The sequence below is a fragment of the Butyrivibrio sp. genome, assembly GCF_017433805.1.
Taxonomy (GTDB): Bacteria; Bacillota; Clostridia; order Lachnospirales; family Lachnospiraceae; genus Butyrivibrio.
The window spans coordinates 1-57,671 of record NZ_JAFRGN010000013.1 but is presented as its reverse complement, the minus strand read 5'-3'; the positions used below and the strand labels follow the sequence as shown (position 1 = coordinate 57,671).

Genomic DNA, 57,671 nt, shown 5'->3' with positions numbered 1-57,671 from the left:
GAATTCTCATCCACATCTGACTCTATTTCAAATTCAAGTCTGCTTCCAAAACGCATCTTCTGAAGATACATATAATCTCTGGAAATCTTAAGCTCCTGGGACAAAAGTGTCTCTTTTGCCTGATTCTTGAGATTATACCGAAACAGAGAGCTAAGAGCCTCTATCATCTGCTCAGTTGTGTGCGCATCCTCAAGGTTTGCAGTACCTGCTATAACATTTAAGGTATTAAAAAGAAAATGCGGATTTATCTGGCTCTTTAAAAGCTCAAGATTCATGGTCTCAAGCTGCTTTTCTATTTCAAGGTTTTCAAGCTCCTGTGCATGGAGCTGATCCAGCGCTTCCCTCTTTTCCTCAAGGGCTCTGATGTACTCGCCTGTTGCAAACTTCATCTTATTAAAAGCTGTGATAAGATCGCCAATTTCATCACCGCTGTCCATAGCCACATCATCTATATAAAAATCATTGGCAGCTATCTTCCTGGAAGCGCTGGCAAGCTTTAAAACCGGCACAGTAATAGATCTGTCCATCATTCTGGAAATATAATATATCAAAATAAAAACTATGATTCCAACTGCTGCAACAAGAAACGGAACAGTGACAATAACAGGCATAAGCTCCTGGTATCTGAGGTTCCCTTCCTTGGTTGTGGTATCTATAAATTTCTCTGCATACTGTACCAGATAATTCTGCATGCTGTATACGTTGTATAGCTGATTGATATACATAGCATCAGACTGATAATCAGCAATCACCTGATCTCTTGACTTGCAATACTCTTCATAGGCTGTTTTAAGCGAAAAAAGCTGAGCATATCTCTCATCTCCAAGGCGGTCATAATCAAGTGAAACCTTGGATAGTACAGCCTTGGTATCCTTGGAGACTTCCTGCCAATCGGCGTCATCTAAAGGATCCATGCTATGAACATAAATATCAAACGCATCTATCTCTTTATTAATTGCGCTTATCATCTCTCCACTCTTGGAGTTATCTTCCATGATTATGTTAAAATCCACCATGAACAGCTTGATGATCCATACGTCAAACAAAAGAGCAGCCAAAATAGCAACAAATACGCTTCCCGTAAAGAACTTTATTTTGTTTTTTATTGTGAGGTTTTTCCAGAAGTTTTTTACTTTTTCCATACGTATAAATAAAAAGAGGCAACGTTATATTATTTATAAATTATAACGCGGCCTCTTTTAAATATCTATTTCCTACTAGCCTTTAATTTTGCTGCAAAGATATTCGTAGAAATCTTCCTTTTCGTCTCCAAGTGTCCTGTTTGTAAGCATATATCCGTGTCTGTCATCCGACATAACGATTATCATGTTCTTTCTCTTGATGGCATTGGCTATTTTCTTCCAGCCAAGAAGCTGTGTCTGTCCCTTAGCATCAATATGAACGCCCTTATCATTAAAGGTTAGAACCATATCCCTTGGCATGTCCTCCAGCTGCTTGATACACATCAGATAAGTGCAAAGCGGCTGAATAACTGGGAAAAGAACGCATCCAAATATTAAAAGCCCCTGAATGAGCGAATTAGATTCGTTCCAGAATCTGGCAAGCAAAAGAATCATCGCCACCGTAAATACAATATTGATAACCCCGACTACAGATCTGTAAGTGCGCTTCATTGCCATTATCCATAGGTCATACGCCTTAACATCACAGATATACTTGTATTCCATAAATACCCCTACAAACTTATTTCATTAAAAGATTTGGCAGGAACATACTGATCTCCGGAATAAATGTAAGGAGCATGAGTACTAAGATCATGCAGATATAGAATGGAAGTGTTGCCTTAACAACTCTCTCCATCTTAACCTTACCAACAGCAGAGCCTATGAAAAGAACTGCTCCAACAGGAGGTGTCAGAAGTCCAATACCACAGTTAAGCACTATCATTATACCAAACTGTACAGGATCAATTCCAATAGAAGTTGCTATTGGAAGAAGGATAGGTGTCGCGATCAGAATGATTGGAGCCATATCCATAATACATCCGAGTACCAGAAGTATAAGGTTAAGAAGAAGTGCTATAAGAACTGGATTTCTTGTAATTCCAATGATTGTTCTGGCTGCAAGATCAGGAACATGGAGTGTTGTGAGACAGTATCCAAAAATACTCGATGTTGCAATAAGGATAAGTACTATGGACAATGTGTCTACACACTGCTCAAGTGTCTTCCATACACCCTTCCAGTCAAGTCCCTTATAGATAAATACGCTGACAATAAGGCTGTAGATTACAGCAATAGCTGCTGACTCTGTAGCAGTGAAAACACCACCTACAACGCCAACTACAACGATAATTACCGCAGCAAGTGCCCAGAAAGATATTCCAAGCTGCTTGATAAAGGTCTTAAAGCTGAATGCATCTCCCTTAGGATAATGGCGCTTCTTGGAAATAATGTAAGAGCCAATCATCAGAGAAAGAGCAAGCAGGGCTCCTGGAATATATCCAGCCAGGAACAGACTTCCTACAGAAACTCCACCAGCACTCATAGCGTAGATTACCATGTTATGACTGGGAGGAACAAGGAGTCCTTCGCATGAGGAAGTGATTGTTACTGCAGTTGAGAAGTCATCATCATAGCCCTGCTCAACCATCATAGGAATCAGGATACTTCCAAGTGAAGCTGTGTCTGCTGCTGCAGATCCTGATATTCCACCAAAGAAGTAAGATGCTACAATGTTAACCATCGCCATGCCACCTGTCATCCAGCCAACACAGGCATCCGCCAGTGCTATAAGCTTTTCCGATATACCTCCTTTTCCCATGATACAGCCCATAGTGATAAAGAATGGAACTGCCATCAATGAAAAAGAACTGATTCCCTTAACCATCTGCTGGCAGACAGTTGTAAGTGGAAGTCCCTGATAAAGAAGGCAAAGGATTGATGAAAGTGCTACAGCATAAGCAATCTGAAATCTAAGAAAAATCATTACAAGGAAGCTAATAAGCAAAATAGCGATCGCAGTAGTATTTGTATCTATCACTTATTCTCCTCCTTTACAAAAAATCCCTTTATGTGGTTGTAGATAGCTTCAAGTTCGAAGATGATCATAGCAAAGCCTGCAACAGGAATTGGGAAATACATCCAGAATCTTGAAAGCTTAGGAAGTGAAACATAAACTCCCTTACTGCCAATAGTGCTTGCGTACTTCCATCCTACGATCAGCATAACGAAAGCAAGACACATAACGCAGGCATCTGATAGCAGATCCAGTATCTTAATTAGCTTTTTAGGCAGATAAATATCCAGAGCCGTCATACGGATATGCGCTCCGCGCCTGATAGCAAGTGCTGCAGACAGCACTGCCATATAGGACATGAGTGTTAATACAACCTCCTCGCTCCAGGATGGATCAGGAACAAAAGACACATATCTTCCAAGTACGCTCATGCTGGTGATCAGAATATCTGCCACCAGCAAGAGCTTACATATAAATAGTGTTATTTTATAGGCCACATCATATACAGGCTTGATTCTATCCACCGTATCAAAAAAATTATTCATACGGCTCCTCTACTCAATATTATTAATGATATACGGATTGCATCCATCTATCATTTCATGTCTACGATCTTCTGATAGTAGTCCTCAAGACCCTTGATGTTCTCTTCGATTACAGGCTTAACAGCTTCCTGCCAAGGTGTAATGTCCTCAACCTCGATGATTGTTACGCCATCAGCCTTGAGCTCTTCAAGAACCTGATTCTCTTTTTCCTCAGAGATTGAACGATTGTACTCAGAAGCAACCTTACCAGCTTCTACGAGGATGTTCTGCTGCTCTGCTGAAAGCTTGTTCCATGCCTCATCAGTAATGATAACCTGGATAGCACCAAGTGTATGTCCGTCAAGGATCATGTAAGGTGCAACCTCTGGGAATGCGTTTGACTTGTAGTTAGCGATAGGCTGCTCAGCACCATCAACAACACCAGTCTGAAGAGCTGAATAAAGCTCACCAAAGCTTACAACTGTAGGAGAAGCGCCAAGGCCCTCTACAAGACCATTCATGATAGGGTCATTAGAAACACGGATCTTCTTGCCCTTGAATGAGTTAATATCTGAAATTTCATATGATGTGAAGAAATGACGGAAACCTTCTTCTCCATAATAGAGACCTCTTACACCACTACCATTCTCTGATGGCTCCTGGAGGAATTCCTGAGCGAGATCAGATGTAGCAAAGTTCCAGAAGTGCTCACGGCTTGTGAAGATATATGGAAGTGAAAGAAGCATTGACTTCTGTCCGCCATAGCTTGTAAGAGCGAAAGCAGAAATACGAGACATATCGATTGTTCCGCCGCCACCAAGCATTGTATCAAGAACGTCATTCTCTGATCCGAGAACGCCACTAGCCTGAAGGTCGATAATGATAGATCCGTTAGATCTAGCCTCAACCTCTTCCTTAAACTTCTGGTCTGTCATACCAACAATAGTATCCAGTGGGTTAACCTCAGCCATAACCAGCTTGATAGCATCTGCTGCTGGAGCTGTTTCTGTAGCTGTTTCTGTCTTGGTCTCCTCAGTTTTTGTTTCCTGAGTAGCCTCTGTCTGCTGACTTCCAGTATCAACTGATTCTGGAGCAGTAACACCACAAGCTGCAAGAGATGCGATCATGGTTGCTGTCATCAGTACTGCAATAAGTTTTTTCTTCATTTTGTAACCTCCCTTTTTCGTAAAAAAATAATGACATTACCTCTCGATAATGTCATTATAGTTTCACTTTCAGTTCCAAATAAATCGGACATTCTTAGCATTTGATAGCATATTTTTAACACATAGTTAACATCTCGTTTACATGATGTTCATTTTTGTTATGAGATCTTAACTAAATTTTTTCTCGATATTCTGAATAAATTCTCTTGCAGCTACAGCGTTATCAGGCTTGGTATCCTCAAGTGTAGCATGTATAAATGGCTTCTTCTCAAGAGCAAACTTAACGATTGTATCGTAGTTGATCTCTCCAAGACCGCAAGCCATACTCTTAACACTATCGCCCTCTACCACAGCATCCTTTAAGTGGATCATGCAGATATCCTTGGCAAGAAGGTCTATAGCCTCTTCAAAAACCTCCTGTCTCTGATCAAAGTTATCAGTCCAAAGAAGGTTAACAGGATCAAAAATGATCTGAAGGTTAGGTGATTCTATTCTATCAAGAACCTCTCTTGCTCTCTTAGGATTCCATACAATATGTCTGTATACAGGCTCAATTGCGAGGATTACACCCATCTTCTCAGCATAGTCAACTACAGGGCGAAGATTTGTAATGAAGGTATCAAGAGCCTCCTGTGAATGGCATGCTTCCTTGTCATAGTGATAGTCAACATTAGGAGCGCCAGTCTCTGTTCCAACCATGCCAGCTCCCATAAGTGAAGCAAAACGAAGGTGTGCCATATATTTGTCCTGATTAGCCTTAAGGGCAGCAGCATCTGGAGTTGCCAAGTTAAGGTAACAGCCTAGAACAGCTACATCAAGATCTGCTCTTCTAAAGGCATCTCTCATATACATTGCATATCCAGGTGTAAGTGCATCAGTATTGGCTGTAAAGCCTGGCACCTTGGAAAGCGCAATGTGTGTGCAGCTAAAGCCCTGTCTCTTTATCTCCTGAAGTCTCTCCTCAAAAGGGAGCTCTACTGTATCGTGAAATCTGATTCCTATCTGCATAATATTTCCTTCCTTAAAAACCTTATTTATCTCATTGAATATTGTACTACAGTCATTACTTATCAATGTAAACAGAATCCATAAAGCTTACATACAAAGAATTGTTAACTCCACCAACTGCATACATTCCAACAAGCGCACCTGTAAATCTCTTACCTTTATCATACCCTTCATCACATAGATAATAAACATTTGATAATGTAGTAAATATAGTTAATTCTGAATCAGTAACTGTACTAGTTATATTTACTACATCTGTATTATCATCTGATATCAGTCTATATGAAAGCATACGCTCAAGATATTCTGTGTTCATGCACAAGTAGATTTTCTTTATGGAGCAAGAAATTTCTTCATTCCCATAAATATACCTGTCCTCTTCTCCAATATGTTCTCTGGAATATACTGTTAATCTGCCATTTCTTCTGCAGATACCAAATTCTAAAAATGTATTCTCGTCGTAATAACCTGTTATTCCAGCGCACTGTCCATCTGAAATTGCAGGTATATCCATAAAGACGCTATACTCAAAAGCAAAGCTATTCTGTCTTCTCAGAACAATATTCCTGCTACTAATATCGCTAAGAGGATATTCACTTGCATGAATTACAAATGTTCCATCACTACTTATTTTAACATCTCCATCCTTAAAGGCTCTTGGAGTCATATAATCTAATGTATTGTTGTAGCTACCAGTTATCTCAGGATAGGGCTTAACCTGCATACAGGATGGTCCCTTTAATCCATTAACTATTGGCCAGCCATCTGCTGTCCAGGTAACAGGGTCAAGTGCAGTCTCTCTTCCAAGAATGCTATAGCCATCACCTATTTTCCTGCCACACAGATACACCATGTACCATCTGCCATCAGGAGTTTCTACCATATCTCCATGTCCGCACCTTTGTATGGTAGCACCCTCGTCGTTCTGCCTCATAATAGGATTATATGGACATGGCTCATACACTCCCATTAGTTCCCTACTGCGAGATACAGTTACTCTGTGGCCTGGACCTGTCCCCCCCTCAGCCTGAAGCAAATAGTAATAGCCATCTTTCTTATAGATGTGAGGCCCTTCCGGCGCTCTTTTGTTACTGCCATAGTATAAAAGAGTTGGCTCAGAAATCTTCTTAGTTCCAGTTTTATCAAGCTCAAATATTCTGGCTCCTCTGTTTAGAAGCATGTATCTGCGACCATCGTCATCATTAAAAAGACCTGGATCTATACCATCTTCGTCAATAAACACCGGCTCAGAATATGGCCCCTCAGGCTTATCTGAACTAACCACCATCTGCCTTCTATACACTGTTCCTGTATCATTAAGTCTATATGTCGCAGCGATATAAAATCTTCCATCATAAAATGAAATATCCGGAGCCCAGTAGCCTCTTCCGCCCTCAAGTTCCTCGAGCCTTGCCCACTCCGGGTTAGTGATAGCATGGCCGATTATCTCCCAGTGTATCAGATCTCTTGAATGCGAAATCGGTATGCATGGGAAAAAGATAAATGAGGAGTTGACCATATAGTAGTCTTCCCCAACTCTGCATATGGAAGGATCTGGAAAAAAGCCTGTTCTTATCGGATTTCTATAGAAATCTTCATATCGATGTCCATATCTTTGAGTCAGATAATCATCAATTTCCTTATGTTCATTTTCTCTTACAATATCCCAAGGAGTTACAAGATCAATATCTCCCTGAAGAGGGTCAAGGCCACATCTTTCCACCAGATATTTGAACATATCCAGTTTCCCGGACATAGCAGCAAAATGAAGCGCAGTCCTGTGATTATCTGCAAATTCATTGAGACTAGACCTTGAATATTCAACTATCCATTTAACAAGCGCAAAATCTCCATTTTGCGCAGCTTCGTAGATACTAATCTTACCAACATCCATCTAAGCACCTCATATAACAGTTACAAGTCATTTATCCAATTGCCTTATATACTAATTATTTAATTATATTTCCTGAATATCAGCATACAGGAAATCTGCATAGCCTTCACATTCAGATTTTTTATCCATATCACAGGAAAGCGCAAATAGTCCTAGCTTGGCTCCAACCCAGGTATGGTCAGATGGTGTATATGCCACCTTTAGATCTAATGCCCTTCGTAAATCCTTATCATCATCAAGTGATAAATACATTTTTAGTATTGGAGTATTATCCTTGTCCTCTACATTTTTGAAGTAAAGCTCTTTGGATGTTACTCTCTTGTCATCGCATTCAAAAGAAAGAATAAATCTAATATTCTTAAGACCTTCCTCTATAGATAAACCATAGTCATAGCACAGCTTACCAAATTCGTATTCGCCTAAGACCTTTTCTTTCTTATCATTATCTCCGCCATAGGATTCAATAACTCTGACAGTGTATTTATTCTCAGCTTCTCGCTGCAAGTATGCCGCCATATACTGGCCACCTGTCATGCAAACACCTGCTCTATCCCCTGGCAAAAGACCTGTCGCATCAACTCCTATTTCACTTCTAAAAAGAGGATATATTATCTTCTGCGTAAGAATATTTGAGCATTTCCAGATAATAGGTTCACTTTCATTTGAAAGGTTAATGGCACGAAGCCTCAAGCAGTTCTGAGAAGTTTCTTTTGATACATCATTATCTCGAATTCCATAGAAGCGATTACTGTGATTACCCAGCCATTGCCACATAAGACCATATTGGCCATCTTCAAATGAATCCGATGCCTCAAGATATGAAGGTTCATCTGATATACCAGTATTTGGCTTCTCCATCTCTTCAACAGGCTCTCCAATATTGTTCTCATCAGGATTTACTCCAACAATTGGCCAGCCATCATGCCAGTTGACAGGCTGAAGGTGGCAGATTCTGCCGTAAAGGCCTCTGTCCTGAAAATGTATAAACCATTCATCACCATTTACGGTATCTATTAGTCCCCCTTGGTGAGGTCCGTTTATCTCGGTATTTCCCGTATGCATAACCTCTTTTATTTCATAAGGTCCATGAATATCTCTACTACGAAGTACTACCTGATAGCCAAATTTCACTCCGCCAGCAGGCGCCCATACATAGTAATAGCCATCCCTTTTATATACCTTGGGACCTTCAATAGTAACTGCAGGATTCTGAGGATCATTACCATCAAAGATAAAGTGATCCTCAGAAATTGCCTTGAGTCCATCACTACTCAACTCGAATATTCCAAGAATACTCTTAAAGCCGATTCTGCTCTTAGCATAGCCATGAATAACATAGGCCTTACCATCCTCATCCCAGAAAGGACATGGATCAATAAGCCCTTTTCCTTCCAGGATACATATTGGTTCCTCCCACTTTCCAAGAGGATCAGTAGTCCTTACAACATAGTACCCCTCATCTGGCATACCATAATAAATGTAGAACATTCCATCATGATAGCGAATAGCTGGAGCCCATACTCCCTCAGAATGTCTTGGTATCTTGTATCTGTCTTCCTGTATATTATTAAGAGCATAGTTAACAAGCTTCCAGTTCACAAGATCATGAGATATCAATATTGGAAGTCCTGGTGTATAGTTAAAGCTACTAGCCGTCATGTAATATGTATCGCCAACTCTGATAACATCAGGATCAGAATAATCCGCAAAGAGAATTGGATTTCTAAATCTGCCGTTTCCTAAATCTGATAAATTTTTCATAATATCCTCATTACCACCAGTCATAAATGACTTACTATTCATCAATATATATTTCTACCCGTTAATTTCAATATTATATGTATCTTTTAAATAATCCTTGTCTGCGATGAGTGTTGCGTAAGGCTCACCGATCATTTCAATGCTCTTTGCTATCATACCTGCGTATAACATTGCTCCCTCATATTTGAGGTGGGAATTATCTGTAAGTCCATCCGGAAGCCAGTCATAAATACCTGGCTCAACGTTCATGTAGTATTTCTTAGCTTCCTCCGGTCCTACTTTCTGAAGGAACTCTCTACTAGCTGTATACAGATCCACAACAGGGACATCAAACTTCTCTCCTGCTTCTTTCATACCCAGCACATACTCTTCGTGACCAGAGAATTTCAGGTTCCCATCTTCATCAAAGAGTTTTCTCTCTACAGGAGTAATAAAAAGTGGATATGCCCCCTTGTTCCTTGCTACATTTACAAACTTACCAAGATTAACAATGAACTCCCCATGAGGATCAGTGTACCTTTTAGGGTCATTTATCTTCTCATCGTTGTGTCCAAACTGGATAAATAAGTAGTCCCCTTTAGTAATGTCGTTATAGATAGGTGCAAGTCTGCTCTCATCTATAAAGCTCTTAGTGCTGCGTCCATTAAATGCATGGTTTACAACAACCACATCCGTTCTGGTATATCTGTCAAAAGCCTGTGCAATACCTGTCTGCGGATAGGTTACATATTTATTAGATGCTGCGGTAGAATCTCCCGCCCAGAATATATGTCTCATTAGTATTTCCTTTCCAATTGAATAAAAAAGAGAGAAATTCAAATTGAATTTCTCTCTCGTAAATTTTCAAAGTAATTACAAATTACTCCTTAACAGCTCCTACATTAACACCCTGTACGAAGTACTTCTGAAGGAATGGATAAGCTGCCATGAAAGGAAGGATAGCAACAACGATAGCTGCGTAATACAGAGTATTCTGTGATACCTTATAAGCTGTCGTAGGTGTATCACCATCCATGATCATAACTCTCAGCTTATACTGGAAGTTAACCTGATCTGGGTTTGTAATATAAATCTGAACTGTGCTGTAATCATTCCAAACAGTTACTGCATACATAAGACCGATTGATGCAAGAGCTGCCTTGGAAAGAGGAAGCACGATCTTGAAGAAGATTCCCATTGGTGAGCATCCGTCAATCTTAGCTGCCTCAAAAAGAGACTCAGGAATACCCTCGAAGAAATTCTTCATAAGTACCAGGTTGTATACGTTCATACCATGCTTGATAACAAGGATCCACATTGTATCTACAAGGTGAAGCTGTTTCATAACAAGGTATTCAGGAATCATACCACCAGAGAAGATCATTGTGAACAGGAGGAAAAATGAAAGTGCATTTCTTCCTGGCATATCCTTCTGAGTAAGTACATATCCACCAAGTGTTGAAAGAATAAGACCAAGCAATGTTCCTAAAACTGTTGTGATAACTGAGTTAAGGAAAGGTCTGTAAAGTCTTACAGTTGTAAAGATTGTGAGGTATCCGTTAAATGTGAAGTCCTCTGGCCATAACATGAATCTGTAAACGCCAACTGAGTTGAATGAATCAACTAAAACCTTCCAAATAGGAATAAGAACTATCAGAGCAATTATAACGAATACTATGTAGTTAACAATATCAAATACATGTACTTTATTCTTCTTAGCCTGCACACGCATTGAGCCTGCTTTAACCTGTGCCATAATGTTCCCTCCTTAAATAATTCCGCGTCCACGAATCTTCTTACTAGCCCAGTTACATACAAGAACAAGTACGCAACCAACAATAGACTTGAACAAACCAACGGCTGTTGTGTATCCATAGTCAGGGATTGCTGTAAGGAAGGTCTGACGGTATACATAAGTTGAAATAACATCAGAAACATCAAATACACGGTTGTTATATAAAACGAATACTGATTCAAAAAGGTTAAGAACCTTAGCAAGATTAAGGATCAGTACGATAATTACCGTATTCATAAGAGCTGGTACTGTAACATACCAAATTTTCTGAAGTCTTGAAGCGCCATCGATATCAGCTGCTTCATAGAGTTCCGGGTTGATTCCGGAAAGTGTTGCCAGGAAGATAACTGTTCCCCAACCTGTTTCCTTCCAAATATTGATAATATAGAAAATAGGTCTCCATAATTGCTTGGAGTGAAGGAAGTCAATACTCTTAGCGATAAGTCCCATTGACTTAAGTGTTTCATTGACGAAACCAGTTGAAGATGTAGAAAGGAACAACTGGAAAATAGCTGCTACTACTGCCCATGACATAAAGTGAGGCAGGTAAATAATTGTCTGCAGTGATTTCTTAGCAAACAAATTATGCATCTCGTTTAAGAAAACTGATACAAGAACTGATGTAAATGTTGTGATAAGCAATTTAGTAATAGATATTTGCAACGTATTGGTAAAGGCTGACCAGAACTCCTTTTTACCAAACATAGTCTCAAAGTTTTTAAGACCAACCCATGTGATGTTCTTCAGTTTATACTGATAGAAAGCATAGCGTACGCCGAGCATAGGCCAATAATAAATTATGATTACGAAAACCAGTACTGGAAGAAACATCAAATAGTATCCACGGTTGTTCCAGATACGTGTACCAAGAGGTTTCTGATTGATAGGAGCACCAGTGGATGTAGTAGTAACATTTTGTTTCTTACTCATTGCATCCTCATCCTTTCACAAAAAATCGTTAATTATTATCTAGTAAATTATAACAAAAACCGGAATTTTTTTCATAAAAATCCCACCCTCCGAAAGCGTTTTTCCCTCGGAGGATGGGAAAAAGTCAAATCATATAATAGCTAGTAGCTAATTACTGAGCGTTAAGCTCATCAAGAATCTGCTGAGCGATATCGCCAAAGTCAGCCTGATACTGAGCAATTGCTTCTTCAGGTGTGATCTCACCAGCAACAGCCTGCTTCATAAGAGTTGTCTTCTCTTCTACAAGTGCCTCGTTGTTCTCAGCAAGTGTATCGCAAGAAGCTGCAGCAGGAGCATCTACACAGTTCTCTGTGAAGAACTTGTTACCAGCCTGTACAAGCTCATCGTTATCAACGTATCCGTTTGTAAGAGGAGCAATTACAAGTACAGCGTCAAGGTGATTCTTCTTCCATACAGAGTTAGGGTCGTTAGGAGACTGCTTAAGGTGGAACTGACCCTCTTCATATGAATAATCCTTCTTCTTCTCTGGATCATCAGCGTTTGTTGAGAACTCTTCAGCGTGGATTGACCAGTGAACATCCTCTGCACCATATGTCCAAAGTGTCTGTACTCTGTCGCCATCAAGCATTGTCTCAAGAAGTGCATCGAAGATAGCCTGCTCACGAGCTGAGTTGCCATCCTGATCATCTGTGATTACCCATACTGGAGCTTCTCTGTTGAGGTATCCGCCCCATGTATCCTTGATCTCCTGGATAGGAGCAAGCTGAACAAGTCTGTTGTCGCCAAGGTCGTTGTCAACTTCCTGCTTTTCCATGTTTGTTGTAAGTGTTCTAAGCCATGTACCAGCCCAATATGTGAATACACCTTCAGATGTTGTCTGATCGTTTGAGAAGAACTTCTCACGAGCCTGCTTTGTTCCAGCATCCTCTGTATCAGGATCGATAACACCATCAGCTACACCCTGTGCAAGTCTTGCAAGAGCATCAACAGTAGCCTGCTCCTGGAAACCATCAACCCAAACGCCGTCCTTCTGATAGAATGAAGGATATGCGCCCTGCCAGAACTCTGGCATGTAGTTGATGTATGGAGCCTCGTCAAGCTTACCAAAACCAGCTGCGATAACACCATATGTGCCTGCGCTGCCGTTTCCATCAGGATCGTTCTCTGTGAATGCCTTAAGCATTGCATAGTAATCATCGAAAGTCTTGATATCGTCAGCCTTCATGCCAACTGCATCAAGCCAAGACTGCTTAACATAAGTAACACATCCGTTACCATATGTAGGAGCAAATCCATAAAGGTGACCTTCGCTGTCCTTCATGTTCTCGTTAACTGTAGGAAGTGTTACACGAGACTGGAACTCTGCGTTTGCATAAGCATCAGCCATATCCCAAAGGAGACCTGTTGTCTGATACTGTCTAAGCATTGTAGCGCTCATGATAAGAGCATCTGGATATGATCCGTCACCTGGCTCACCAGTTGTAAGAAGACGAGATACTGTTCCAGCGTAATCTGAATGGTCGAGCTGATTGATAACAAGATCAACTGGATGGCCGAGCTTCTCAGCTACAGCAGCTTCCCACTGCTCTTCGAATTCTTTCTGTCCGCTCTCAACTGTAGCTGTAACTGTACCATCAACTACGATGTTAAGAGTCTCAAGTGTGTAGTCTTCAGCAGCAGCTGTGTCTGCAGGAGCAGCCTCTGTAGCTGTGTCTGCAGGAGCTGTCTCTGTAGCTGTTGTGTCAGCAGGTGCTGTTTCAGAACCGCAAGCTGCAAGAGAAGCTACCATTGCTGTTGAAAGAAGTAATGATAAAACTTTCTTTTTCATTATTTTTGTTCCTCCCAAAATAATTTTTGAAAAATAAAATGTAAGCGTTTTCACTTGCTTATGAACGTACTTTATCACGTATCAAATAGCTTTGCAAGCATGAATTTTGTAGGATTTGTAACAAAGTTGTACACTTTTTTCGGAAAGCGGCGTTTTTACTGGGTTTCCGAAAGTGCTTACATGTAAATAATTACAAGAAATTTTTTAACAAATTTTGAACAGATTTTAATCGTCATGTAATTACGCACAATTTTGGTTGCCCTCGCAAAGCATCCTTTAGTGCACTTTGTATACTCATCTTTAAATAATTTACACTTCTTGCTAACCCAAAATCATTAATTGCTTTCATTTTTTACATTTTACTTATTCGCATCAGAAACGTATCTGCTATGAAACTCCTTACATTTAAGTATCAAAGAGTTACGCCTCTCTTCCAAATAGCCATATCATGGAAACCAGCTTCTTCGCTCTTGAGCTTCTCTCCAGACGCTGCTCTGAGAATCTTATCAAACAGCTCATCTGTAAGCTCGTCAAAAGTCTTACCTTCAAGAATCTGTCCAGCTCTGAAATCGATCCAATTGCTCTTCTTGTCAGCGATTGTATTATTGCTGGCAATCTTCATAGTAGGAACAGGACATGCAAATGGTGTTCCTCTTCCTGTTGTGAACAGTACAATCTGAGCACCTGCAGATGCAAGAGCTGTAGCTGCGCAAAGGTCGTTACCAGGTGCACACAGAAGGTTAAGTCCTGTAACATCTGTTCTCTCACCATATTCCATAACGTTCATTACTGGGTAATCACCTGACTTCTGAGTACATCCAAGTGACTTGTCCTCGAGAGTTGTGATTCCGCCAGCCTTATTTCCTGGTGAAGGATTCTCATAAATAGGTTCCCCCTGCTTGGTGAAGTAATCCTTAAAGCCATTTATCATATTTACAGTATCAGTAAATGTAGCTTCATCTTTACATCTATTCATAAGAATAGTCTCGGCTCCAAACATTTCTGGAACCTCTGTAAGAATTGATGTACCACCACACTCAATGATTCTGTCTGAAATTCTACCTACAAGTGGATTAGCTGTGATTCCTGAGAAGCCATCACTTCCACCACACTTAAGGCCAATTATAAGTTTGGAGCTGTCAACTTCTTCTCTCTCGTCATTGGAAGCTACCTCAATAATCTCTTTTAAAAGATTAAGACCATCTTCCATCTCATCATCTGACTTCTGACAAACAAGGAACTTAATTCTTGATTCGTCAACCTCACCAATATATGGCTTAAGAACATCGATATTACTGTTCTCACAGCCAAGGCCAAGAACAAGCACACCACCAGCGTTTGGATGATTGATAAGATCAGAAAGGATAACTCTTGTATGCTCCTGATCATCTCCTGTCTGAGAGCATCCATAGTTATGTGTAAATGCAACAACCTCATCTACGCTTCCCTTAACGAATGCGTTAGCCTGCTTGGCAAGTGCTGTTGCTATATTATTAACACATCCGACCGTTGGGATGATCCATACTTCATTTCTGATTCCAACCTTGCCATTTGCTCTTACAAAGCCTTTGAATGAAGCCTTCTTGGTGCCCATCTGAGAAATCTTCTTATCAATGTCTTCCTTATCAGGTTCATACTTATATTCAAGAATTCCCTCAAGATTAGTCTTGATGTCATGAGTATGTACCCATCTTCCAATTGTAATATCCTCTGTTGCATGACCAATAGCATAGCCATATTTGATTACATTATTATTAGTAGAAATATCTTTGATTGCAATTTTATGACCAGCAGGAATCTCTTCTTTTGCAACGATTTCTCTGCCGTCTGAAAGCTGTATTTTCTCGCCTTCTTTTAATGTCTCCAGACATACAACAACATTGTCTTCTGGATGGATCTGTAAAAATCTGCTCATATAACCTACCCCTTTTATCTCTTAATCACTAGATGTAAGCGTTTACATTTTTAACTATATTATTACGGACGGATTTCGTCAACAAAATTTTCAACCCCGCATAAAATCTAAAATGTTTATAAATTTAGCTTTAACGTTAAACTTTTTTCTATTGTATTTGATTTCTCGGTCTTGTATAATACTTTTGAAAAAATATATGAAATCGCTTACATATTTTTTACATTTCTATTTTTGTAGGGTCTAGTTTCACTTGCTAAGGACTACTAAAAAATCTTTCTGCGGAGGGAAAATGGATGAAAAAGTTCATGGACAAAGACTTCTTGCTTCAGAGCGAACCAGCAAAAAAGTTATATCATGATTATGCTGAGAACATGCCTATTTTGGACTATCACTGCCATATCAGCCCTAGAGAAATCGCTGAGGATCGTCATTTTGAGACAATCACTCAGGTATGGCTTGGCGGCGATCATTACAAATGGCGTCTCATGAGAGCTTTTGGTCTCGATGAAAAATATATGACAGGTGATGCGTCAGATAAGGAGAAATTCCTTATGTTTGCTAAGTGTCTTGGTAAGGCAGTTGGCAATCCTCTTTATCATTGGGCTCATCTCGAGTTAAAGAAGTATTTCGGTTACGATGGTGTTCTCAATGAGAAGACAGCTGAGGAAGTTTACGAGCTTTGCAATAAAGTTCTTCAGTCACCTGATATGAGTGTACGTAAGCTTATCAAGATGAGTAACGTAACTCTTATCTGCACTACTGACGATCCAGTAGATACACTTGAATGGCACGACAAGATCAAGGAAGATGCATCATTCGATGTTAAGGTTCTTCCAGCTTGGCGTCCTGATAAGGCCAAGAATATCAGAAAGCCTGAGTTTGTTTCTTACCTTGCTACTCTTTCAGAGGTAAGCGGAGTTAAGATTGACTCTTTTGCTTCTCTTAAAGAGGCTCTTAGAGTAAGACTTGATTACTTTGCTTCTAAGGGATGTAATGTAACAGACCACGCTCTTGAGTATGTAATGTACAGACCAGCTACAGAGGAAGAAATCGAGAAGATTTTTGCCAAGAGACTTGCTGGTGAGGAACTTACATACGAAGAAGACCTCAAGTATCAGACAGCCTTCATGCTCTTCGAGGGTGAAGAAATCGCTAAGAGAGATTGGGTAATGCAGCTCCACTTCGGATGCAAGCGTGACAACAATACTCCTATGTTCGAGAAGCTTGGTCCTGATACAGGATTTGATACAATCGATGCTTATTATCCAATGGGTGAGCTTGCAGATTTCCTTGATGCTCTTCATTCTAAGAAGATGCTTCCTAAGACAATTCTTTACAGCCTTAACCCTAACGATAACAAGATTATCAATACAACTCTCAACGCATTTAATGAAGGTCCTGTTGTTGCCAAGATTCAGCAGGGAAGCGCTTGGTGGTTCAATGATACTAAGCTTGGTATGGAACAGCAGCTTGCATCTGTAGCTGAGTCTGGAAACCTTTCTGGTTTCGTAGGAATGCTTACAGATTCCAGAAGTTTCACATCATACACAAGACATGATTATTTCCGTAGGATCCTTTGCAATTATCTTGGTTCTCTTGTTGAGAACGGTGAATATCCAGAGGAAGATCTTGATATTCTCGGAGAGATTGCTGCAGATATCTCCTACAACAATGCAGTAAGATATTTCAAATTTCCTTTAGAAACGAGATAATAGCTTATGAGTAACCAGATGACAATATATGATATATCCAAAAAGGCTGGCGTTTCCATTGCTACAGTTTCAAGAGTATTGAACGGCAGCACAAATGTTAAACCTCGTACCAGAAAAAAGGTAATGGATATTATCGAGCAGTATGGCTACAAACCTAATGCCTTTGCCAGAGGACTTGGTCTTAATTCTATGAAGACTATCGGCATTTTGTGTGCTGATGCTTCTGACCTTTATCTTGCGAAAGCCATCTATTATATCGAGCAGAATTTGAGAGAAAACGGTTATCATTCCGTATTATGTTGTACTGGTTACGAAATGGCCTCCAGGAAAGATTCACTTAATCTTCTCCTATCTCAGCATGTAGACAGCGTTGTAATGGTAGGTTCCAACTTTATTATGAACAATGCTGAGGATAACCAGTATGTTAAGGATGCTGCAGCTTCAGTGCCAATCATGCTACTAAATGCAGACTTTGATTGTTCTAATGTTTATTGCACTCTGTGTGATGACTACAAGGCAACTCAGGATGCTACAGAGAAGATGCTTGATGCAGGCATGCAGAATATTCTTTATCTGTACAACTCAAACTCATATTCAGGACTCAAGAAGCTCGCTGGATATCAGAATGCTCTTCTGACACACGATATTCCTCTTAAAAAGGAAATGCAGCAGTGTTTCAAGGGTAGTCACGAGGATATAGATGGTGTTAAGAATTTTGTAGAGTCAATCTACAAAAAGGGAATTAAGTTTGATGGCATTGTTACAAGTGATGATTTCCTTGCAGTTGGTGCTATGAACTTCGCAAGAGCCAATAATATCAGTGTACCTGGTGATCTTCAGATCATCGGCTATAACAACTCTATTTTGACTCTTTGTTCTGAGCCTGACATTTCTTCTGTTGATAACAGACTTGAAGACATGTGCATTCAGCTTGTTAAGACTCTTATTGGTACTCTCTCTCAGAACGAGATGCCACAGAAGACTATCTTCTCAGGCGAACTTGTTAAACGTGGTTCAACATCATTCTAAAATGTGATCTATATATTAAAAAGACCGACTCCTAAATACTAGGAATCGGTCTTTTTAGTTGTCATAATTATTCTTCTTATTCTTCCAAAAGTCCACTTAATGCGAATACAAGTGGTGAGTTCCAGTAAATTGTAATCTCATTAAGAGAATAACAATCTATATGGTCAAGGTAGCACTTCATTGGAGGAAGTCCCTGTCCACGAAGTGACTGTGCTCTCTCATCCTGAAGCCCTACGTTAGGTCCTCCTGATACAAGACCTGGCCAAGGCTGTTCGATATCATCTACAGCTGTAGGTCGAAGATGAGGATTCATGTAAGCCTTCTCTCCGTTTCCAGTTACATAGCTGACATCCATACTATTGCAGCCAAGTACATAATCAAGGCCTGCTTCCAGCGCCTTCTTATACTCATCCTTGGAATCAAGCTTGTAAGCTACGCTTAATACCATCATGTACTTGAGAAGTTCCATGTTACTGCCCCAAATGAAATCTTTGGCCAGCATACATAGACCGAAGCCGTTTTCACCAGATACCTTAACAAGTCTGTCTGCCTCTGAAAGGAAACTTGTTCTAGCCAAAGTGCAAAGAGCATTATCTTCTCTCTTAAGCAAAAGAGAAAGTGAGCCAAGTCCTGCTACTTCTGCCCAGCCAAGGCATGTAAATACATTGCCCTGATACCCCTTCTTCTGAGCATTCTTATCAAACTCTTCAACCTTTGCTTTGAGTTCTAAGGCATCGCTGTAATACTTGCCATCAGATGTAGCTTCATACAGTGCACATGCTGCCCAGAATCTGTTAGAAAGATCTTCTGCCTCATCATACTGGCCAGTATTAGAACCCTCTGGATTGAAGAATAAGAGCTCATCAGGATTTTCCTTAAGCCACTTATAAGCAAGAAGTGACTTCTCCATAAGCTTATCAGCATAGGCCTTGTCGTAATCCTTGTAAATTGTATAGGCAAGCGCAAATACAGCTGCTATATCTGCTGTTGCAAGAGCTGAAACAGCAAAGAGGAACAACTCTTCCTTATCATCCTCAGGCATTACAAATGGCGCGTGGTTAAAGGTAGTAACCTTATGCCATACGCTTCCATTTTCTCTCTGCATTTTCATAAGGAAATCAAGCTCAACCTTGACCTCAGCAAGAATCTCAGGAAGGTTACCATTATCTCCAGAAACCTTAGGAATGTCATAATGAACATCTAAAAGTCCCTTAAAGAAACGTACTCCATATAATAAATGAGCTACAGCAACTGCTCCTGCAGTTGAATATCTGCCGTAATCTCCAGCATCATGCCATCCGCCTGTAACATCAACAGGCTCTACATCCTCGCCATAAACTGTAGCCTTAGACATATGACATGGCTCATGATAATACTCTCCAGCAAACTCTTTGGTAAGTGCATCGCCACATCTAAGATAATAAAAGCATTTGCAGATATCCTTCATAAGCTTGTCATAAACATTATCTGACACCTCAAAAGATACGCTTTCATTTCCATCAGCTACAACCTTGTATTTTCCTTTTTCTGTAAGAGCACTAAAATCAGCAACGTAGGTATCCTCCCCAGATATCTCATCTGTGCCAAAATGCTCAACTTCTCCGCCAAAAACCTTTTTGCCGTTTTCATCAATTACTTCAAACTCAGAAGCAGCAAAATTCAGAACAGCTTTTTTAGGAGCACTGCTCAAAAATCCCACCTGATTAACAAATACTTTTTTCACGGTAAGCCCTCCAAAATACGATATTTATCATATTATAGCAATATTCTGACCGTATATATACTCATTTATTGCTTATAAGCCAACTTTTTTCGTGTAAATATGGGCCTTTTCGACTTTACAAGCTCTTTGGTTTGGAGTACTTTTATTAGAGAGTCTATTTATCTATTGTTTAGGGGGATTTCAAATTGATTTCACAGTTATTGGAAACTATTAATTCTAAATATCCGCTTCAGAGTCGTGGCTCAGCTGGTTTTGATGGAATAAAAGTAAAAGGAATGACCTTTAACATCAGTTCCTATGAAGCAGCAGGTCTTGGCCATGTATCAACCATGAGTGCAAAAGGTTTCTTTGGTCTGATGCAGATGGACACTCTGATCATCACACCTATAGATACTGATCTTCCGATCTATTCTTACGACCGCATCAAGGCTATGGGCAACGATAAGCTCTACGTCGAAATGTACGATACTATGATCAACACTCCATCTTTTGCTCCTATGGACAGGGTAAAAGAAAAATATAAGGACTTACCAACTATAACACCAGGGCCACAGTGGTACGATGACATCAAGCTTCCTCAGACTGTTACCTACGCAGGCAAGAAAACAGATTCAGAGAAATTTGATGAAATGGCTATAGAATACATGAAGGCATTCATCAGTATCAACGGTGCTACCATCGATGATCCAGAAGCCAAGAAAAAGAAAACTGACTACTATGTGGATGGTCTTCTTAATAATGGAGGCCCAGCAACAGATGTATTTCTTAAGTCTATAGGAAAAGACAGAACAACTCAGCTGTTCAAAGAAGTATTATTCTAAATCAGATAAACAGGTACATAAAAGAGCTTTATCCAGCCGGATAAAGCTCTTATTATTTATAATCTAATATTTAATTACTCTGCATCTATAGCAAGCTTGATTGCACCCATAATGCCCTGGTCATCATTAAGGCTAGCTGGAACAATGTATTCATCAAGATTATCAAGTGTCTTGGTATTGATATATCCAGCCATCTTCTCCTTAAACACTTTTCTAATAAGCGGGAATAACTGCATCTGATGCATTACTCCGCCGCCAAGGATAATCTTCTGTGGGCTGAGAGTCATACAGTAGTTAACCAGTGCAGTGCCGATATAGTCAGCTTCAAGCTCCCAAACAGCTTCATTGTCAACAAGCTCTTTAGCACTTCTACCCCATCTCTTCTCAATGGATGGACCAGCTGCAAGACCTTCAAGACAACTCTCATGATATGGACAAACACATTCACCTTTATCATCTGCTCTTTTATTGATGATCACATGTCCAAGCTCAGGATGCATCATTCCATGAAGAAGTTTACCATTAGTCATGACTCCGCCACCAATGCCAGTTCCTATTGTCAGGTAAATGGCATCTGTAAGGCCCTTGGCACAACCATAGGTAATCTCTCCAAGAAGAGATCCGTTAACATCAGTATCAAATCCAACAGGAATACCTAATGCCTTTTTCACGCAGCCTACAATGTCAAAATTCTTCCAGGCAGTCTTGGGGGTTGATGTGATATAGCCATAGGTCTCTGATTTCTTATCAAGATCAATAGGTCCAAAGCATGCAATTCCAATTGCTTTAATACCTTTGTCCTTGAAATAGTCTATGATCTGAGCCATAGTCTCATCTGGTGTTGTAGTAGGAATAGAAACCTGCTCATGAATCTTACCAGTCTCATCTCCAATCGCACACACCATCTTGGTTCCGCCAGCTTCCAAAGCACCGTAAAGCATATTGTATCCTCCAACTAATACATTATTCACTAAACATACATATATAAATGATTATTGCACAATACTCATTTAATCAAGCACACTGTCAATAATTCCGCCACCAAGAACAATGTCGCCATCGTACAAAACAGCTGACTGTCCTGCGGTAATGGCCCTCTGTGGTTCATCAAATACCACTTTGGCTCTTCCATCACCAAGAGGTGTTACTGTCGCAGGCTGCTCTTTGTGTTTGTACCTGATTTTGGCCTGACATCTGAACTCTGAAGTCGGCTCTTCTCCTGTGATCCAGTGGAAGCCCCTGATTATAAGTTCTCTTTTGAAAAGATCTATGTTGTCAGCAAGAATAACCTTATTGTTCTCTACATCAAGCTTGGTAACATACAATCTTCTGTCAGCTGGAATTCCAAGGCCGCGCCTCTGTCCTATAGTGTAATTTATTATGCCGTCGTGCGTTCCAAGTACATTTCCATCCTTGTCAACGAAATCACCCTTAGGATAATCCTTGCCTCTGTATCTGTGTATCATCCCAACGTAGTCACCATCTGGAACAAAACAGATATCCTGACTCTCACTCTTATGTGATGTTACAAACTGATATTCATCAGCAATCTCCCTGACCTCTGGCTTGGTAAACTCGCCAAGTGGGAAAAGAGTGTGCGCCAGCTGCTCCTCAGACAAATCATATAGAACATAGCTCTGATCCTTGTTAAGATCCTTAGCTTTCAGAAGATAGAAATGACCATCTCTCTCCTCTATTCTGGCATAATGACCTGTAACTATATAATCGCAGCCGAGCTCTCTTGCTCTCTTATAAAGGCTGTCAAATTTAAGGTACTTGTTACATCTGATGCAGGGATTAGGTGTCTCTCCCTTCTCATAGCTACATACAAATGGCTCTATTACCTTATCTTTAAACTCAGCCTCATAATGATATATGTTATATTCTATGCCAAGCCTATCACACACAGCTCTGGCATCCTTAGTATCTTCGATACTGCAGCAGGTTCCAAGAAGATCCAGGCCAACCATGTCGTTCTCATAAAGACGCATGGTGCATCCAATACAGTTATAGCCTTTTTTTAATGTAAGAGCCGCAGCAACACTACTATCTACGCCTCCACTCATTGCTATAAGAGCTGTATTAGCTTCCTTCTTATCATCTTGTACCGGCTTAAACTCAATTCCATCCATTCAAATAAACCTATTTTATCTAACAATAGCAAACACAATCTGTGCCACATAAATAAGGATCATGATAATACCTTCTGGCCTGTTGAGCTCTTTTTTGCTCACAAGGAAGAGGTATGTAATAATACTCATAAAAATGAGTACGATAAGATCAAAGAATGATGCAAAGTTAACTGCTACTGGATGAAGCACTGCTGATACGCCAAGTATGAGCATCAGATTAAAGATGTTTGATCCAATAACATTACCAACTGCAAGACCAGTCTCATTCTTACGAGCGGCAACAACTGATGTAACAAGCTCTGGAAGTGATGTTCCAAAAGCAACTACTGTAAGACCAATGAGTGTCTCCGTCATTCCAAAAAATCTTGCAATTTCCTTGGCGCTATATACAACTGCCTGTCCTCCGGCAACAATGGCGATAATACCGCCAACAATAAAAATAATGCATTTCCAAACAGGCATAAGCTCATCTTCTGATTCTTCAGTCTTGTTATTCTTGGCAGCTCTTATAAGCCAAAGAATATAGCCAACAAAAATAACAATAAGTGCTGCGCCCTCTACTCTTCCAATTACGCCTGCAGCATCTGCCATGTTATGTGAAAAGATTCCACCAGCGAATACGCTGCTTGAAAGTGTAAAAATGAAAGCAAGCACTGTAACAATAATTGAAAATGGGAAATCTCTTTTAAAAATTTCTTTGCTGCCTGGAACTGTGCAGAACAAAGCACATGCTCCAAGTACAACAAGAAGATTAAACATATTGGAGCCCACAACATTACTAAGGGCAATCTCGTTAGAGCCCTGAAGCGCAGCTGTTGAACTAACTGCAAGCTCAGGAGCACTTGTTCCCAGTGCAACGATTGTAAGACCAATAATAAGACTTGGTACTCTGAACACCTTGGCAAGTGTAGCAGAGCCATCAACAAAGTAGTCAGCTCCCTTAACAAGGGCAACAAAGCCAACGATTAACAGTAACAGATTTAGTAACATATTTTTCCTCCTTAAAAATATGCAGAAAAAAAGAGACCTTTTTTCCACAAAAAAATTGTGGTAAAAGTCTCGCTAATTATAACATATCCCGAGGATAAATCCTGTGCTGACGATATATGTTACATGCTAAAAAGCATGCCAGCTACTCCCTATTACCTAGAGAAATTATAGCACCATATAAATCAGAATGCCAACTATATTTTTACAGGTGTTATAAGCAGGATACGGGAATCTATGGTATAATTTCATGAGGAATTAAAACTCTGATTCCAGTAATCAACAGACTTTTTGGGGAACACAAACTTGATTTGTGTAGAAAGCAGGAGAAATGACAGAGAAAATGAAAAAAGCAGCAGGCAAGGGCAAGAGCCTTGCGGGGGAATTCCGTGAGTTTATCATGCGCGGCAACGTAATGGATATGGCAGTCGGTGTTATCATCGGTGGCGCTTTCCAGAAAATCATTTCATCACTTGTAGATGACATCATTATGCCAGTTATCAGTCTTCTTACAGGCGGAATTGATTTCAACAACAAATTCGTAGTTCTTGATGGCGGAAGCTATGCTACGCTCGAAGCAGCCAAGGAAGCTGGCGCAGCTACACTTAACTATGGAACCTTTATCACAGTTGTCATCAACTTTATTCTGATGGCTCTTGTAATCTTCCTTCTTATTAAGTTCATGAACAACGTATCTAATAAGTTTGCAAAGGAAGAGGCTGAGGCACCTGCAACAACTAAGATCTGTCCTAAGTGTAAGAGCGAGATCAACATCGAGGCAACAAAGTGCCCATGCTGTACATCAGATCTTTGATCAGCTGATACTTTATAAACATAGCAATACGGCTACCACTTATATAATGATAAGTGATAGCCGTATTTTTTATGACTATAAAGGAATATTTATAGTATTACTCAAGTGTGTAATCTAATGTTGCTGTTGTAACGCCAGAGCCCTGAACTCCGAAATAAGCGCCGTCACCAGCGTTTACTACGCTATTCCATGACTCAGGAGTGATTACATAGTAGTCACCTACTACAGCTACCTTTACGCACCAGAAATTATCAATAGTGATCTGGCTCTTCTTAAGCTTAAGTGTCCAGCCATTAACTGCAGCTTTGCCATTATTGGCAACTTTGAAGTTAATTGTAGCGGATCCCTGGCCATTGATTGTATATTCAAGTGCAAGGCCATCATTAACTACTGGATCATCTGGCTCAATGATGATAGGATCATCAGGATCTACTGGATCTGGATCGACTGGGTCTGGATCCACAGGATCAGGATCAACCGGATCTGGATCAACGATGATTGGCTCGTCTGGATCTGGCTCTACAACTGGATCATCCTTAACTTCTCCAACTGCAAAGAGCTCAATCTTGTCATTTACATGAGATGAACCCTGGAATCCGAATTCAACTGACTTACCTGCTTCAATTACTGAGTTCCACTCTACAGGAGTGATCACATAGTAATTGCCATCTTCCTTAATATTTACATTCCAGCTTGCATCAATGCCAACATCATCTTTTTTAACCTTAACAGTCCAGCCTTCTACTCTCTGAGAAGACTCGTTAGTTACCTTTACCTGTACCTGATAGCCTGATCCCCAGTTGTTAAGTGTATACTCTGTTGTAACACCCTTATTAACAGGTTCTGGATCTGGATCAACGATTATAGGATCATCAGGATCTACTGGGTCTGGATCTACTGGATCAGGATCTACTGGGTCTGGATCTACGATGATAGGCTCATCTCCGCTCTTAAGGATTGACCATGAATCAAAATCGATTACGCCAAACTTAGGAACAAAGTAAAGATCATATACGCCATGAAGATCTGGGAAATTCAGATAAATTGTAGCCCACTCATAATCTGAGTTAGGAATGTTCAGGAAAGCAAGTCTTGGTCCATTTGTTGCACCATCATGAATCTCGAGAACATGAGCTGAATCTGACTTATAAGTAATAGCAATCTTCTCAGAGCCGTCGAATTCAACATTCTTAACGATATATGTTACGCGAGGTCTAAGTCTCTCAACATAAGTCCTGCTACCATCTATCTTGATATCAAGGCCTTCCATAACAGTAGCATCCTCAGCCTCTACAGTTACATAAGGATTAACTGTCTCTGTAACGATTGGATCTGGCTCGTCAATTGGCTCATCTGGATCTGGATTAGGCTTAACAGGAGCTATAATTGCCTTCCATGAATCAAACTGTACTGTTGTTCCTGATACTGTCGCTACATAGTAGATGTCATGAGTACCTGTAACACTGGTATCAGCTTTGGTATAGGTCTGTACGAAGCTATCTGATGGGTTGATCTTATAGCTTGCAAGAACATCTCCATCATAAGAATCTAATCTAAGTTCAAGAACTGCAGCTTTACTTGCCTTTACGCTAAGTTCAATTGCTGCAAGACCCTGATAGAAGTTAACGTTCTTAGCTACTGCATAGCCACCATCTGCCCTGATTGCAAGGAAGGTTGTGCCATTATCAGTAATTTCAGCAGCGAATTTTCTGCTAACTGCATTCTCTGCCTCTACTGTAACATAAGGATCAACCTCTTCAGTCACAACCGGATCAGGATCTGGGACAACAACTGCTGTCTCAGACTTCTGTGCTACCCAGTAATCTACGGATGCATTTCCGCGAACACCTACAAAAACAATTGTGTTCATACCTTCAAGGTTCTTCATCTTGCCAGTAAAGGTCTTGAACTCACCGTTAGTGGTATTAATCTTGATATTTCCGAGAGTCTCACCATCAACGCTGTCTTTTCTAACTTCGATAAGTGATGCTTCATCAGCTCTTGCTGTAAGGGATAACTTAGAAAGCCCTTCACTAAAGTCAAGGTCCTTAACTATCCAGTAATCACCAGCCTCCACGCTGTTCAGAACAGTAATCTTCTTGTCGTTATATACCTCTGGTGTCTTCTCTACGCCTTCACTGCCGAAATTGGTCTCAGCCTGTACAGTGTTGTAAGGATTGAGCTTAGGAGCTGCCAGTGCTGTGACACTTGTAGCAGATGCAACGCTTGTCGCTACCAACAAACTACAAATAAGCATTGAAATACTCTTCTTCATTCGCAAAAAACCCCCTATAGTTTTTATGCACGTTATTCAGTTGTCAAAGCGCTTAAACGTTTTCGTTGCCCGAGCATGTAAATTGTAACAATTAACGTAATAAATGGCATGCAAGATATTGCTATCCACATGCCATTTATTGCTATTTGTCTGAATTTTCGTATTTTAGGCGGTTTAGACAGTTTATTATATGTCTAATTGTGCATTATTCAGATTATTCTGAAATAATAAACTATATTATTAGACAATTATTATCTATTAACTGTTCTCATTAACAAAAATAGATAATCTGCTCTGAATAATGTCCGCTACCTCCTTGGCACTCTTCTGACCGCTGAAATATGCAGAAGCTTCCTCAAAGATAATATTGTTAACATTTTCGTTATAATTGCTTACAAGAGTAAGTGATTTAATAAAGTTGTTGATCTCAAGAACTTCATCCTTGGTAAGAGGCTGCATTACTACTTCCTCTCCGCCAAAATAGTAGCTATCATCATACTCTACCTTCTTATCACCATCCATATAAAAAGATTTATGAGTAATATCTTCAGCCTTTTTATCATAGCTGGACTTTCTGATAGGGAAGCAGTAGGTGTCATTCTGATATTCCTCTGAAAGGAAGGACTTAACATACTCCCAGGCAGCATCCTTATTCTTACTCTGAGAACTGATAGCAATTCGTTTAGTAGGATAAATAATAGAGTTATTTATTCCCATATCATTAGGATAGCCGACAAAAGATATATCGGTTCCAAACATTCCTTGTTTCCAGTACTGGTAATCCCTAAAATCGCTTAGTGACATTATACAGAAAAGAGCATCATCAGTTCTATACAGAGTGTCTTTGTAATCTTCCCAAACATTATCAGGGAATTCCTCAATAAATCCATTACTAAATTCGAGGAACTGTATAAAGGAATCGCTGTCAAAGTGACAAGTCTTGTTCTCCCAGTCTATATATGTGTTTCCAGAATACCTGATTCCCTGCTCAAGGAAATCATTTCTTGTTTCAAGACCAAAAGCGGTCTGTTTGGTTGCTCCCTTAGCATCCATTAGTTCCTGACAGTCTTTGAAAGTCAGGAATTCTTTGCCATCTGTATATTTGGTCTTCATGATCATAGTTGAGATATAAAAGCTTGGAACCAGCTGATATAGCTTATCTCCAGTTTTGAAAGCATCAACTATATTGGTAATAAGGTCACTTTCGGATATATCAGGATCGTTTTCCAGATAATATGAAAGGTCAGTAAAGAGTCCTTTGTTTATATAGCTGTCCACTGGAAGACCATCGGATATTATCAGAATATCAGGTGTATTTCCTGATACTATATCCATATTAAGCCTCTCAGCGCCAGCACCATAATTATCATCTGTATCATAGGATGAGTAATCAACGAATTTGATCTTATATTCGTTGTTATTCTTGTTAAAAGCAAAGGCCTGCTTTCTGATCTCATAGTCAAGATAATATCCGCCAAGAGTAATGATCTTTTTATCCTTAACATCTTCTGGCGCAACCTTGGTGAGTCTTGCAAGATAGTAGTTAAACTCAGAATCAGGAATACATGCAATAAACTCATTGTCACTGATAGCTATAGCCGCTGCAACTGAGCCACTTGATTCTATATCAGAATCTATATAATCAAGGAGCTTAATCATGGAATCACTGGCAAGATCGTATCCATAGAAGCCTACAGAATCACTCATATACAGATCATAGCCATTGCCACCAAAGAAGGATCTGTCGCCATACTTGGCAAGTGCCTTAGATGGAGTTCCAATAGCACCCGTAGCTGGATCAAAAGTACAGAGATTATTGCCATTATCATCATAATAAGATATAAACATCTTACCGTTGAAGCCCTTGTACACCTGATAGTACAGATAATTATTTGCATTATCTATCAGCATCTTGAAGCCTTTATCTGAGGAATAGCTTACAATTCCCTGATCAAGACTTAAGATACATACACCATCATCTGTTACAGTAAAGCTGTTAACAGACAAATAGCCATCCACAGCATAATCGGCCATAAGGTCTATCTTCTCAATAAGATTTCCCTCCTTATCAAACTTAACAAGGTAGGTTTCATCCCCTTCAGAATTATATTCTGCTACCATACCATCGTCTGTGATCATATCCTCAGGTTCAGCCATTCCCTCTGTACCTTCTTCAGAAGAAGCTTCTTCACTTGCAGCCTCTTCTGCAGAACTTCCCTCAGTCGCAGCTTCATCATCAGAAAAGATATGCATCTGGCCATCATCATTATTCCCAGAGTTCTCAGAGCCATCCGATTCCTCAGAGTCTCCTGCGTCCTCATCCTCATCTTCGTAGCTCCAGTTATACTTATATTCTATTCCGTAAATATTCCCCTCTGCATCGTAGCTGACGTATGAAACATTATCATTATCAGCAGCTGGAATCTGTATATTCTTAACATCAGAGCCATCAGGATTAAAGCTGTAAATATCCATATGGTCTCCAGAAGAATATGTCGATGCATATACTCTGTCACCCACATATGCCACTCTGTTGATATTCTGTACATTGTCACAGATATCAAGCATCTCTACAGCAAATACATACTCCTTGGATGATTTGGTCACATTACCTATTAAACTGTCATCGTCTTTCTTTTTGCCGCATCCTGCAGCACTCACAGCTAATACTACAGCAAGTGACAGACACATACTCTTTTTCACGATTTTTCTCATTTCATAATCTCCTCTCCAGACTCACCAGCCTGTTTATTGTCAGCTAGTCTCTCTTTATGTCTGGCCTCTATCTCATACTTCTTATCAGCTGCATATGTCAAAAGACCTTCAATAGTCCATTTCTTGTTCCTATATGCAGAAATAATAAGTGAGCACACCATGATCACACATGCAACGTCGCAGATAAGTCTAATCATATTAAGGAGTGCAAGAACATCTTCGTAGCCTCTTGCCACATTCTCCCAATATGGGTAAAAAATTGGCTTATCCCACATACTTCTGATACCAAAATTCACACTGATACCAAGCAGATTTAGAAAAGAAAATCTGTCTGTATTATCAATTACATTGACATACTTATCGTCAAAACCAGCGCTTTCCTTGGTAATCTTGGCAAGAAGTCCATCAACAGGATTAGGGCATACTATCTCATAGCAGTTTATCCCACCGATTTTAGCATTTACTCCATCTTCAGAAATCTCTTTATCAGTAGTCTTGCCACTTAAAATCTCACCATATTTGGAAAGAGAATCATAGGACATGTAAACAATACTCTCAGATAATCCGGCAGCTTCGTTAAATCTGCCTTCCTGTCTTCTTACTACACCGGACACATAATGGTTGATCCCACCAATAGTAACGCACTGTCCAATAATGTCGTCAGAACCAAAAAGCTGCCATGCAAGGTCCTCGTCGATGACGATCTTATCCTTCATTACATCGTCAGCCATAAAATAAGAACCCGTCACAAGCTCCAGTGGATGAAAAAAGAAAAAGTCTCCATCCGCACCAATTGTGCTGACATTTTCAGCTTTTCTGTTCTCAAAGACTATAGTAGATATCCCCTGAGCACTATAGCAGCTGTTATAGACCTTTATCTCCTCACTGGCTGATGCTATATCAGAACCGCTATTGTTTCCTTTGCCAGTTCCAAGGTCTACAGTATCGACAATCTCTTTACCGCTCTTTAAAGAACTGTCCCCATCTTCTACAGCTATAACACCTGCATCTCCCAGCTTCTTTTTAAGGTTATACTCAAGCCTTTTTATATCATCTGGCGTAACAGATCTGTCTTCTGTAAAAAAGAGACTAACCTGCGCTACTTTTCCATCGTAGTCCCACCTGTTTGCCGCAAGCTGATCAGGCAGTTTGGAAATAAAAACTCTGCAAATGATACCGAGAATAATATCTATCAAAAGAAGTGCTGCAACGATTATAAGAACAATATTTCTTTTTTTATTTGAAAAAAACTTCTTAATATATCCCCAAATCTTTTCAAAAACCATTATTCGTTTGCAAGCCTCACCTGTTCTCCTGCCTTGACAGGCTTATTGGATGTTGTAATAACATATTCATCACCGTCTAATGCTGCTGTAATAGCTGAATAATTATCATCTGAAGCTATTACATCTACATCAACCTTGGCTGCTGTATATCTATTGCCAAGAGGGCTTGATTTGAACTTGACCACAAGCACAAATTTAGATGTTGAGCCAGTCTTGATAGCACTGTTAGGAACTACCATATCGTAATCTATTGCCCTCTCCCCAATAGAAAGAGCTATGTTCTGACCAGGTGTAACCTCTGTGCTTTCTATCTTGAAAGTAAGAAGCTTTTTACCTGATGGATCTGATTTGTCATTCTTGATGGATGTGAGTGTTGCTTTAAACTCATTGCTAAACATCCAGGAATTCTGTGGCTTAGCAGCATCTCCAACGTGTAATTTCTGAGCCTGTGAGTTAGTAACAGAAAAGCTTGTAGTCATATCTTTTCCATCAATCTGGATAACTGCTATTGTCTCATCAGCTGAGATAGATTCACCTGAAGCCTTATTTACTGCAGATACAATTCCGGCTACTGGAGACTTTACTGATGCTCCAACAGAATCCTTCTCAAGCTCTGCTATCTTTTCCTTCTGCTCCTTGATGCTGTCTCTCTGATTGCAAAGAGAAATCTCAGCATTTATACTCTTAACCTGTTTGTTTTTCTCTTCTTCAGCCTTTTCAAGCTCTTTTTTGGCTGCAGTCTCATTAGCCTTAGCCTCTATAAGCTTCTGATCATAACCAATACCAACCTGGCTCTTGTAGGTTTCAAGCTCTGTGGTCTCACGCTTATTCTCATCCTCAACATGAGTCCATTCCTTCTTGGCCTTCTCTATGGCTTCCTGATCATTAGGGTCATAGGTATAGTCAATGAGCTTTTTCTGATAATCAGCGTTGGCATTCTCATAGTTATATGTAAGTGTCTGATACTCAATCTCATTCTTATCATGATTCTGCAGATCAGTCAGGTATTCAACAGCTTTGGTTGCTGCATCTGCTACAGCTTTGGCAGCATCGTATCTGTCATTTACAGCCTTGAGCTTTATCTGATAAGAATCATAGGATGTAGTATTACCACTTCTGACCTTGGAAATAACATCATCTGGAACATCTCCTGAGAAAAGGGCCTGCTCATATGAAAGCTCCAGTTTTTCAAGATTCTCTCTTGCTGTCTTAAGCTCCTCGGATTCTCTGTCCTCAAGATAAAAGAGAACATCTCCGATCTCAACATGAGAGCCTTCCTTGACAGCAACTCCAGACACCTTTCTGGTCTCTTTGAGAGTTACATTATATGGATCTTCAGCAGAAACTGTTCCAGCGCCTCTTATCTGCGGGCTGACTGAACCTCTCATAACCTGCTGTGTTGCCACCTGAGGAAGTGAGTAATTCATAATAGTATTAGAAAAGAATGTAAGAACCAGCATCACTGACAAAAAGGCAATCGCTATATTCTTGATCATGTCCTTTTTATCAACCGGCTTCTTGCCATTATCACTGACAGAAACCACACTGCCCTCAACTACCTCTACAACATCGTTATCTTTTGTAAATAAATCTGACATTTCCCAATTACTCCTAACCTTAAACTAATTGACCTATAAAGGTCACCCCTTTATTCCTCCCTGGTAAGAGATACCCTCTACCAGATAGTCCTCGCCGTACAGGAAAATCAGAAGCGGCGGAACCAGATATATAACTGCAACTGCAAAAGCAAGGCTTATTTCACCTGCATTTATCTTGGATAAGAACACCGATAGTGGATGCATATCCGAATCAGGTAAAAGAATCAGCGGCTGTTCTACCATATTCCAGTAATCAAAGAACACCAGAATAGCAATTGAAGCAATTCCTCCCTTGCAGAGCGGCAAACAGACCCTGGTAAAGATATACCATTCATCTGCCCCATCTATAGAAGCAGCCTCCATAACTTCCGTTGGAATTCTCCTCATAAACTTGGTGAGAAGATAAACAGCAAAGGGAGAAAAAATACCCGGAAGCCATATTGCCCATTTTGTACCATATATCCCAATAGCCTTGGATACCAGGAAATTAGGAACCAGCGTAACCTGATATGGCATCAGCATCATAATGATATAGGCAAAGAAAATAGCATTCTTGACTTTACCCTGATACCTTGCAAAGCCATAACTCGTTAGTGTTGCTATAGCCAACTGAAAAGCAACGATAGGCACAACATATATAATAGAATTCCAGAATTTAAACAAATACTCCGGACTCTTTAATAGCACTGTAAAATACTGGGAAAAGGTAACCATATCCGGTATAAACTTAAGGTTAACCGTCTTGGAAATAAATACCTTACCACCCTTTTCTGTAGTAGCAAATATGCTGCCATAATTGGCATTTATCTCAGATGCTGACATAAAGGAATTAGTTATTGTCAGTATCGTTGGCAAAAGAAATATGATAGCAAAAACAACTGCTGCTACAGTTACCAGTATTGTCTTTAGATTATTTATCTGTATTTTTTTCTTTTTATCACGTGTTTTGAAATTAACCTGTGCGCTCATATGCTCATCCCTCCAGATCTTTTCCAAACCAGTTCTCTATTGCATACATTGCATATACGAGAATGGTAACTACGATGAACATTATGATCGCTGCTGCAGAAAGCTTCTGATAATCCAGCGAAGCAAAGGTATTATTCATAAAGTGCTGCAAAAGATATAGTGTCTGATACGGATAATCTCCTGTCATCAGATAAACCTCCCTGAAAACCTTGAAGGAACTGATGAGTGACATTATCGCTACAAATAATATTGTCGAAGACATATATCTTACTTTGACGATCCAGAAAACCTGGAATTTGTTGGCATTCTCAAGAGCCGCTACCTCCAAGAGGTCCTTGGGAATACTGGCAAGAGCTGACATAAAAAGGATCATGTTATAACCAAGATTCTTCCATAGAAAAAGAGCTACGATTACGATGTAGGCCTTATCCGATTTAAGCCAGTCTATTCTGCCACCGCCAAACACAGAGACAATATTATTAACTATACCATTCTGATGAAACATAACCTGCCAAATCAGAACAACTGAGGCTGTAGGAACCATCAGAGGGCTTAAGAAAAATGTCCTGAAATAGCTCTTAAAAGGGATTCTCGACTCCATAACAGCTGCCAGAAAAAGAGACAGCAAAACGGCCAGCGGAACAGCCATAAGTGAAAAAATAAAAGTATTGGAACCCGCCTGCTGAAAGGCTGCATTTTTCCAAACATTGACATAGTTACGAAATCCTACAAATTCCTTCTGAATAGGGTTATTTATAAGTGAATAATAAATAACTACCATAAATGGTGCCACAAAAAATAATGTGACACCGATGAGTGAAGGCAGAAGAAAAAGCCAGGAAACCAGCTTTTTCTTCTGTAGTGCTGAAAGCTTATGTAAAGAACGATTATTGCGTATCTGTGTAAACAAAATCGGGTACCTTCCCCATTTCAAATGAATAGTATCCAGTGATGGAATGTGCTGTGCTGATATAGCTTCTGGCATTTACAACAATACTAAACTGAGTATTCTGAAGCTCTTTGGATCTGTACCATCTGCTATAGTAATCATTATTGATCACATTTTCCATTATATCCCTAATCTGGTCCTTATCGGTATATACAAATGACTTAGAATCAACATTTGTATCTATCTCTTCCATACTCTGCTTCTCAACATCATATCCAGGATAATAATTTGTCACTTCTATGCTATCGATCATTTCAACGGCAAGCTCGCTATCCATATAGATATCGTATTTCTTTAGAAGTGCTATTGTGTTTGTGTAACACTCATAGACATTAAGAGTGCATGAGCTATAGCCATTATAGGTATTATTGTCATATTCTATCTGGCCTATAGGACTAGTCGTACTTGCCATTTCAAATGTGAAACTAGCTTCTACATCCTTCCTGTATGCATCAGATAACTCAGCGTAAGTAATATCAGATGAAGATAGTCTGTCTCCCGCCGATATATAACTAACTGAACGTGTCTTTGGATTTCGATTATCATAATCCCTCATCATGTCATCATGATAAACTTCGAAGTAACCTTCTCTGTACTCTTTGGAATCAATTATCGCAGAGATTACATTTTCATCTATGTCATAAGGTATCATGATTGTTCTGTAGACTTTTTTACCATTCTTAAGTCTGTACAGAACAGTATCTTGCCATCCAAGATCCTGATAATTTCCTTCGCTGTCGAGCTTTTTCCATTTCTTCTGATTAGCCATTCCAGCTTTTACCAGCTTATTGAAGTTATCAATATCTGTAATATACATATACTCTTCAGGGCTATCCTCAAAGTCTTTATAGCTGTTCTCACGATAGATTCTGTAGCCATAGCCGGTACTAAGAAGTGCGCAGCTCTCTACCTTGGAAGCATCTGGAATATAACTGTCATAACCAACAAGATCGCCACTGAAAATCACAAATATAAGTGAAACAATAGCAAGGGCCATAACGGTCTGAGCCTTACCATTTATGAAGCTTCTGATATTACCATCAAGGATAGCTTCAATAATACATCCACTCAGAATAGTAGCCAGAACCATAATGATAAACATGAATACAAAGAATTTGGTTCCTGTCCATACATATTCGTTCATGCTGTAAAAAATAAATCCGCAGCCAAGTCCGATCACGATACAGGAAACAATCTTAAGGAGCCATCTAAAAGGTCTGTATATAACTGTCTTACTGTTATCCTCCGCCTTTCTGAATCTGCTGAAAACAAGCACAAACACAAATGCTATGATTCCAGTAATAAGAGTATCAAGCTCATATGAAAATACTCGAGACAGGCCCTCCCAGACTGAAGCTACCGTTGTATTATAGATAGACTCCTGACTATAGGTGTAAAGAATTCTAAGTGACATCAACCTGTCGTATATTGGAGAACCTATTATTCCAAAGCCGCCTCTGCTAGCAAATGTGGCAAAAAAGATTGATTTATAAGCAGCAAGTTCATAACCAAATATGCCAGATATTGCTGCAAAAAATGAAAGTACGATCAGTGCAATAAGCATATTGCCACAGAGCATAATTGCCAGAACACTTATGTTATAAACTGTGAAGAACAGAATGATCACTCTGACAAACTCAAGTGCAACTGACAGAAGAACTGCTCCATTAACAGCTCCCATGCATGCTGCAATCAAAAGAGCTATAACATTTACTATAAAGTACATAATAATAAATGTTGAGAAAGCATTAAAATAGTTCTTCCTGATTCGCTCTGCTCTTGTAGTTGGCTGACTTAAGTAAAAGTCAATTTTCTTGGTGTCAAAAAGATAAGCAAAGCCCTGGAAAGCAAAAGCAACAGCAATAGCGACAATAATTAGCCATCCAACCTGATCAAGCCCCATAATTCTCGTAACAGCATTATGCATCTCATGCCGCATATACTCTGTTGTCTGATGATTAACTTTTCCATAGTTGATAGCTCTTGAAACATAAAGTATAGTTCCAAGGATATAGTAAATTGCCATTACAAGAAAGCCAAGAATTGATGACCAAAGCGTTCTTGTAATATATTTTTTATGATTAGATATTCTGTTACTCAAGGATAAATTTGCGTATGTCATACCCAACTACCTCCGTTTCACTGATAAATATCTCCTCAAGGGAAAGTGGCAATACTTCAAAGAATACTGGATTACCTCTCTTAAAGGCTTCTTCCACCTCTTCTCTTTCACCTCTCATTGTAATGGTGTGAAGTCTTCCCCTCTTTTCATGAAGCAGAATATCAAGGCCTTCCAGTGCTCTCTCTTCATCCCCGTCTGTAGCAAACACGCACTGAACTTTCTGCATCCTGAGCTTCATATCACTGAGGTCCTCAGAAAGAATAACTCCGCCCTGATGTAACAGGCCGATATGATCGCATATATCCTCAAGCTCTCTAAGGTTATGTGAAGCGATAACCGGTGTAAGTCCTCTGTCTGCCATCTCAGCTGCAAACAAACTCTTAACTCCCTGTCTTACTACAGGGTCAAGGCCATCAAAGGTCTCATCGCAGAGCAGATACTTGGTTCCAGCGCATATTCCAAGAAGAATTGAAACCTGCTTCTTCATGCCCTTGGAAAAAGAGCTGATCCTACGCTTAATATCAAGGCCAAAACCGCCGCACAGCTTAAAGAATCTGAGCTTATCAAACTTATCATAGATTTCTTCATAGTAATCAGCCATCTCTTCCGGAGTACTGTTAGGAAGAAAATACTGATCATCAGAAATATAGAATATGTCTTTTTTGACATCAGGATTATCATAAACTGGCCTGTTGTCTACGCAGACAATACCCTTATCAGGCTTAATGATGCCTGAAATAATTCTCAGAATCGTACTCTTACCTGCACCATTTGTTCCAACAAGGCCAAACACTTCACCATCTCTTATAGACAATGAAACACGATTGACTGCCTTGATGTCGTCAAATGATTTGTATAACTCTAGTAACTCAATCATGCCAAGCCTCCCTTTAATACTCTTTTCTTGATCTCTGTAATCAGTTCCTCGATAGGAATACCGATGTCCTCAGCTTCCATGAATAGTTTGGTGATGGCTTCAATAAGCTCATTCTTCTTATTGTCCATCATTGAGGCATTTCCTTTTACAAAGTTCCCCCTGCCCTTGACTGTATAGATGAAGCCCTGACGTTCAAGCTCTGCATAAGCCTTCTGTACAGTGTTAGGGTTCGTAGAAAGTTCCATAGCAAGGCTTCTAACTGACGGCATCTGTTCATCTGCCTGCAAAATACCTTTGTACATCTGTAACTTGAAATTCTCTACAATCTGTTCGTAGATAGGTCTACTGTCCTGATAATCAATTAGGTTCATATCATCCCCACCATAAATACGCAACTGTCTACAGTTACAAAAAACTATTGTTACATTCTATGCTGACTGACCAGGTGTATATTAACTGTACTAGCATTACTAATACACTTATACAATACTACCACGAGCCCTATTATTCAAGCCCTTTATTTTGTATCTGGTATTTTTTTACTGGAAGACAATAAAAAATCATCAAGGATCTGCATTCAAATCCTTGATGACCTCAAGTACTTATTAGTTTTTGAAGCTGTGAACAGGTGCAGGAATTCTGCCACCTCTATTAACAAAGGCATCACAGGCGAACTGGTTAACCGGCATAATTGGTGCATAGCCAAGAAGGCCACCAAACTCAACAGTCTCGCCTACTCCCTTACCAATTACAGGTATAAGCCTAACTGCCGTTGTCTTCTGGTTGATCATACCAATTGCCATCTCATCGGCGATGATACCAGCAATTGTAGTATCCTTGGTATCTCCAGGAATAGCTATCATATCAAGACCAACTGAACATACACAGGTCATAGCTTCAAGCTTTTCAAGTGTAAGAGCTCCAGCCTCTACTGCATTGATCATACCCTGATCTTCACTTACAGGAATGAAAGCACCTGACAATCCTCCAACATAGGAAGAAGCCATAACACCGCCCTTTTTAACCTGATCATTTAAAAGAGCAAGTGCTGCTGTTGTTCCAGGTGCACCAGCGTGCTCAACGCCAATCTCATGAAGAATGTCAGCTACGCTATCACCAATAGCAGGTGTAGGTGCAAGTGAGAGATCAATGATACCAAATGGAACTCCAAGTCTCTTGGAAGCCTCGCCAGCAACAAGTTGTCCTACTCTTGTAACCTTAAACGCAGTCTTCTTGATGGTCTCGCAGAGAACCTCAAAGCTCTCTCCTCTAACCTTCTCAAGAGCTGTCTTAACTACGCCAGGGCCGGATACACCGACATTGATGATCTTATCCGCTTCTGTAACACCATGGAAAGCACCTGCCATAAATGGATTATCATCAGGTGCATTACAGAAGATTACAAGCTTAGCACAGCCAAGCGAGTCATTTTCCTTGGTAGCTTCTGCAGTCTCTTTTACAATTGAGCCCATAAGCCTTACAGCGTCCATGTTGATACCAGTCTTGGTGGAGCCCACATTGATTGATGAGCATACAACATCTGTTGTAGAAAGAGCCAGTGGAATTGACTCGATAAGGAGCTTATCTGCAGGTGTCATTCCCTTGCTAACAAGAGCTGAATAACCCCCTATGAAGTTAACTCCAACTTTTTTGGCAACCTTATCAAGAGTCTGAGCAATGCTTGCAAAGTCCTCTTTGGTCTTGCAGGCAGCGCCTCCTACAAGAGCTATAGGTGTTACAGATATTCTCTTATTAACAATAGGAATACCAAATTCCCTTGATATCTGTTCGCCTGTAGCAACCAGGTCCTTGGCTGCCTCGTAGATCTTGTTGTAAATATTCTTATTAAGCTGATCTAAATCAGTACTGATACAATCGAGAAGACTGATACCAAGAGTAATAGTCCTGACATCCAGGTTCTCTTTTTCAATCATCTCATTGGTTTCTACTACTTCATTAACATTAATCATAACTGGTCTCCTAATACGCAAACGACTCTGCAACACCATGCAGATACATGGTGCTACAGAGTCGAATTATTAAATTCTATGCATAGAGTCAAAGATTTCTTCCCTCTGACACTTGATAACAACGCCAATACTCTTGCCAAGTTCATCCAGATCATCCGCAACAGCGTTAAACTCCTTGGATGTGCCAGCCATATCAACGATCATCATCATATTAAAATAGCCACTTACGATAGTCTGAGAAATATCAAGAATGTTAATGCCTGCATCAGCCAGATATGTACATACCTTGGCAATAATACCCACTGTATCCTTACCAACAACTGTGATAATAGTCTTGTTCATATACTCCTCCCACGTGTGCGTCATTAGTTAAAAAAATACCAATATATTACTCAAATGTCAATTACAAAAATGAATGCCTCAGAAAGATAAAATCGGTGATAATTCAGACCTGTTGGCAACCATGAGCCTGAAGTCACTGGCATGATATGGATTATCGTTCATATCAATCTCAACACGAACCGTCTCATAAGCAAGCTCAGGAAGATTGTTTTCCTTGGATAAGTGACCAAGGAATATACCCTGCATTTTATCATTTAAAAGCTTGCAAAGAAGTTCTCCGCTCTTCTCATTTGATAAGTGACCGGAATCGCCAAGGATACGCCTTTTAAGCTGATATGGATAAGGTCCCGTCTGTAGCATCCTTATGTCATGATTAGCCTCCAAAAGAAGCGCATCACAGTCCTTAAGAGCCTCAACAGTATAATCTGTGTAGCAGCCAAGGTCAGTTGCTACCCCAATCTTCTTATCCCCGCAGAAAACCCTGTACCCACAAGGCTCGTTGGCATCATGGGATATTGTCATAGGATTGATTCTCATATCTCCCACTGATACTTCCTTGTCTACAGTAACCGGAATAAATGTAGAATCTACCATCTCGCATTTCTTATCGCTATTTCTGATGCCTGCTATAGTACCGTTTGTTGCATAAATAGGTATATCAAACTTCTTAAGAATTGTATGAAGAGCTGCAATATGATCAACATGCTCATGTGTAACAAAGATTGCGCTTATATCACTAAGACCAAGATCTAATCCTCTTAGCCCCTCTTCAATTCTTTTCTTGCTAACACCTGCGTCTATCAAAATGTGTGTATTATCTGAACCTATATAAGTACAGTTACCACTACTACCACTTGCAATACTTGTAAATCTCATTAAAAAACTCCAAACTAAACTTTTTTCTTAATAGCTAATCATTAGCACAAAGTAAATTATAGCATAAAAACAGCTATCATCCATTGCTGAATGATAGCTGATATTTCATGATGTTTTCCAATATACTTCGATCTTGTCCCCTTCGCTTATAGGCTGCATGTAATCAGGTGTTCCACCATTTAAGGTAGTAACGATTGCCCTTCCATTTGGTTTGGACAGATCAAAGTCTATAGCATCAAATATGTCTACAAAGATGTAATCAGCCTTTCCATGAAGAGTTGTAGGCTCATTGTTGACCACCACATGAAGATCGTGAGCCAGAATATTTCTGATTGGCTCCTGAGGCTTGTCGTAGGCCTCTCCCTCTGCATCAGTAGCCTCATCTCCACTTGGAAGATCGTCAAAGCTAAGCTGTCCGTCCTTTCCTTCTACAATCTTGACATTATCTTCGCTCTCGTAGGCTTCTTCATTCTCCAGCTTAATAGCTTCTTCGTCAGCATCAGGGAAATCCTCATAATAATCCATGATCATCTCTTCCTGATCCTTGAACTCCACCTTAAAGTTCTCGTAAACAGGAGTATTGGCATCACCGCGCTCATTATTAACGATAATAACTGTATCTTCTGTAATGGTGATATCCATAAGCTCAGCAATCTGAGCTGCAGTATTATAATCAAGTACCTTGACCTCGTCTCCAGGCTGAATGCTATAGAATCCAGTCTGTGCCTCACCATTAACAGTCGCATATCTGGATGCTTCTACACTCTTACCATTTACATTGACGCTGAACTTGGTCTTAAATTCAGGAATACTCTCGATAGTAGCCTTACCTGGTTCACCAGCTGTAGAAGGCTTAACATTAATTATATCGTTGGCATGAATCTTACTATGAATATCAGCAGGCTTACCATTAAGAGAAATAACAGCAGCTTCTCCAGGCTCACCACGAGATGTTCTCTCCTTGCCATTTACAGTAAACTTAAGCTCTTCGCCTCTCTTTGGGAAAAGATCTTCATTAGGAAATGCCACCTGCATAGCAGCATCTACAATCTGAAGCTTACCATTGTCATAGAGCTTGGTCTGTGTTCCATTAAAGGAAACAAAGATAAAGTTGTTGGCTTCTTCATAGTAGCTAAAGCAGATACCAAGCGGTGTAACAAGAAGTGAGTCTCGTTCAATACCATCATTATTAAGGAAGGTAATGCCCTTCATTACTTCCTCGCCTCGAAGAGCTACTCTCTCTTCAGCAATTCCCATCTCCTTGGCAATTGCCTCTGTGTAGCCTGGAACGCATCCGCCACCACCAACTACGAATACAGCACTAACAGGATTATCGCCATTGAGCTTCTTGATCTCTTCAACAGCCTTCTGAGCCATCATCTGAACCTGTGGCTCAATTATCTTGCCAATCTCCTTGGCAGTAATGACCTTATCAAGGCCCATGATATCAACATATTTAACTTCATCCTGATGGCTTGCCTTGATCTTGATCTCGTCGGCTGTATTAAAGTCTACAAGACATTTCTTGGTAATAATCTCAGTAATATCATCACCAGCTATAGGAAGCATACCATAAGCTGTAATTGATCCATCATCTGTTACGCAGATATCGGATGTACCGGCACCTACGTCAACAAGTGCAAGATTCAGCATCCTGAATCTGTCTGGAATAGCAACCATCATGGCTGCAATAGGCTCGAGAGTTAAGTTCGCAACATTAAGACCTGCTCTCTCACATGCCTTATAAAGTCCGTCTACACAGTCATCTGGAAGGAAGGTTGCAATCAGCTCAACGCTAACCTTACCAGCATTATGTCCCTCAAGATTAGCTATCTGATAGCCATCCAGGAAGTAATGCATTACTGAATATCCAACCAGATAGAATTTAAGCCCGGAACTGTTCTCTGAAAGGAACTGAGAATAAGCCTTCTCAACCGCAGAGGAATCCAGATTGTAGATATCTTCATCTGTAATCTCGTGTTCATCAGGATATTCATAGTCATACATGATCCTGACAGTTTTGAGCACACGACCAGCTGCAGCAATACATACATCTGTCAGATGAATGTCTGTCTGCTGTTCCAGCTTTTCTTTGACTATGCGGATTGTCATGCCAACCTTGCCGATGTCGTGAATCTGTCCATCCAGCATGGCTCTGGTCTGATGCTTCTCAACCGCCTGAGCAATTACATTGAACTGCCCATCCTTCATGTACCCAACAGTACCTACAACGCTTCTTGTTCCAATATCAAGTCCAAAAACAACCTTCTGATCAACTTGCTCTAAACTAGGCATACTATAGTCCCCTCAATACTAATTGTGTTACCTGTTATCTAGTCTCAAATTCTGATAGTCTTTGGTCGATTTGAGCTGCAGCATCCTGCAAGCTCCCACTGTTGTCGATCACAAACTGGCAATGCTCCCTGAAGGAGGCATCATCCAGCTGCTTTTCCAGGATACTCGTTATCTTCTCATCAGAATATCCTCTTGAGTCCCGAAGCCTCTGCCTTCTGACATCCTCTGATGCATATACATACCAGAGTTCATCAGTTATTTTGTCGTAGCCATTCTCTATCAAAAGAGCTGCCTCAACAAAAACGAAGTCAAGTTCCCCGCGAGCCTTCTCGTCCTCTATAATATTAATAATAAATGTATTTACTGCAGGATGCAAAATATTATTAACATTTTTTAGCATATTTTTATTATTGAATATAGCCAAAGCCATCTTGCCTCTGTCTATTTCGCCGTCGTCCCCCAGAATATCCTCTCCAAGCAGTTCTACAAGCTGATTGTAAGCTGGATATCCCTTCTTTTTGATGTCATTGGCAACATCATCCGACAAAATGATCCGACAGTTATAATGCTCACCTATATACCCAAGGACAGTGCTCTTCCCCGCACCAACTCCTCCGGTTATGCCTATTATATTTGTCTTACCGGGATGAATTTCTCCCATTTGCGCTCTCCATCTATATTATTCCTGTAATCAGGTGATCACTTGGCCTCGTACCAGTCTGTTCCTGTATGACACTCTGCAAGAAGCGGAACAGAAAGATCAGCCGCCCTCTCCATCTCCTGTGTCAAAAGAGCTGTAACCTTCTCTACTTCATCCGGAGCTGTCTCAATAACAAGCTCATCGTGGATCTGCAGGATAAGCCTTGATAAAAGCTGTTCTTTTTTAAGCCTGAAATACACATTTATCATGGCAATCTTCATGATGTCAGCAGCTGTTCCCTGAATTGGAGCGTTCATGGCAACTCTTTCGCCAAACTGCCTCAAATTGAAGTTGCTAGCCTTAAGCTCTGGAATAGGCCTGCGTCTTCCAAACATTGTAAGAGAATAGCCTTTTTCTTTGGCATCTGAGATAACTCTGTCCTGATATGCCTTAACTCCTGGATAAGTCTCAAAATACTTATCCATGTACTCCTTAGCCTCTTTTACAGAGATAGACAGATCCTGTGAAAGGCCAAAAGAGCTGATTCCATATACAATTCCAAAGTTAACTGCCTTGGCATTACGTCTCTGGAGAGGTGTTACCTCCTCAAAAGGAACGTGGACTACCTTGGAAGCAGTAATTCCGTGAATATCCTTACCCTCATGATATGCTGCTATAAGCTCCTGATCCTCAGACATATGTGCCAGGATACGAAGCTCAATCTGTGAATAGTCTGCATCTGCAAACACATAGCCATCCTTAGGAACAAATACCTTACGGATAAGCCTTCCCAGCTCAGTTCTCATAGGAATATTCTGAAGGTTAGGCTCTGTTGAGCTGATACGGCCAGTAGCTGTAATTGTCTGATTAAAGCTTGTATGAATCCTGTTATCTTCCTCGATGTAGGCAGCAAGTCCATCAGCGTAGGTTGACTTTAATTTGGCAAGGCCTCTGTACTCCAGAATATCTGCAACTATTGGATAGTCCGGAGCAAGCTTTTCAAGAACATCTGCTGCTGTTGAATATCCTGACTTGGTCTTCTTTTCAGCAGGAAATCCCAACTTTTCAAATAATATCTCTCCAAGCTGCTTGGGAGAATTGATATTAAACTCTACTCCGGCAGCATCATATATAGCTTTTTCAAGCTCTGTGATCCTTACCTGTAGCTTATCTCCATAAGCCTTAAGTTCTTCTCTTCTGGCAATGATACCCTCTTTTTCCATGGAAAAAAGCACATAGGAAAGAGGCATCTCAATATTGTAAAAGAGCTCCTCCATCTGGAGCTTCTCAAGTTTCTTTCTGATAAGTGGTGTAGCCTTAAGACATACAAAAGCACACTTACAAGCATATTGGAATACAGTCTTTTCTTCTGCTTCTCTTATGCTCTTCTTACCAAAAAGATCAGCCTTTTTCTCAAGGGTAAGACTCAGATACTCCTTGGCTACGTCAAATACCTCGTAGTCGTTCTTGTTAGGATTAACAAGGTATGCAGCGATCAGATTATCAAAGCATCTTGGCTTATTCTTGTAAGCAGTAGCTTCTGCGCTGCCTTCCTTACTCTCATATCCGTAGTCTCTGTCAGCGATTTCATTAGGAGTAAATACTCTATAGCTTTCCTTGATATCAAAGGTCACAAGGCTTACAGTCTGGCTAAGCTCTGTGAGCTTCTTGCCAAGGTAATCTGCGGTAATGAAGTTCTCAACGGGGATATATACTGCCTCATTTTCATCAAAGCAGATAGCCAGTCCCAGAATATCTTTATACTTGGAATCACCTGCAGCTACGGTATCTGTAAGGAAATAGTAAGCTACATAGTTAGTTACTTCCTTTGCTCCATATTCTGCAGCGCTTCTGAAAATTCCTTCAACCTCATTAAGGTCAGCTGTGGACTTCATTGTAAGGTTGAATGAAGGCGCTGCCTTAACCTGCCCATTTGGAGATAAAACCGAAAGCTTATCCGAAAATGAATTAAGAACTGTATCATTAACAGCAAAAGAAAATCCATTCTCTGTATCTCTTGCATCTCCAGCAGCCTCTTTTACCAAAGTGCTAAGAAGCTCTATCTGATCTACAACTGCGCCAACTTTCTCAGAAGCATCAGTACATACAACATCAACCTCTCTGGCATTTTCATTTCTGATAGTGCCGATCAGTTTAAAAAGCGCACCATAAGCACCGCTTACAACTCTTCCCTCAGAGTCAGTAAATACGGGTATGCTATAGTACGCACCACTTACATATTCATCTAAATTAACAATTATCTTATCCAAAGCAAAATTCCCCAGGTTTATAAATATTTATCCTATTGTCAGTGCAAGAACAACCGTAGCTGCAGCAAGTGCTACAACCAATAGCTCCAGAACTATACTGGCCATAAAAAGATATCTCCTGCCATTTAGTTTCTTTCTGGCATCTCGCAAAAGGCCATCAAGCTCTGCCTTGAGGTTAAAAGTATTACCATCCTCAAGTCTCTGCATTCCGACCTTGACCAGAAATTGTATTGTCAGCTCCTCTTTGCACTCAGGACATGTCTCTATGTGGTTTAAGAAATCGGCCAGCTGCCGATTATCGAGGTCATCATCCAAAAATAGCGCTATGACCTTATCTGCATCTTTACATGTCATATTTTCCACCAAATATTGTATATAAATATTGGATTTAAATATATAATCCTACAACATATAGGATACAATAAATCCCAGTAAATTAAAAGAAAAAAAGACTATCTTCCGAGGTTATCAGAAGATAGTCTTATATGTTTTATCAATTAGTTCTTGTGCTCTTCGATGCCCTTAAGGATCTTCTTTTCGTTGTAGCTAAAGAAGATAACTGCGCCGATAAAGCATGTGATGAAAGCAAATACAGCTGTTGTTCTGTAGCTCTCTGGAGTCTTGGAAACAGTAAGTGATGTGAATACTACCATTGCAAGAGCCTGTCCCATCTTGAACGCAAAGGTACGAGCTGCAAAGAACATACCACTTCTATCCTCTCCTGTCTCAAGTCTTGTAAGCTCTGCTACGTCAGCAACGCAAGCCTGAGGAAGGATACCAAGAATAGCCATAGGAACAGCTGCTGTTACAGCAACGATGAATCCCCAGTGAATACCCTGTCCACAAATAGCTGTGATAGCAAATACTACGCTGTAAGCAAAGAATCCAACAATGATAAGACTCTTTTTGCCAATCTTCTTGGCAAGGATGTTAACTACAGGATAGAGACATACGCTGATAAATGTCATTGTAGCTGTAAGTGTAAATGTCATTGTATCAGGAATTCCCATGAGCTTAGTCTCATAGAAAGCAAGTCCTGTCTGGAAAAGTGTAAGAGCGAAGAAATAAATAACATCGCTGTATACAAAGTGTCTGAACTGTACATTTGAAAATGTTCTGATAAGAGAAGCAAAAGGCTTGGTCTCACTTGGCTTGGAGTCAATGTAATCTCTCTCCTTGATGTAGAATGCTGGGAACAGCATTGCAAGGCAAGCGACTGTAGCCATGATTGCTACTGCAAATCTGATTGAGTTCTGCTGACCTACAGATGGCTCAAGTGCGCCAGCTACGTTAGGAAGCAGGAATGAAATACTCTGTCCAACAATGAATGTGAATGAAATGTATGTTGAAACATTGATTCTGTGCTGCTGTGTATCACCAAGCTCAGCGATAAGTGCATTGTAAGGTGTGCAGAACATTGTCATGAACAGATAGAATACCATCAGAAGAACGAATAACAATGTGTCATTAAGTCTGATGTTCATTGTCTGAGGTACAGTAAACAGTGCAATTGTACAAAGAGCAAAAGGAACAGCCATAGCACGCATGAATGGGATTCTTCTGCCGCCCTTGTAATTACTTCTGTCTGACCAGCCAGCGATAAGAGGATCTGTGATAGCATCAAAGATTCTTCCTGCTGCAAGTACAAGTCCGAAAAGTGTCAGTTTGAATAAAATAGGTTCCTGTGTAATACCTGAAGCGAAAAGTCCTGTGTTAGGGTTCTGTGCGTCAGGGCTTCCAGTGTAGTAATACACCATCCAGTTAGATACTACTCCAGACAGAAGACTCCATCCGAACTGTCCAAGAGCAAAGACCCATAAAAGTCCATTTGTGATTGGTTTAAGTGTTTTCTTTTGTTCCATTTCTTAGTTTTCCTCCTTAAGCTTCATAGCAAGCTCTACTACTTTCTTCGCCCCGTCATAGATTCCCATATTCTTATTGAGAATAATTGATTCACACATCTCATCCAGAAGTCTTGTGTTAAGGAACTGATCAAGCATCTGAATAGTATGTGGAATGTCTCTGCACTCGAGTGTTCCATCTCCGATCTCAGCAGAATGGATTGCCCCCCACATCTCGTGCTTACCAACTCTCTTGATGAAGAGCTTAGGAACTGGATAGAAAGCAAGTTCACTAGGCTTAGTAACCAGTACGTCGCAGCTTCTCATAAGAAGGTTAGTTGTATATACTGCCTCAAAGATATCCTTGTGATAGAAACCATGGATACCTGTGATTTCCTCGTTAGGATCAAGTGCCTTCTCAGTAAAGGCAAGTGTATCCTCCCAATTATCCATATGCTCTGTCTTAAGAGCAGCCATGTCAGGAATTTCAAAAACAAGCTGATCCCAGACATTTCTGTAATCACCAACATTCACATATAACATAGCCTTGTTTTCCTTGATATAAGGAATAAGGTATTTGATGATCTCAGCAAAGATTTCCTTCTGAGCACCAGCTCCACCAATTGTGAGAAGGAAACGCATTGGCTTGCAGTTCTTCTTACGGTTAAGTCTTGCCTCGCAGTCTTTCTCGATGTTGCTGACAAGCTCGTAATCAATGTAATGACCTGTATAAACAAGTGATTCCTGTGGCATTGGGTTACATACATTTTTCTTGTTCATACCATTAAGGATACGATATCCCATGTATGCATTCTTGCACTGAATAGTATGAAGACTACCTTCAGAAAGGTGAAGTGCCATTGGCCAGTTATCAGGGATTGCATTAACAACATGCTTCATGCCTGCGTGGATAGCTGCCTGTGCAGGCCATACGTGAGTTGCAATTACAGGTATATCCTTAGGCACATTCTTGTAAACAGGTGCCATAAGTTCTGCGTTCTTCTGATCCTTGGCATTATATGTAAGTGATCTGAATCCTTCGTAGTTAGTAGGCTCCCATACAAGCTTATTAAAAATAGGATTCTTGGAAAGTCTTGATCCAAGTGAATATAGATCATTCTGATGACCAATAACCTTGGTACATGTGGTCTCCGGATATGAATTAAGATCCATCCAATATGGTGTATAGCCTAAATGTCTGGCATAAGATGCCATTGCCATTGAAATTCTATAGTGGCCAAAGCCCATTCTGATATTACCTACGATAATACCCTTACTGGTGTCCATCTCTCCCTCTGATGAACCAGCAGAACTTACTACAACATTCTTTACACCAAGCAAAGGTCCTATTACCTTGTTGTCTGTAACCTTAATCTTGTAATCTGTAGCAGAATCATCGCCAAATTTCTTGATATAGCTCTTCTTGGACTTAAGAGCACTCTTATAATCCTTATCGCTTATCTTGTTACCAAAAATGATCTTTGATTTATCCATTATAGCCTCTTTTCGTTCTGCCATCAGATAATATAGAAAAAAGTATTATCGCTCTGGCCAAGTAAATATTTTTGGAAACGCATAATTATATTTTTAGTTTCCGTTTAAATAATAGCATTTTGCGCACAAAAACATCAAGAAACGCTTTTTACAAAATTCGTTTCCCGCTTTTGTGCATTTTTACTTAGAAAATTTTCAGACTACTGAAATAATGGATAGTTCTCTTTTAGATGCTAAATCAATAAATTCCATTCCACACTTGATCACAGGTCTGGATAGGTGATCCGGGTTGATAAATATAATATCACCTGACTTACCATTGCTCAAAAGAACCCTGTTAGAAATAAAAGTATTAACTATATTAGTAAGAAATGTCATTATGACATGAGGATCAAATTTACCGATGCCTTCTTTTTCGAAGTTCTCAATAACAGTAAATGGGCAGATTGCGTCCCTGTATTCTCTCTTAGAAGTCATCTCATCATACACGTTTGCTACAGTAACTATAGATGCTATAGGATCAATCTTGTCATTCTTAAGAGCAAGCGGATATCCGGAACCATCTCTCATCTCATGGTGCATGAGAACACAGTTTTTAATATGAACATCAATGTCTTTTCCCTTGATAAGCTCATATCCCTTGACAACATGATCCTTCATGGCCTTCTGTTCATATTCTGTAAGAGGAGTAGTCTTGTTGATAAGCTCAGATGGCATAAGCATTTTGCCTATATCATGAATAAGTCCGCCTGCTGTAGCAAGCTGTATCTCATCATTAGAAAGTCTCATCCAGGTTGCGATCGTGTTACTTATAAGTGAAACATTAAGTGAATGCATATAAACAGCATCACTATTATCCCTAAGATTATGAAGCATATCAAAGATGCCTGAGGTTCCACCAGCTTCTACAAAAAGATTATAAACAGGCTCTGTAAGCTTATCTATATCCAGAGGCATAGTATCATTAGCTATCATCCTGAAGGACTCTTCAAGCCTTTCTGCGTTTTCCTCAATATGCTGCTTAAACTTAATAAACTCCTCTGTCTGCCTAAGCTTTTCTGCATAAGAAAGCTCACCCTTAGGAGTTTGCTTATTGGGTGCTACAGCCTTTTTCTGATCTTCTACAAAAATGTTATAAAGAGAATGAGCCTTAACACGGGCAATATCCTTTTCCTCAAGGACAGTGCCTTTAGGCAGAACCAAACGATCGTCTATGGTATAGATATTTTCAGATACAACCATTCCTGGTTCCAGTTTATCAACAGATACCAGTTTCATGCGTTTTCCCCGTTATTATTATAAGCGTACACAAACAATATTACGCATATATTATACCACTAAAATGGCTATTTTGTGCAGATTACAGAAAAAAGCAACATTCTTTATAAATATACAATTTTATTTCAAAACTGATTGCAAAATATGAATTTTATTTTCACTATATTTCGTTAATTTTGACGAATATTTTTTCTCCTAAAAACAAGATGTTGTGCTTATTTATGATAAATGTATAGAATTTGTGAATTGGGTTAAAACCATAAACAATTTGTGCTATAACAGTAAAGCACTAAACAATACGACTAGCAAATGAGGAGACATTAAAAATGGCTAACAGAGCTGATTTAATCAATCAACTTGCCGCATCCATGGGGGCAGGATCATTATCACCAACAAAATACGTGGACAATAGATATGATTCAGAAACAGGAACTCTTTACTGTAACGGGAAAGTATCAAAGAGTGTTGCTGATGTTTCACTTAAGCACTTCACACTTATGAAAGCCAGATGTAAAGGTGATTCACTTGAAGCAAGACAGATGGCTGATATCTATCAGTGTGCTATAGAAGCAATCAAGATAATGCAGGATCCAGATGTTAAGGCATTTCTTGAGACACGCGATGCAAACAAAGCTGCAGGCTAATTTTAATTAAAACTATTGAACATAGATAGTATCTGTGTTATATTAAATAAGCTGTTCGTCACATGGCGAACAGCTTATATATTTCTTATCTGCCGGCATGTCGGAATGGCAGACGATGCAGACTCAAAATCTGTTGTGGGTAACCACGTGTGGGTTCAAGTCCCACTGCCGGCACTGCTCTTAGCTATTTAGCTAAGAGCTTTTTTGTTCTCTTTAAAAAGATAATAGGCAAGAACATGTATTGATTGCTTAAAATCACCGCCGTGAATTCTTTTAACAAGTTCTTCCTCTGGAAGGCGCTTAACATACAAGAATTCCGTGTCATCAAGCTCCTGTTCTGTAACCTTTTTGCAGTTTGTAGCAGCATAGATATGTACTCTGCTATTTGACAAGGTTGCATGGGCAGGAAGTGTCAGAAGATGCTTCCAGTTATCAGAAACGTATCCTGTCTCTTCCTGAAGCTCTCTTCTTGCAGCCTCAAAGGCCTCATCCTCAGTAGCAATGATGTTATCTCTTGTGATGTAAGGAACATCGCTCTTATCCTTAAACTCTATTCCGCCAGCTGGGAACTCAGTAGTAATCTCATCTATGCCATGTCTATACTGTCTAACGCAGATAAAATCTCCATTTTCATCTGTTGCTACTACAACAGCAAAGCTGTGCTTGGAATAGTTATATACAGGTCCGATTACCTCCCCATTTGGAAGCTCATAGTCGCACTTCCGGAAATCAATCCAGGCGTCCTGACAAACATGCTCTACATTAACTTCTCTCCAGCCAAGGCTCTCATTTTTGATGAGTCTTCTCATCTCGTGATCAGAAATCCTGATGATTCCGCCATGTCTTTTCTTACGTAGGCCAAGGTCATACTCATCTTCTGGCAGTACCTCAAAAACGCCGCTCTCAAGCTTATCTGTTAAAAGAGGCATATATCCGCTGTTTGTAGCATATCTATCTACAATAAGACACCATTTATGCTGATTTTCAAGGTAGTATGCTTCAGGTCCCTCTACTCCAAAGGTCTCAGAAAGAGTCTTGGAATATACATCCTCAAATGGCCCGTTAACAAGATCCTTACTCTTTTCAAGAATAATAACCTTATTGGTCTCATCCTTGGAGAATCTGTAGTAATAGCCATCCTCCCAGACGATATCGGTGTCTATAACGTTAGTATCTCTTTCTATGTATTTAAACGCAGGTGTAAACTCTCTGAAATCCTTGGTAAAAGAACCATAGATGCGCTGCTTAGCCTGCTCCTCTCCTTCTTCTTTTACATTAGAGGCCCAGAATACAAACCATGCTTGTCTTTCTCTACAATAAACAGCTTCAGGAGCCCATACGCAGCCAGCGCCTTCTACTCCTACTTCGATAAGTCTCTCATCTGTCCAGTTAATTAGATCTTCTGACTCCCAGACAAAAAGTGACCTGCTTCCTCTATTAGCTGCTCTGTCCCAGTCTCCATCTGATGTATTAAGGTCAGTAGCAATGATGAAGTATTTCTTTTCATTCTCATCATAGACAATAAATGGATCTCTGATGCCTTTAGAGCCCAGCTCTGTCTTAACAATCGGCTTCTTGCCACCAATATCTCTAAAGTGAAGGCCATCCTCACTTACAGCAAAATAAATGCTCTCAGAATCCTTCTCTCCACTTGTAAAATGTACAAATAAATATGCCATATTCCCTCCGTGTGGTTACTCAAACTCAATCCACATTATATTATTCTCAAGACTTCCGTTCTCGATACCTATTTCCTTGTAGCAGTCCATAAGCCGCTCCTCATCCTTAAAATGAAGACCGCAGTCAGATGGGAAGTTGGTCTTGCCGCACTGCATAAGCTTCTCGTCCAAAACCACCATTTTCTTATTGGCAGTTATTTCATCAAGCAGATCTTCTGAATTGTCGGACAGCGATATCATAACGCTCTTCTGCGCTGCGTAGTCATAGTCGTCAACAATCAGTTTCATGCTAAATAATGGCCCATTCTTGCCATTATGCTTCATAAGTGAACTATCATCACTTAAAAGATATATTTCCTTGAGTACATGGGTCTCTGAATCAAAAACATATACAGCTCTGGTAGGTTCTATAACATTACCCACAAGTGAATTGGCAGCCTTCACTATATGACTGATATCTCCTGTTACAACCACCTGATAGGCAACAGTATCCGGATACATTCCATTGCTCTTATTCTTACTCTCAAAACTTAGATTACAGTTGCTGACATCAGGAAAAAGAATTGTCTCGATATCAGGGTTAGTGATTCCCTCTGATCCGCACCAGCCATCCTTATCAAACTTGCGAAAATCCCTGGTATCGATCTTACCTTCGCTGCATCTGTAGATATATCTCCAGTTCACGCCTTCTGTACCGTCATTGGTAAGATTACTGATATCCACATTCAGGTTACTTAAGTAATTATCCCTGTCGGTGTAATCCCTGGAATACCTGATCTCGGCCTTCCTGGTCTCAAAGCCTGTAGAATACATCTTGAAACCAAGTACACTACCTGTGATATCTATATGACCAGCATACTCAAGCGTTTCATTGGACTGTTCAAAGAGCTGCTGCGGATTAAAGTCTCCTGTATCATCTGTCAATACAGGCTCCGTGTATTCATACTCCAGCTCGCGATTATCATCAACAATAGAATAGATTACTCCGCTAAGCGTCCCCACCAGTATGACAGCAACTATAATTCCCAAAACTTTATTACTACTATTCATCCCCGTTAAAGTATTATCTCCACTTATTAATATCATCCTTTTCAATGATGACCATCAAAAGATTGTCCTCACTAAGCTTTCTGTTAGGATCTACATAAGCCCAGTTGCCGCCCATACTCTTAATACCAGCAACGTTCATGTTGTATTTCTGACGAAGATTAAGTTCAATGAGATTCTTTCCTATCCAGGCCTTCTTGGGCTGAAGTTCGATCATGCAAAGATTCTCATCAATCTCGATATAATCATGAATATACTGTGATGTAAGTATTCTGGCAGAGCGAACGCCACCTTCCTCCTCAGGACAGATGATCTTATCAACTCCAACTCTGTCAAGAATCTTCTTCATTCTGTCTGTAGAAGCCTTGGCAATAACTAAAGGAACACCCTTTTCCTTGGAAATTGAAACACAAAGGATACTTGCTGAGAGATTGCCTCCCATACAGGTTATAACTATGTCATAGTTCTGAAGTCCAAGAGCCAAAACCTCATCCTCATTATCAAGGTTGGCGCATACAGCAGATGTAACCTTGGGAGAAATATCTCTAATAAGGTTCTCATTTTTGTCTACTACAAGGACATCCTCTCCCAGGTCATAAAGAGTCTGTGCAAGACTCATACCATATTTTCCAAGTCCAAGAACTGCTATTGATTTTTTCATATTCACACACCCTTCTCAGCCGACATAGAAAATGCCTTCTGAATAGTTTAATTTATTAGCTTCTGTACTACTGCGTGAGAAGAACGCAACCAGTGAAATAGGTCCGATTCTTCCAAGATACATCGCAATTATTACTATCACACGTCCATAAGAATTAAGCGAAGGCGTAAGTCCTCTTGAAAGACCTACTGTTCCGCAGGCACTTACTATTTCAAAAAGCGCATCCTCCATTGGAACCGGGTTTACTAATAATAACAATATAGACATTATAAATATCGCAACCACTCCTACAAAAGCTACAGCTGAAGCTTTTCTCATGGATTCCTCAGATACTCTTTTGTTAAAAATGATCTTGGCATCCTGATGACGTACATAGGATCTGAGGTTCATGATAAGAAGAAACATGGTAACTGTCTTGATACCGCCGGCTGTTCCTATTGGAGAGCCTCCAATAAACATGAGAATATATGACACAAGGCATGATGGAAGCGTCAACTTATCCTGCGGAATTGTGGTAAATCCGGCAGTTCTAAGTGTAACCGACTGGAACAAGCTGTTCACAAGCTTACTGCCAATCCCCATATTTCCTATGGTGTCAGGGTTGTTATATTCAAATAACAGGAAAATCAGCATTCCCCCAAATAAAAGAGCAAAGGAAAAACTAAGTACCAGCTTGGTATGCTCTGATAATCTCTCAAATACAGTTATTGGAGAAAAGCGCTTTTTAAATCCCTCTTTTGTCCTGTCCATTACATCAAACCAAACGACAAAGCCTATACCACCAAGAATGATAAGCAGCATTGTCACCGTCATGACCATGGGGTTATCTCTGTAATTGCCCATACTGTTAGGGCCAATTACATCCATTCCTGCATTGCAGAAAGCAGAAACTGAATTAAATACCGCGCTCCATATGCCTTTTTTAACACCAAATTCAGGAATAAATACAGTGGCATATAATACTGCTCCAATTCCCTCAACCAGAAATGTTCCCTTCAGCATCTTTACAAGAAAAGATAAAAGCTTGGAATTAGTATTAAGATTAAATGCATCCTGAAGGAGCATTCTGTCTGTAAGTGAGAATTTTCTCCTGGTGAGAACCATAAGCATTGAAGCGACTGTTATCATTCCAAGGCCGCCTATCTGAACCAGAATAAGGATGATGAGCTGTCCCACAAAACTCCAGTGCATGTAAGTATCTACTACCACAAGGCCCGTTACACAGACAGAGGTTGTAGCTGTAAAAAGAGCTGTCAAAAAAGGTGTTGGCTGCCCTGTAGCCGAAGCAATAGGAAGCATCAAAAGAAGTGCACCAACAATGATTGCAATTAAAAAGCTGGCCGGAATAATCTGTACCGGAGACAGCTTAACATTTAACTTTTTCATACCACTAATACCACTTATCCCATTTATTATTCATATCATGACATTAAAAACAGCGAAGAGGCAATAAACGCTCTTCGCTGCTTATTACTACGTCTTGCGACTATAGTATATCACATTATCTTTTCTTATAGACCCATTACTTCTCCGTAGATCATGACTGCATTTCTGACACACTCTTCGCATGGACATAATGGCTTGCCATCTGTAACTGTCTTAAGCTCCTTACATTTGATTGAGCCACATCTATCGCAGAATGCCTCCTGTATCTGTCTTGTTTTACTAAGCGTTCCCTGTCCCTGTGTCTTAAGACCTGCAACCATTCCGGCACCAATAAGTGCGCCACAGGTTGCTTCCATATTTCCCATTCCTGCACAGAAGCCAGCGGAAATCTGCCTTAGCTGCTCCTCTGGCAGGTCTGTCTGATCAGCAAGGGCAACTGTTACAGACTGTGCACAGTTGTACATGCCTGATGTTTTCATGTCTACTGCCTTTTGAGCTCTTTCTTCTAATGTCATTTTTTCTCCATACCTTTCTTTGCCTTGATAGTGCATATTCCCTGAGTCATTGTACCCATTGGGCAGAATGAACACCAGGTACGTTCCTTGTACAAAACCATAACTATAAGACCTATAAGGGTTGATGTCAGCATAAGGCTATAGAATCCAAAGCCAAACTGAGCAACCCAGTCCGGAAATACACTTCCATTATACGCCCATTGCCATGGCACTTTAAATGTCCAAAATAACTTAATAGCTTTTCTAAGGGATTCTGCTCCTGAGAACACCAGATATGTCTGGAATATCATAGTTCCAAACATTGTCATAAAAAATGTTAAGAATCCATACCTGAACCACTTGGATGACAACCACTTAGGAGCCTGTTTTCTCCTGGAGCACTTCATATTCCTTCCAAGTACCCAGAAAAGCTGACCTCTTCCGCACATGTGATTACAAAACCACTTATTACCGCCAACTATAGCAAATATTAGTGGCAGGATAAAATCTATAAGTCCCAGCCATGCAAAAAGGATATTAAAAAATCCCAATGCAAAATAAATAATTGACCATATCCATAAATAGTCGTACCAATGGCTTTTCTTTTTAGCTGTTTTCATTTCCCTGCATCCTCCAAATCCTGAACTCTGATAGATCCTGCAGGGCACGCCTTCTCGCATATGCCACAGCCAACGCACTTAGAAATATCTACAACTGCATAGCAGCCCCTGTAGATATCTATTGCCTGTCGTGGACACTGTAATGCGCAGACTCCGCAGGCAACACATCTCTTAATGTCATTAGCTGCCTTTTTCATTTGAATAATCTCTCTATACTTTCTTATATATTTTGCACAAAAGAACCAGTATTTAAGCCCTATGTGCAATTGGTTAATAAGTTACAAACAATGATAAGCAATAAATAATGGGCGAAAACTATGTCATTTCAGGTACAATGCATATGTGT

48 protein-coding genes and 1 tRNA gene (1 of these 49 running past the window's edge) are annotated in these 57,671 nt (G+C 40.0%); 6 read left to right on the top strand and 43 right to left on the bottom strand.

What is annotated here, in order from left to right; all coding sequences use genetic code 11:
• The 13 genes from IJI01_RS03640 to IJI01_RS03580 form a co-directional block, all read right to left on the bottom strand.
• A protein-coding gene (locus IJI01_RS03640) for a sensor histidine kinase (protein ID WP_292186006.1) crosses the window boundary here: on the bottom strand, window positions 1-1,142 show its 5' portion. The gene continues 358 nt to the left of window position 1, outside the view; the window shows 1,142 of its 1,500 coding nt (coding positions 1-1,142); its start codon is at window positions 1,140-1,142; its stop codon lies beyond the left edge, outside the window.
• 75 nt (window positions 1,143-1,217) lie between these two features.
• Window positions 1,218-1,688, bottom strand: coding sequence for a YcxB family protein (locus IJI01_RS03635; RefSeq protein ID WP_292186003.1), 471 nt, complete (start codon window positions 1,686-1,688; stop codon window positions 1,218-1,220).
• Window positions 1,689-1,704: 16 nt separating this feature from the next.
• Entirely contained in the window at window positions 1,705-3,000 is a 1,296-nt protein-coding gene (locus tag IJI01_RS03630; RefSeq protein WP_292186920.1) for a TRAP transporter large permease, read from the bottom strand.
• Window positions 3,000-3,524, bottom strand: coding sequence for a TRAP transporter small permease (locus tag IJI01_RS03625; protein ID WP_292186000.1), 525 nt, complete (start codon window positions 3,522-3,524; stop codon window positions 3,000-3,002). Before IJI01_RS03625 ends, IJI01_RS03630 begins: the two co-directional genes overlap by 1 nt.
• 50 nt (window positions 3,525-3,574) lie before the next feature.
• Window positions 3,575-4,669, bottom strand: coding sequence for a TRAP transporter substrate-binding protein (locus IJI01_RS03620; RefSeq protein WP_292185998.1), 1,095 nt, complete (start codon window positions 4,667-4,669; stop codon window positions 3,575-3,577).
• A 168-nt stretch (window positions 4,670-4,837) separates the two neighbouring features.
• Window positions 4,838-5,677: a sugar phosphate isomerase/epimerase family protein gene (locus IJI01_RS03615; protein ID WP_292185997.1), complete on the bottom strand. Its 840-nt coding sequence runs from the start codon at window positions 5,675-5,677 to the stop codon at window positions 4,838-4,840.
• Between the two features lie 55 nt (window positions 5,678-5,732).
• On the bottom strand, window positions 5,733-7,571 hold the full coding sequence (locus IJI01_RS03610; RefSeq protein ID WP_292185996.1) for a family 43 glycosylhydrolase: 1,839 nt from the start codon (window positions 7,569-7,571) through the stop codon (window positions 5,733-5,735).
• A 63-nt stretch (window positions 7,572-7,634) separates the two neighbouring features.
• Entirely contained in the window at window positions 7,635-9,332 is a 1,698-nt protein-coding gene (locus IJI01_RS03605) for a glycoside hydrolase family 43 protein (protein ID WP_292185994.1), read from the bottom strand.
• A gap of 54 nt (window positions 9,333-9,386) precedes the next feature.
• A complete protein-coding gene (locus IJI01_RS03600; RefSeq protein ID WP_292185992.1) occupies window positions 9,387-10,109 on the bottom strand; it encodes a rhamnogalacturonan acetylesterase in 723 nt (240 codons plus the stop codon).
• A gap of 82 nt (window positions 10,110-10,191) precedes the next feature.
• A complete protein-coding gene (locus IJI01_RS03595) occupies window positions 10,192-11,067 on the bottom strand; it encodes a carbohydrate ABC transporter permease (protein ID WP_292185989.1) in 876 nt (291 codons plus the stop codon).
• Between the two features lie 12 nt (window positions 11,068-11,079).
• Window positions 11,080-12,036: an ABC transporter permease gene (locus IJI01_RS03590; protein ID WP_292185986.1), complete on the bottom strand. Its 957-nt coding sequence runs from the start codon at window positions 12,034-12,036 to the stop codon at window positions 11,080-11,082.
• A 151-nt stretch (window positions 12,037-12,187) separates the two neighbouring features.
• The gene (locus IJI01_RS03585) at window positions 12,188-13,864 is read right to left on the bottom strand and encodes an ABC transporter substrate-binding protein (RefSeq protein WP_292185983.1); all 1,677 of its coding nucleotides are present in this window, start codon (window positions 13,862-13,864) and stop codon (window positions 12,188-12,190) included.
• A gap of 412 nt (window positions 13,865-14,276) precedes the next feature.
• Entirely contained in the window at window positions 14,277-15,779 is a 1,503-nt protein-coding gene (locus tag IJI01_RS03580; protein ID WP_292185980.1) for a UxaA family hydrolase, read from the bottom strand.
• A 293-nt stretch (window positions 15,780-16,072) separates the two neighbouring features.
• On the opposite strand from IJI01_RS03580, the gene uxaC reads away from it, so the two are divergent.
• On the top strand, window positions 16,073-17,491 hold the full coding sequence (gene uxaC, locus IJI01_RS03575) for a glucuronate isomerase (protein ID WP_292185977.1): 1,419 nt from the start codon (window positions 16,073-16,075) through the stop codon (window positions 17,489-17,491).
• A 6-nt stretch (window positions 17,492-17,497) separates the two neighbouring features.
• Complete coding sequence (locus IJI01_RS03570) at window positions 17,498-18,520, top strand: LacI family DNA-binding transcriptional regulator (RefSeq protein ID WP_292185974.1); 1,023 nt, start codon at window positions 17,498-17,500, stop codon at window positions 18,518-18,520.
• Between the two features lie 76 nt (window positions 18,521-18,596).
• Here IJI01_RS03570 and IJI01_RS03565 read toward each other — a convergent pair whose 3' ends face one another.
• Window positions 18,597-20,243: a glycoside hydrolase family 9 protein gene (locus tag IJI01_RS03565; RefSeq protein WP_292185971.1), complete on the bottom strand. Its 1,647-nt coding sequence runs from the start codon at window positions 20,241-20,243 to the stop codon at window positions 18,597-18,599.
• Window positions 20,244-20,428: 185 nt separating this feature from the next.
• Between IJI01_RS03565 and IJI01_RS03560 the strand changes: the two genes are divergently transcribed.
• A complete protein-coding gene (locus tag IJI01_RS03560; protein WP_292185968.1) occupies window positions 20,429-21,064 on the top strand; it encodes a hypothetical protein in 636 nt (211 codons plus the stop codon).
• Window positions 21,065-21,138: 74 nt separating this feature from the next.
• On the opposite strand, the gene IJI01_RS03555 is transcribed toward IJI01_RS03560, so the two are convergent.
• From IJI01_RS03555 to IJI01_RS03545, 3 genes are all read right to left on the bottom strand, one after another.
• Entirely contained in the window at window positions 21,139-22,005 is an 867-nt protein-coding gene (locus IJI01_RS03555) for an ROK family protein (protein ID WP_292185965.1), read from the bottom strand.
• Between the two features lie 69 nt (window positions 22,006-22,074).
• Window positions 22,075-23,196, bottom strand: coding sequence for a tRNA 2-thiouridine(34) synthase MnmA (mnmA, locus tag IJI01_RS03550; protein ID WP_292185962.1), 1,122 nt, complete (start codon window positions 23,194-23,196; stop codon window positions 22,075-22,077).
• Between the two features lie 15 nt (window positions 23,197-23,211).
• On the bottom strand, window positions 23,212-24,186 hold the full coding sequence (locus tag IJI01_RS03545; protein WP_292185960.1) for a calcium/sodium antiporter: 975 nt from the start codon (window positions 24,184-24,186) through the stop codon (window positions 23,212-23,214).
• Window positions 24,187-24,526: 340 nt separating this feature from the next.
• On the opposite strand from IJI01_RS03545, the gene mscL reads away from it, so the two are divergent.
• Window positions 24,527-24,997 (top strand): large conductance mechanosensitive channel protein MscL, encoded by a 471-nt coding sequence (mscL, locus tag IJI01_RS03540; protein WP_292185958.1) that lies wholly within the window; start codon window positions 24,527-24,529, stop codon window positions 24,995-24,997.
• A 97-nt stretch (window positions 24,998-25,094) separates the two neighbouring features.
• Here the strand turns inward: mscL and IJI01_RS03535 are convergent, their stop codons facing one another.
• The 19 genes from IJI01_RS03535 to IJI01_RS03445 all read right to left on the bottom strand — a co-directional run bounded on the left by IJI01_RS03535 (window position 25,095) and on the right by IJI01_RS03445 (window position 50,794).
• Window positions 25,095-27,272 carry a cellulose binding domain-containing protein gene (locus IJI01_RS03535; protein WP_292185955.1) on the bottom strand — a complete coding sequence of 726 codons (2,178 nt, stop codon included), beginning with the start codon at window positions 27,270-27,272 and terminating at the stop codon, window positions 25,095-25,097.
• Between the two features lie 258 nt (window positions 27,273-27,530).
• Window positions 27,531-29,987, bottom strand: a complete 2,457-nt coding sequence (locus tag IJI01_RS03530; protein ID WP_292185952.1) for an ABC transporter substrate-binding protein — start codon at window positions 29,985-29,987, stop codon at window positions 27,531-27,533.
• Entirely contained in the window at window positions 29,984-31,273 is a 1,290-nt protein-coding gene (locus IJI01_RS03525) for an ABC transporter permease (RefSeq protein ID WP_292185949.1), read from the bottom strand. The genes IJI01_RS03530 and IJI01_RS03525 overlap by 4 nt, the downstream gene beginning before the upstream one ends.
• On the bottom strand, window positions 31,273-32,871 hold the full coding sequence (locus IJI01_RS03520) for an HlyD family efflux transporter periplasmic adaptor subunit (protein ID WP_292185946.1): 1,599 nt from the start codon (window positions 32,869-32,871) through the stop codon (window positions 31,273-31,275). Before IJI01_RS03520 ends, IJI01_RS03525 begins: the two co-directional genes overlap by 1 nt.
• Before the next feature lie 42 nt (window positions 32,872-32,913).
• Entirely contained in the window at window positions 32,914-33,840 is a 927-nt protein-coding gene (locus IJI01_RS03515) for a carbohydrate ABC transporter permease (RefSeq protein WP_292185943.1), read from the bottom strand.
• Window positions 33,841-33,844: 4 nt separating this feature from the next.
• Window positions 33,845-34,750 carry a carbohydrate ABC transporter permease gene (locus tag IJI01_RS03510; protein WP_292185940.1) on the bottom strand — a complete coding sequence of 302 codons (906 nt, stop codon included), beginning with the start codon at window positions 34,748-34,750 and terminating at the stop codon, window positions 33,845-33,847.
• Window positions 34,728-36,911, bottom strand: coding sequence for a DUF6449 domain-containing protein (locus IJI01_RS03505; RefSeq protein ID WP_292185937.1), 2,184 nt, complete (start codon window positions 36,909-36,911; stop codon window positions 34,728-34,730). Before IJI01_RS03505 ends, IJI01_RS03510 begins: the two co-directional genes overlap by 23 nt.
• Window positions 36,883-37,788 carry an ABC transporter ATP-binding protein gene (locus tag IJI01_RS03500; protein WP_292185935.1) on the bottom strand — a complete coding sequence of 302 codons (906 nt, stop codon included), beginning with the start codon at window positions 37,786-37,788 and terminating at the stop codon, window positions 36,883-36,885. Before IJI01_RS03500 ends, IJI01_RS03505 begins: the two co-directional genes overlap by 29 nt.
• On the bottom strand, window positions 37,785-38,159 hold the full coding sequence (locus IJI01_RS03495) for a GntR family transcriptional regulator (RefSeq protein ID WP_292185932.1): 375 nt from the start codon (window positions 38,157-38,159) through the stop codon (window positions 37,785-37,787). The genes IJI01_RS03500 and IJI01_RS03495 overlap by 4 nt, the downstream gene beginning before the upstream one ends.
• Before the next feature lie 234 nt (window positions 38,160-38,393).
• The gene (locus tag IJI01_RS03490; protein ID WP_292185927.1) at window positions 38,394-39,758 is read right to left on the bottom strand and encodes a PFL family protein; all 1,365 of its coding nucleotides are present in this window, start codon (window positions 39,756-39,758) and stop codon (window positions 38,394-38,396) included.
• 69 nt (window positions 39,759-39,827) lie between these two features.
• Window positions 39,828-40,100 (bottom strand): ACT domain-containing protein, encoded by a 273-nt coding sequence (locus IJI01_RS03485; protein WP_292185924.1) that lies wholly within the window; start codon window positions 40,098-40,100, stop codon window positions 39,828-39,830.
• A gap of 78 nt (window positions 40,101-40,178) precedes the next feature.
• Window positions 40,179-40,976, bottom strand: a complete 798-nt coding sequence (locus IJI01_RS03480) for an MBL fold metallo-hydrolase (protein ID WP_292185921.1) — start codon at window positions 40,974-40,976, stop codon at window positions 40,179-40,181.
• A gap of 105 nt (window positions 40,977-41,081) precedes the next feature.
• Entirely contained in the window at window positions 41,082-43,271 is a 2,190-nt protein-coding gene (locus IJI01_RS03475) for a cell division protein FtsA (protein ID WP_292185919.1), read from the bottom strand.
• A 34-nt stretch (window positions 43,272-43,305) separates the two neighbouring features.
• Window positions 43,306-43,932, bottom strand: coding sequence for a dephospho-CoA kinase (gene coaE, locus IJI01_RS03470; protein WP_292185917.1), 627 nt, complete (start codon window positions 43,930-43,932; stop codon window positions 43,306-43,308).
• A 38-nt stretch (window positions 43,933-43,970) separates the two neighbouring features.
• Entirely contained in the window at window positions 43,971-46,181 is a 2,211-nt protein-coding gene (gene polA, locus IJI01_RS03465; protein ID WP_292185915.1) for a DNA polymerase I, read from the bottom strand.
• A gap of 27 nt (window positions 46,182-46,208) precedes the next feature.
• A complete protein-coding gene (locus IJI01_RS03460) occupies window positions 46,209-46,535 on the bottom strand; it encodes an anti-sigma factor family protein (RefSeq protein WP_292185912.1) in 327 nt (108 codons plus the stop codon).
• A gap of 143 nt (window positions 46,536-46,678) precedes the next feature.
• Window positions 46,679-48,043, bottom strand: coding sequence for an MFS transporter (locus IJI01_RS03455; protein WP_292185909.1), 1,365 nt, complete (start codon window positions 48,041-48,043; stop codon window positions 46,679-46,681).
• Between the two features lie 3 nt (window positions 48,044-48,046).
• On the bottom strand, window positions 48,047-49,516 hold the full coding sequence (locus IJI01_RS03450) for a DUF6937 domain-containing protein (RefSeq protein WP_292185906.1): 1,470 nt from the start codon (window positions 49,514-49,516) through the stop codon (window positions 48,047-48,049).
• 195 nt (window positions 49,517-49,711) lie between these two features.
• A complete protein-coding gene (locus IJI01_RS03445; protein WP_292185904.1) occupies window positions 49,712-50,794 on the bottom strand; it encodes an HD-GYP domain-containing protein in 1,083 nt (360 codons plus the stop codon).
• A gap of 326 nt (window positions 50,795-51,120) precedes the next feature.
• Between IJI01_RS03445 and IJI01_RS03440 the strand changes: the two genes are divergently transcribed.
• Window positions 51,121-51,438, top strand: coding sequence for a hypothetical protein (locus IJI01_RS03440; RefSeq protein ID WP_292185901.1), 318 nt, complete (start codon window positions 51,121-51,123; stop codon window positions 51,436-51,438).
• A gap of 91 nt (window positions 51,439-51,529) precedes the next feature.
• A tRNA-Leu gene (locus IJI01_RS03435) sits at window positions 51,530-51,612 on the top strand.
• Window positions 51,613-51,626: 14 nt separating this feature from the next.
• Here the strand turns inward: IJI01_RS03435 and IJI01_RS03430 are convergent.
• The 7 genes from IJI01_RS03430 to IJI01_RS03400 all read right to left on the bottom strand — a co-directional run bounded on the left by IJI01_RS03430 (window position 51,627) and on the right by IJI01_RS03400 (window position 57,522).
• Window positions 51,627-53,117, bottom strand: coding sequence for an NUDIX domain-containing protein (locus IJI01_RS03430; protein ID WP_292185899.1), 1,491 nt, complete (start codon window positions 53,115-53,117; stop codon window positions 51,627-51,629).
• Window positions 53,118-53,132: 15 nt separating this feature from the next.
• Window positions 53,133-54,167 (bottom strand): hypothetical protein, encoded by a 1,035-nt coding sequence (locus IJI01_RS03425; protein WP_292185896.1) that lies wholly within the window; start codon window positions 54,165-54,167, stop codon window positions 53,133-53,135.
• Between the two features lie 13 nt (window positions 54,168-54,180).
• Window positions 54,181-54,825: a potassium channel family protein gene (locus IJI01_RS03420; protein ID WP_292185893.1), complete on the bottom strand. Its 645-nt coding sequence runs from the start codon at window positions 54,823-54,825 to the stop codon at window positions 54,181-54,183.
• 15 nt (window positions 54,826-54,840) lie between these two features.
• Complete coding sequence (locus tag IJI01_RS03415; protein WP_292185890.1) at window positions 54,841-56,211, bottom strand: TrkH family potassium uptake protein; 1,371 nt, start codon at window positions 56,209-56,211, stop codon at window positions 54,841-54,843.
• 125 nt (window positions 56,212-56,336) lie between these two features.
• Window positions 56,337-56,726 carry a C-GCAxxG-C-C family protein gene (locus tag IJI01_RS03410; protein WP_292185887.1) on the bottom strand — a complete coding sequence of 130 codons (390 nt, stop codon included), beginning with the start codon at window positions 56,724-56,726 and terminating at the stop codon, window positions 56,337-56,339.
• Entirely contained in the window at window positions 56,723-57,325 is a 603-nt protein-coding gene (locus IJI01_RS03405) for a 4Fe-4S binding protein (RefSeq protein ID WP_292185884.1), read from the bottom strand. The genes IJI01_RS03410 and IJI01_RS03405 overlap by 4 nt, the downstream gene beginning before the upstream one ends.
• Window positions 57,322-57,522, bottom strand: a complete 201-nt coding sequence (locus IJI01_RS03400; RefSeq protein WP_292185881.1) for a 4Fe-4S binding protein — start codon at window positions 57,520-57,522, stop codon at window positions 57,322-57,324. The genes IJI01_RS03405 and IJI01_RS03400 overlap by 4 nt, the downstream gene beginning before the upstream one ends.
• Between the last annotated feature and the right edge of the window lie 149 nt (window positions 57,523-57,671).

Coding starts and splice junctions, on each gene's coding strand:
- IJI01_RS03480 (WP_292185921.1), bottom strand. CDS start 40,976: ATGAGATTTACAAGTATTGCAAGTGGTAGTAGTGGTAACTGTACTTAT.
- mscL (WP_292185958.1), top strand. CDS start 24,527: ATGAAAAAAGCAGCAGGCAAGGGCAAGAGCCTTGCGGGGGAATTCCGT.
- IJI01_RS03495 (WP_292185932.1), bottom strand. CDS start 38,159: ATGAACCTAATTGATTATCAGGACAGTAGACCTATCTACGAACAGATT.
- IJI01_RS03460 (WP_292185912.1), bottom strand. CDS start 46,535: ATGACATGTAAAGATGCAGATAAGGTCATAGCGCTATTTTTGGATGAT.
- IJI01_RS03455 (WP_292185909.1), bottom strand. CDS start 48,043: ATGGAACAAAAGAAAACACTTAAACCAATCACAAATGGACTTTTATGG.
- IJI01_RS03635 (WP_292186003.1), bottom strand. CDS start 1,688: ATGGAATACAAGTATATCTGTGATGTTAAGGCGTATGACCTATGGATA.
- IJI01_RS03420 (WP_292185893.1), bottom strand. CDS start 54,825: ATGAAAAAATCAATAGCAGTTCTTGGACTTGGAAAATATGGTATGAGT.
- IJI01_RS03590 (WP_292185986.1), bottom strand. CDS start 12,036: ATGAGTAAGAAACAAAATGTTACTACTACATCCACTGGTGCTCCTATC.
- uxaC (WP_292185977.1), top strand. CDS start 16,073: ATGAAAAAGTTCATGGACAAAGACTTCTTGCTTCAGAGCGAACCAGCA.
- IJI01_RS03425 (WP_292185896.1), bottom strand. CDS start 54,167: ATGAATAGTAGTAATAAAGTTTTGGGAATTATAGTTGCTGTCATACTG.
- IJI01_RS03450 (WP_292185906.1), bottom strand. CDS start 49,516: ATGGATAAATCAAAGATCATTTTTGGTAACAAGATAAGCGATAAGGAT.
- IJI01_RS03445 (WP_292185904.1), bottom strand. CDS start 50,794: ATGAAACTGGTATCTGTTGATAAACTGGAACCAGGAATGGTTGTATCT.
- IJI01_RS03515 (WP_292185943.1), bottom strand. CDS start 33,840: ATGAGCGCACAGGTTAATTTCAAAACACGTGATAAAAAGAAAAAAATA.
- IJI01_RS03440 (WP_292185901.1), top strand. CDS start 51,121: ATGGCTAACAGAGCTGATTTAATCAATCAACTTGCCGCATCCATGGGG.
- IJI01_RS03620 (WP_292185998.1), bottom strand. CDS start 4,669: ATGAAGAAAAAACTTATTGCAGTACTGATGACAGCAACCATGATCGCA.
- IJI01_RS03585 (WP_292185983.1), bottom strand. CDS start 13,864: ATGAAAAAGAAAGTTTTATCATTACTTCTTTCAACAGCAATGGTAGCT.
- IJI01_RS03625 (WP_292186000.1), bottom strand. CDS start 3,524: ATGAATAATTTTTTTGATACGGTGGATAGAATCAAGCCTGTATATGAT.
- IJI01_RS03500 (WP_292185935.1), bottom strand. CDS start 37,788: ATGATTGAGTTACTAGAGTTATACAAATCATTTGACGACATCAAGGCA.
- IJI01_RS03530 (WP_292185952.1), bottom strand. CDS start 29,987: ATGAGAAAAATCGTGAAAAAGAGTATGTGTCTGTCACTTGCTGTAGTA.
- IJI01_RS03535 (WP_292185955.1), bottom strand. CDS start 27,272: ATGAAGAAGAGTATTTCAATGCTTATTTGTAGTTTGTTGGTAGCGACA.
- coaE (WP_292185917.1), bottom strand. CDS start 43,932: ATGGGAGAAATTCATCCCGGTAAGACAAATATAATAGGCATAACCGGA.
- IJI01_RS03570 (WP_292185974.1), top strand. CDS start 17,498: ATGAGTAACCAGATGACAATATATGATATATCCAAAAAGGCTGGCGTT.
- IJI01_RS03475 (WP_292185919.1), bottom strand. CDS start 43,271: ATGCCTAGTTTAGAGCAAGTTGATCAGAAGGTTGTTTTTGGACTTGAT.
- IJI01_RS03430 (WP_292185899.1), bottom strand. CDS start 53,117: ATGGCATATTTATTTGTACATTTTACAAGTGGAGAGAAGGATTCTGAG.
- IJI01_RS03525 (WP_292185949.1), bottom strand. CDS start 31,273: ATGGTTTTTGAAAAGATTTGGGGATATATTAAGAAGTTTTTTTCAAAT.
- IJI01_RS03410 (WP_292185887.1), bottom strand. CDS start 56,726: ATGACATTAGAAGAAAGAGCTCAAAAGGCAGTAGACATGAAAACATCA.
- IJI01_RS03580 (WP_292185980.1), bottom strand. CDS start 15,779: ATGAGCAGATTTTTACAGATCCATCCAGAAGACAATGTTGTTGTATGT.
- IJI01_RS03520 (WP_292185946.1), bottom strand. CDS start 32,871: ATGTCAGATTTATTTACAAAAGATAACGATGTTGTAGAGGTAGTTGAG.
- IJI01_RS03400 (WP_292185881.1), bottom strand. CDS start 57,522: ATGAAAAAGGCAGCTAATGACATTAAGAGATGTGTTGCCTGCGGAGTC.
- IJI01_RS03610 (WP_292185996.1), bottom strand. CDS start 7,571: ATGGATGTTGGTAAGATTAGTATCTACGAAGCTGCGCAAAATGGAGAT.
- mnmA (WP_292185962.1), bottom strand. CDS start 23,196: ATGGATGGAATTGAGTTTAAGCCGGTACAAGATGATAAGAAGGAAGCT.
- IJI01_RS03595 (WP_292185989.1), bottom strand. CDS start 11,067: ATGGCACAGGTTAAAGCAGGCTCAATGCGTGTGCAGGCTAAGAAGAAT.
- IJI01_RS03485 (WP_292185924.1), bottom strand. CDS start 40,100: ATGAACAAGACTATTATCACAGTTGTTGGTAAGGATACAGTGGGTATT.
- IJI01_RS03405 (WP_292185884.1), bottom strand. CDS start 57,325: ATGAAAACAGCTAAAAAGAAAAGCCATTGGTACGACTATTTATGGATA.
- IJI01_RS03600 (WP_292185992.1), bottom strand. CDS start 10,109: ATGAGACATATATTCTGGGCGGGAGATTCTACCGCAGCATCTAATAAA.
- IJI01_RS03605 (WP_292185994.1), bottom strand. CDS start 9,332: ATGAAAAATTTATCAGATTTAGGAAACGGCAGATTTAGAAATCCAATT.
- IJI01_RS03615 (WP_292185997.1), bottom strand. CDS start 5,677: ATGCAGATAGGAATCAGATTTCACGATACAGTAGAGCTCCCTTTTGAG.
- IJI01_RS03555 (WP_292185965.1), bottom strand. CDS start 22,005: ATGCTTTACGGTGCTTTGGAAGCTGGCGGAACCAAGATGGTGTGTGCG.
- IJI01_RS03505 (WP_292185937.1), bottom strand. CDS start 36,911: ATGACATACGCAAATTTATCCTTGAGTAACAGAATATCTAATCATAAA.
- IJI01_RS03545 (WP_292185960.1), bottom strand. CDS start 24,186: ATGTTACTAAATCTGTTACTGTTAATCGTTGGCTTTGTTGCCCTTGTT.
- IJI01_RS03490 (WP_292185927.1), bottom strand. CDS start 39,758: ATGATTAATGTTAATGAAGTAGTAGAAACCAATGAGATGATTGAAAAA.
- IJI01_RS03415 (WP_292185890.1), bottom strand. CDS start 56,211: ATGAAAAAGTTAAATGTTAAGCTGTCTCCGGTACAGATTATTCCGGCC.